Origin of the sequence: Aquimarina brevivitae (genome assembly GCF_004216895.1) — a bacterium.
Classification (GTDB): Bacteria; Bacteroidota; Bacteroidia; order Flavobacteriales; family Flavobacteriaceae; genus Aquimarina; species Aquimarina brevivitae.
Genome location: NZ_SGXE01000002.1, coordinates 749,729 through 807,399, shown reverse-complemented (window position 1 = coordinate 807,399; position 57,671 = coordinate 749,729). Strand labels below are relative to the sequence as shown.

At 34.8% G+C, this 57,671-nt stretch carries 53 protein-coding genes, 1 other RNA gene and 1 pseudogene (2 of these 55 running past the window's edge); 14 read left to right on the top strand and 41 right to left on the bottom strand.

Annotation, left to right across the window (positions count from 1 at the left end):
• The 3 genes from gcvT to EV197_RS11305 form a co-directional block, all read left to right on the top strand.
• Positions 1-67, top strand: the 3' portion of a protein-coding gene (gene gcvT, locus EV197_RS11315) for a glycine cleavage system aminomethyltransferase GcvT (RefSeq protein ID WP_130286869.1). It extends 1,016 nt beyond the left edge of the window; only the last 67 of its 1,083 coding nucleotides appear in the window; its start codon lies off the left edge, out of view; the stop codon is at positions 65-67.
• A gap of 115 nt (positions 68-182) precedes the next feature.
• Positions 183-1,004, top strand: a complete 822-nt coding sequence (locus tag EV197_RS11310; RefSeq protein ID WP_130286868.1) for a sugar nucleotide-binding protein — start codon at positions 183-185, stop codon at positions 1,002-1,004.
• Between the two features lie 25 nt (positions 1,005-1,029).
• The gene (locus EV197_RS11305) at positions 1,030-1,449 is read left to right on the top strand and encodes a thiol-disulfide oxidoreductase DCC family protein (RefSeq protein ID WP_130286867.1); all 420 of its coding nucleotides are present in this window, start codon (positions 1,030-1,032) and stop codon (positions 1,447-1,449) included.
• A 573-nt stretch (positions 1,450-2,022) separates the two neighbouring features.
• Here the strand turns inward: EV197_RS11305 and EV197_RS11300 are convergent.
• Both EV197_RS11300 and aroC read right to left on the bottom strand, forming a co-directional pair.
• The gene (locus tag EV197_RS11300) at positions 2,023-3,333 is read right to left on the bottom strand and encodes a dicarboxylate/amino acid:cation symporter (protein WP_130286866.1); all 1,311 of its coding nucleotides are present in this window, start codon (positions 3,331-3,333) and stop codon (positions 2,023-2,025) included.
• A 137-nt stretch (positions 3,334-3,470) separates the two neighbouring features.
• A complete protein-coding gene (gene aroC, locus EV197_RS11295) occupies positions 3,471-4,535 on the bottom strand; it encodes a chorismate synthase (protein ID WP_130286865.1) in 1,065 nt (354 codons plus the stop codon).
• A 220-nt stretch (positions 4,536-4,755) separates the two neighbouring features.
• Between aroC and EV197_RS11290 the strand changes: the two genes are divergently transcribed.
• The gene (locus EV197_RS11290) at positions 4,756-5,592 is read left to right on the top strand and encodes a UDP-2,3-diacylglucosamine diphosphatase (RefSeq protein WP_130286864.1); all 837 of its coding nucleotides are present in this window, start codon (positions 4,756-4,758) and stop codon (positions 5,590-5,592) included.
• A gap of 2 nt (positions 5,593-5,594) precedes the next feature.
• Here the strand turns inward: EV197_RS11290 and EV197_RS11285 are convergent, their stop codons facing one another.
• On the bottom strand, positions 5,595-8,525 hold the full coding sequence (locus tag EV197_RS11285; protein WP_130286863.1) for an FAD-binding and (Fe-S)-binding domain-containing protein: 2,931 nt from the start codon (positions 8,523-8,525) through the stop codon (positions 5,595-5,597).
• Positions 8,518-9,000 (bottom strand): Lrp/AsnC family transcriptional regulator, encoded by a 483-nt coding sequence (locus EV197_RS11280; RefSeq protein WP_130286862.1) that lies wholly within the window; start codon positions 8,998-9,000, stop codon positions 8,518-8,520. Before EV197_RS11280 ends, EV197_RS11285 begins: the two co-directional genes overlap by 8 nt.
• Positions 9,001-9,165: 165 nt before the next feature.
• Between EV197_RS11280 and EV197_RS11275 the strand changes: the two genes are divergently transcribed.
• The gene (locus tag EV197_RS11275) at positions 9,166-9,981 is read left to right on the top strand and encodes a DUF1338 domain-containing protein (protein ID WP_130286861.1); all 816 of its coding nucleotides are present in this window, start codon (positions 9,166-9,168) and stop codon (positions 9,979-9,981) included.
• A gap of 84 nt (positions 9,982-10,065) precedes the next feature.
• Positions 10,066-10,551, top strand: a complete 486-nt coding sequence (locus EV197_RS11270; RefSeq protein WP_130287108.1) for a hypothetical protein — start codon at positions 10,066-10,068, stop codon at positions 10,549-10,551.
• Positions 10,552-10,610: 59 nt separating this feature from the next.
• Here EV197_RS11270 and bshA read toward each other — a convergent pair whose 3' ends face one another.
• The 3 genes from bshA to EV197_RS11255 all read right to left on the bottom strand — a co-directional run bounded on the left by bshA (position 10,611) and on the right by EV197_RS11255 (position 12,618).
• On the bottom strand, positions 10,611-11,738 hold the full coding sequence (bshA, locus tag EV197_RS11265) for an N-acetyl-alpha-D-glucosaminyl L-malate synthase BshA (protein WP_130286860.1): 1,128 nt from the start codon (positions 11,736-11,738) through the stop codon (positions 10,611-10,613).
• 64 nt (positions 11,739-11,802) lie between these two features.
• Positions 11,803-12,110: RNase P RNA component class A (gene rnpB / locus EV197_RS11260), an RNA gene on the bottom strand.
• Between the two features lie 64 nt (positions 12,111-12,174).
• Entirely contained in the window at positions 12,175-12,618 is a 444-nt protein-coding gene (locus EV197_RS11255) for a hypothetical protein (protein WP_130286859.1), read from the bottom strand.
• Between the two features lie 157 nt (positions 12,619-12,775).
• Between EV197_RS11255 and EV197_RS11250 the strand changes: the two are divergent.
• Both EV197_RS11250 and EV197_RS11245 read left to right on the top strand, forming a co-directional pair.
• Positions 12,776-14,514, top strand: a pseudogene (locus EV197_RS11250) (DNA polymerase III subunit gamma/tau).
• A 44-nt stretch (positions 14,515-14,558) separates the two neighbouring features.
• Positions 14,559-15,140 carry a MiaE family protein gene (locus EV197_RS11245; RefSeq protein ID WP_130286858.1) on the top strand — a complete coding sequence of 194 codons (582 nt, stop codon included), beginning with the start codon at positions 14,559-14,561 and terminating at the stop codon, positions 15,138-15,140.
• 78 nt (positions 15,141-15,218) lie between these two features.
• On the opposite strand, the gene EV197_RS11240 is transcribed toward EV197_RS11245, so the two are convergent.
• The 3 genes from EV197_RS11240 to EV197_RS11230 are packed head-to-tail and all read right to left on the bottom strand — an operon-like array spanning position 15,219 to position 18,713.
• A complete protein-coding gene (locus EV197_RS11240) occupies positions 15,219-16,115 on the bottom strand; it encodes a Ppx/GppA phosphatase family protein (protein ID WP_130286857.1) in 897 nt (298 codons plus the stop codon).
• Positions 16,116-16,122: 7 nt separating this feature from the next.
• Positions 16,123-18,228 carry a polyphosphate kinase 1 gene (gene ppk1, locus EV197_RS11235; RefSeq protein WP_130286856.1) on the bottom strand — a complete coding sequence of 702 codons (2,106 nt, stop codon included), beginning with the start codon at positions 18,226-18,228 and terminating at the stop codon, positions 16,123-16,125.
• Positions 18,225-18,713 carry a SixA phosphatase family protein gene (locus tag EV197_RS11230; protein ID WP_130286855.1) on the bottom strand — a complete coding sequence of 163 codons (489 nt, stop codon included), beginning with the start codon at positions 18,711-18,713 and terminating at the stop codon, positions 18,225-18,227. Before EV197_RS11230 ends, ppk1 begins: the two co-directional genes overlap by 4 nt.
• Positions 18,714-19,095: 382 nt before the next feature.
• On the opposite strand from EV197_RS11230, the gene EV197_RS11225 reads away from it, so the two are divergent.
• Positions 19,096-21,279: an OmpA family protein gene (locus tag EV197_RS11225; protein WP_130286854.1), complete on the top strand. Its 2,184-nt coding sequence runs from the start codon at positions 19,096-19,098 to the stop codon at positions 21,277-21,279.
• A gap of 119 nt (positions 21,280-21,398) precedes the next feature.
• Here the strand turns inward: EV197_RS11225 and pdxH are convergent, their stop codons facing one another.
• From pdxH to EV197_RS11080, 29 genes are all read right to left on the bottom strand, one after another.
• Positions 21,399-22,043, bottom strand: a complete 645-nt coding sequence (gene pdxH / locus EV197_RS11220; protein ID WP_130286853.1) for a pyridoxamine 5'-phosphate oxidase — start codon at positions 22,041-22,043, stop codon at positions 21,399-21,401.
• 7 nt (positions 22,044-22,050) lie between these two features.
• A complete protein-coding gene (locus EV197_RS11215) occupies positions 22,051-22,956 on the bottom strand; it encodes a ribonuclease Z (RefSeq protein ID WP_130286852.1) in 906 nt (301 codons plus the stop codon).
• Positions 22,957-22,981: 25 nt separating this feature from the next.
• The gene (locus EV197_RS11210; protein WP_130286851.1) at positions 22,982-23,314 is read right to left on the bottom strand and encodes a ribonuclease Z; all 333 of its coding nucleotides are present in this window, start codon (positions 23,312-23,314) and stop codon (positions 22,982-22,984) included.
• Positions 23,315-23,317: 3 nt separating this feature from the next.
• Positions 23,318-24,247, bottom strand: a complete 930-nt coding sequence (locus EV197_RS11205; RefSeq protein ID WP_130286850.1) for an aspartate carbamoyltransferase catalytic subunit — start codon at positions 24,245-24,247, stop codon at positions 23,318-23,320.
• A 29-nt stretch (positions 24,248-24,276) separates the two neighbouring features.
• Complete coding sequence (gene pyrR, locus EV197_RS11200; protein ID WP_130286849.1) at positions 24,277-24,816, bottom strand: bifunctional pyr operon transcriptional regulator/uracil phosphoribosyltransferase PyrR; 540 nt, start codon at positions 24,814-24,816, stop codon at positions 24,277-24,279.
• Positions 24,817-24,957: 141 nt separating this feature from the next.
• Positions 24,958-26,772 carry a 30S ribosomal protein S1 gene (gene rpsA / locus EV197_RS11195; RefSeq protein ID WP_130286848.1) on the bottom strand — a complete coding sequence of 605 codons (1,815 nt, stop codon included), beginning with the start codon at positions 26,770-26,772 and terminating at the stop codon, positions 24,958-24,960.
• 191 nt (positions 26,773-26,963) lie between these two features.
• Positions 26,964-27,560, bottom strand: coding sequence for a bifunctional phosphoribosyl-AMP cyclohydrolase/phosphoribosyl-ATP diphosphatase HisIE (gene hisIE, locus EV197_RS11190; RefSeq protein ID WP_130286847.1), 597 nt, complete (start codon positions 27,558-27,560; stop codon positions 26,964-26,966).
• Positions 27,561-27,653: 93 nt separating this feature from the next.
• A complete protein-coding gene (hisF, locus tag EV197_RS11185) occupies positions 27,654-28,409 on the bottom strand; it encodes an imidazole glycerol phosphate synthase subunit HisF (RefSeq protein WP_130286846.1) in 756 nt (251 codons plus the stop codon).
• A 2-nt stretch (positions 28,410-28,411) separates the two neighbouring features.
• Positions 28,412-28,753: a tRNA-binding protein gene (locus tag EV197_RS11180; protein ID WP_130286845.1), complete on the bottom strand. Its 342-nt coding sequence runs from the start codon at positions 28,751-28,753 to the stop codon at positions 28,412-28,414.
• Positions 28,746-29,498 (bottom strand): 1-(5-phosphoribosyl)-5-[(5-phosphoribosylamino)methylideneamino]imidazole-4-carboxamide isomerase, encoded by a 753-nt coding sequence (hisA, locus tag EV197_RS11175; RefSeq protein WP_130286844.1) that lies wholly within the window; start codon positions 29,496-29,498, stop codon positions 28,746-28,748. Before hisA ends, EV197_RS11180 begins: the two co-directional genes overlap by 8 nt.
• Positions 29,499-29,526: 28 nt before the next feature.
• Positions 29,527-30,108 carry an imidazole glycerol phosphate synthase subunit HisH gene (hisH, locus tag EV197_RS11170; RefSeq protein ID WP_130286843.1) on the bottom strand — a complete coding sequence of 194 codons (582 nt, stop codon included), beginning with the start codon at positions 30,106-30,108 and terminating at the stop codon, positions 29,527-29,529.
• Between the two features lie 33 nt (positions 30,109-30,141).
• Positions 30,142-31,275, bottom strand: a complete 1,134-nt coding sequence (gene hisB / locus EV197_RS11165) for a bifunctional histidinol-phosphatase/imidazoleglycerol-phosphate dehydratase HisB (RefSeq protein WP_130286842.1) — start codon at positions 31,273-31,275, stop codon at positions 30,142-30,144.
• A 57-nt stretch (positions 31,276-31,332) separates the two neighbouring features.
• Entirely contained in the window at positions 31,333-32,391 is a 1,059-nt protein-coding gene (gene hisC / locus EV197_RS11160; protein WP_130286841.1) for a histidinol-phosphate transaminase, read from the bottom strand.
• A gap of 12 nt (positions 32,392-32,403) precedes the next feature.
• The gene (gene hisD, locus EV197_RS11155; protein ID WP_130286840.1) at positions 32,404-33,693 is read right to left on the bottom strand and encodes a histidinol dehydrogenase; all 1,290 of its coding nucleotides are present in this window, start codon (positions 33,691-33,693) and stop codon (positions 32,404-32,406) included.
• Positions 33,693-34,550 (bottom strand): ATP phosphoribosyltransferase, encoded by an 858-nt coding sequence (gene hisG / locus EV197_RS11150; protein WP_130286839.1) that lies wholly within the window; start codon positions 34,548-34,550, stop codon positions 33,693-33,695. The genes hisD and hisG overlap by 1 nt, the downstream gene beginning before the upstream one ends.
• Before the next feature lie 302 nt (positions 34,551-34,852).
• Positions 34,853-35,566: a DUF3307 domain-containing protein gene (locus tag EV197_RS11145; RefSeq protein WP_130286838.1), complete on the bottom strand. Its 714-nt coding sequence runs from the start codon at positions 35,564-35,566 to the stop codon at positions 34,853-34,855.
• Positions 35,566-36,165, bottom strand: coding sequence for a transcriptional regulator (locus EV197_RS11140; protein WP_130286837.1), 600 nt, complete (start codon positions 36,163-36,165; stop codon positions 35,566-35,568). The genes EV197_RS11145 and EV197_RS11140 overlap by 1 nt, the downstream gene beginning before the upstream one ends.
• A gap of 86 nt (positions 36,166-36,251) precedes the next feature.
• Positions 36,252-37,067 (bottom strand): prohibitin family protein, encoded by an 816-nt coding sequence (locus tag EV197_RS11135; protein ID WP_130286836.1) that lies wholly within the window; start codon positions 37,065-37,067, stop codon positions 36,252-36,254.
• A gap of 32 nt (positions 37,068-37,099) precedes the next feature.
• Positions 37,100-39,130 (bottom strand): VWA domain-containing protein, encoded by a 2,031-nt coding sequence (locus EV197_RS11130; RefSeq protein WP_130286835.1) that lies wholly within the window; start codon positions 39,128-39,130, stop codon positions 37,100-37,102.
• A 41-nt stretch (positions 39,131-39,171) separates the two neighbouring features.
• Positions 39,172-39,918 (bottom strand): 3-oxoacyl-[acyl-carrier-protein] reductase, encoded by a 747-nt coding sequence (gene fabG / locus EV197_RS11125; protein ID WP_130286834.1) that lies wholly within the window; start codon positions 39,916-39,918, stop codon positions 39,172-39,174.
• A 119-nt stretch (positions 39,919-40,037) separates the two neighbouring features.
• On the bottom strand, positions 40,038-43,013 hold the full coding sequence (locus EV197_RS11120) for a M16 family metallopeptidase (protein WP_130286833.1): 2,976 nt from the start codon (positions 43,011-43,013) through the stop codon (positions 40,038-40,040).
• 141 nt (positions 43,014-43,154) lie between these two features.
• On the bottom strand, positions 43,155-44,027 hold the full coding sequence (gene sucD / locus EV197_RS11115; RefSeq protein WP_130286832.1) for a succinate--CoA ligase subunit alpha: 873 nt from the start codon (positions 44,025-44,027) through the stop codon (positions 43,155-43,157).
• A 107-nt stretch (positions 44,028-44,134) separates the two neighbouring features.
• Positions 44,135-44,539 (bottom strand): nuclear transport factor 2 family protein, encoded by a 405-nt coding sequence (locus EV197_RS11110; RefSeq protein WP_130286831.1) that lies wholly within the window; start codon positions 44,537-44,539, stop codon positions 44,135-44,137.
• Positions 44,532-45,470, bottom strand: a complete 939-nt coding sequence (locus tag EV197_RS11105) for a UDP-3-O-(3-hydroxymyristoyl)glucosamine N-acyltransferase (RefSeq protein ID WP_130286830.1) — start codon at positions 45,468-45,470, stop codon at positions 44,532-44,534. The genes EV197_RS11110 and EV197_RS11105 overlap by 8 nt, the downstream gene beginning before the upstream one ends.
• A 23-nt stretch (positions 45,471-45,493) precedes the next feature.
• Positions 45,494-46,060 (bottom strand): elongation factor P, encoded by a 567-nt coding sequence (gene efp / locus EV197_RS11100; protein ID WP_130286829.1) that lies wholly within the window; start codon positions 46,058-46,060, stop codon positions 45,494-45,496.
• Positions 46,061-46,081: 21 nt separating this feature from the next.
• Positions 46,082-46,864 carry an acyl-ACP--UDP-N-acetylglucosamine O-acyltransferase gene (gene lpxA, locus EV197_RS11095; protein WP_130286828.1) on the bottom strand — a complete coding sequence of 261 codons (783 nt, stop codon included), beginning with the start codon at positions 46,862-46,864 and terminating at the stop codon, positions 46,082-46,084.
• Positions 46,865-46,874: 10 nt separating this feature from the next.
• Positions 46,875-48,263 carry a bifunctional UDP-3-O-[3-hydroxymyristoyl] N-acetylglucosamine deacetylase/3-hydroxyacyl-ACP dehydratase gene (locus EV197_RS11090; protein ID WP_207224206.1) on the bottom strand — a complete coding sequence of 463 codons (1,389 nt, stop codon included), beginning with the start codon at positions 48,261-48,263 and terminating at the stop codon, positions 46,875-46,877.
• Between the two features lie 7 nt (positions 48,264-48,270).
• The gene (lpxD, locus tag EV197_RS11085) at positions 48,271-49,299 is read right to left on the bottom strand and encodes a UDP-3-O-(3-hydroxymyristoyl)glucosamine N-acyltransferase (protein WP_130286826.1); all 1,029 of its coding nucleotides are present in this window, start codon (positions 49,297-49,299) and stop codon (positions 48,271-48,273) included.
• A gap of 24 nt (positions 49,300-49,323) precedes the next feature.
• On the bottom strand, positions 49,324-50,553 hold the full coding sequence (locus tag EV197_RS11080) for an HD domain-containing protein (protein ID WP_130286825.1): 1,230 nt from the start codon (positions 50,551-50,553) through the stop codon (positions 49,324-49,326).
• 131 nt (positions 50,554-50,684) lie between these two features.
• Between EV197_RS11080 and porX the strand changes: the two genes are divergently transcribed.
• The 4 genes from porX (at position 50,685) to EV197_RS11060 (ending at position 55,028) form a co-directional block, all read left to right on the top strand.
• Positions 50,685-52,235 (top strand): T9SS response regulator signal transducer PorX, encoded by a 1,551-nt coding sequence (gene porX, locus EV197_RS11075; RefSeq protein WP_130286824.1) that lies wholly within the window; start codon positions 50,685-50,687, stop codon positions 52,233-52,235.
• A gap of 8 nt (positions 52,236-52,243) precedes the next feature.
• A complete protein-coding gene (gene tsaE, locus EV197_RS11070; RefSeq protein ID WP_130286823.1) occupies positions 52,244-52,648 on the top strand; it encodes a tRNA (adenosine(37)-N6)-threonylcarbamoyltransferase complex ATPase subunit type 1 TsaE in 405 nt (134 codons plus the stop codon).
• 729 nt (positions 52,649-53,377) lie between these two features.
• The gene (locus EV197_RS11065) at positions 53,378-54,577 is read left to right on the top strand and encodes an alanine dehydrogenase (protein ID WP_130286822.1); all 1,200 of its coding nucleotides are present in this window, start codon (positions 53,378-53,380) and stop codon (positions 54,575-54,577) included.
• 73 nt (positions 54,578-54,650) lie between these two features.
• Complete coding sequence (locus EV197_RS11060; protein WP_130286821.1) at positions 54,651-55,028, top strand: DUF4258 domain-containing protein; 378 nt, start codon at positions 54,651-54,653, stop codon at positions 55,026-55,028.
• Positions 55,029-55,092: 64 nt separating this feature from the next.
• Here the strand turns inward: EV197_RS11060 and EV197_RS11055 are convergent, their stop codons facing one another.
• Positions 55,093-55,473 carry a VOC family protein gene (locus tag EV197_RS11055; protein ID WP_130286820.1) on the bottom strand — a complete coding sequence of 127 codons (381 nt, stop codon included), beginning with the start codon at positions 55,471-55,473 and terminating at the stop codon, positions 55,093-55,095.
• Positions 55,463-56,647, bottom strand: a complete 1,185-nt coding sequence (locus EV197_RS11050; protein ID WP_130286819.1) for a proline dehydrogenase family protein — start codon at positions 56,645-56,647, stop codon at positions 55,463-55,465. The genes EV197_RS11055 and EV197_RS11050 overlap by 11 nt, the downstream gene beginning before the upstream one ends.
• 162 nt (positions 56,648-56,809) lie before the next feature.
• Here EV197_RS11050 and aroB point away from each other — a divergent pair, with 162 nt between their 5' ends.
• Positions 56,810-57,671, top strand: the 5' portion of a protein-coding gene (gene aroB, locus EV197_RS11045; protein ID WP_130286818.1) for a 3-dehydroquinate synthase. The gene runs 209 nt beyond the window's last position; 862 of the gene's 1,071 nt are visible here — the first part of the coding sequence; its start codon is at positions 56,810-56,812; the stop codon falls past the right edge of the window.

Here is a 57,671-nt window from a genome sequence, read left to right as displayed (position 1 = left end):
ATTTATTCAGGTGCGAAAAAAATCCATACCAGCAACCGTAGTTAAATTACCATTTTACAAAGGATAAGACACATAATAAAAACAGATTTATGAAGTTTCAAGATTACGTTAGTAGGTGATTTTGAAACTTTTTTTTATACACTTATAAAAAGCAACATTTAGCAATTAAACAGTAACAATTTTTGAGTAAAGTCTTAATCATAGGAGCAAGTGGATTTATAGGCAGCGCCTTATATAAGGAGCTCAATTCCTATTTTGACACCTATGGTACCTATCATACGGATAATGATTTTTACGAAAAAAATCAAAAATTTTTTCAGTATGATATGGAGCTTGAAGATATCACTATATTATTAGATAATCTAAAGCCAAAGGTCATCGTTTCTGCTATACGCGGAAATTTTAATTCGCAATTGGACGCGCACTACCGAATCATAAACTGGATAACAAAACATAAATCAAAACTATTATTCCTGTCAAGTGCCAATGTTTTTGACTCCTTTAGCAATTATCCATCCTATGAATATGATAAAACGCTTAGTGAAAGTGTTTATGGCCGTTTTAAAATAAAGATTGAAAATGCCTTAATGCGCTTACCTACTAGCCGCTACGCCATTCTAAGAATACCGATGATTTTTGGGGCAAAAACTCCACGAGTAGAAGAATTGAAAATGCTCCACGACTTAAACGCCCCGATAGAGGTATTTCCAAATGTTATAATTAATGCCACTCATATTGCTAAACTCACCCAGCAAGTGCATTATATCATTAATCGCAATAAAAAAGGGGTATTTCATTTAGGGAGTACAGATTTATCATATCATTATGACCTGATTAGAGAGATTTGTGATATGTTAGCATTAGACGATCCAATTTATAAGCAAGTTTTTGACTCCAATAACGACAGATATCTTGCGGTGATACCAAAAGATAATATGTTACCCAAAAATTTGCAATTAACCATTGAAGAGGTCATTGAATCAGTTGTCATCAAACCCAAATAAATAGTAAGTTTTAGTTTAAAGTCATATGTCAACAGTAAAACATAAAATCATTTTGTTTGATGGGGTATGTAACCTGTGTAACGGAGCTGTAAATTTTATAATTAAGCGAGATAAGAATTCTATTTTTAGATACGCTTCTTTACAAAGTGAAATAGGTCAACAATTGACTTCAGAACGAGGTATTGATACCACTCAAATCGACTCTATCATTTTAATCGATCCTAATGAAGCCTACTATATCAAATCAACAGCTGCCCTGCAAATAGCAAAACAGCTGTCTGGATTCTATCCCTTGCTCTCGATTTTTTTGATTTTCCCAAAGGTTTTAAGAGATTGGATTTACGATTTTATCGCAAAGAATAGATATAAATGGTTTGGCAAAAAAGAACAATGTGTAATTCCAACTCCTGAGTTAAGGTCTTTATTTCTAGATCAGGACGCCTGAGTAAATTGCTGAACAGCCATAACTAATCTAAAGATGAGATTGGTTGTTCCTCTTCTGCCTTTTGAATAACTAATTCTGTAGATTCTTCGTTTATGGATGTAGTTTCACGTACTCTATTGTCGATTGTCTCTAAATGAAATATACATAGACAAACAACTGCAAATGCAATTAATAAAACGGGTAATACAAGCCTTTTCATAATAGTGAGTTATTTAATTTGGATGTGATACGTCAAAAGTAAATTATTGACATCGCTAAAATAAGGGGATGTTCACTAGGATTCAATAGGGGTTTTCCCCCTTTTTTTAGATAAGAATCAAACCAACTAGTAGATACAATCAAAAAAAACTAATACATAGAGTAGGCAAACAAATATGCTTAAAGCGACTATTGATTGCGTTAATTTGATTTAACCTAATGTAATCCACCTAAGTCCTGGAATTTTTCTATAAAGAAATGATTCTGTAAACGTATCGACCAGCCCAAGTTCACAGCTTTAATATGCAATGAATTTGAGTTATGTTACTACTTTAAAATCTAAAGGGCTAAAAATTTCATAAAAACGAATTATAATTAACTAGCTTGCTTTTTGTAGTTATCATCCCAGTCCTTCACATGGGGGTCACCGAGTTTGTCGACGCTTTTAGCTACCATCATAGATACCGCTGCATCCCCTGTAACGTTCACTGTAGTTCTGCACATATCTAATGGTCTATCAACGGCAAAAATTAAGGCTAATCCGGCTTCAGGAATACCTGCCTGACCTAACACGATAACCAACATTACCATCCCTGCTCCAGGAACTGCAGCAGAACCGATTGAAGCTAAGGTAGCCGTAACAATAATTCCTAGCTGTGCTCCTAATGAAAGATCCATACCAAAAGCTTGAGCAATAAATACCGCAGCTACTGCTTGATACAAACTCGTGCCATCCATATTTATAGTAGCACCAATAGGCAAAACAAAACTAGATACCTCCTTCTCAACGCCTAAATGTTCTTCTACTCTTTCCATAGTTACCGGTAAGGTAGCGGCACTAGAGCTGGTGGAAAATGCTAATAACTGCGCAGGAGAGATACCATTAATAAAAAACGAAGGTGTTTTTTTGGTAAATATCCAAACAAATAATGTATAGATACAAATCATCAATGCAAGACCGACTATTACACATACCGCATACATAGCTAAAGCAGCGAATAAATCTGCACTTGGAGATTCAACCACTAACGCAGCCAATAACGCAAATACACCATATGGTGCCGTGAGCATAATTAAGTCAATCAGTTTTAGAATAACCTCATTGAAGCCATCGAAGAAATCTTTAACCGGTTGTGCAGTTTTTTCGGGTATAAGAATTAAGCCGATACCAAAGAATATCGCAAAAAAGATAACCTGAAGCATATTTCTATTATCTCCGGCAGCGTTGAATATATTTTCAGGCACTAGATCAACCAACGCTTGTAATGGTCCCGCATCTTTTTGTTTCTGGGCATCTGCAATTTTGCTGTCGGCATCTCCTTTATAGTTTTCAACTAATTCATTACGGGTTTCTTCGGTAATCGTACTCCCAGGTTTTACAATATTTACTACCAATAAACCTATAGTAACCGCAATCACTGTAGTTACGATATAGGTAGCAATTGTCCTACCCCCCATTTTGGATAATTTAGAGATATCCTTTAGATCCGAAACTCCTTTAATCAAAGAGGCCAAGATCAGGGGTACAGCAATAAGTTTTAACGCATTGATAAAAATGGTACCAAATGGTTTTACCCAATCACTAATGATATCAGATCCCCATTCAAATCGCGAAAGTATAAGGGCAAATACAACCCCTGCTACCATTCCTATTAAAATTTGCCAGTGTAATGCAAGTTTTTTCATCTAAGCTTTCTTTTTTTTCCAAACAGCGTCGAAGATATGAATTATATTTGTAAACCTTAAAGACCTCGTAAATCAATCATCAAAGCAGCATAAAGATTCCTAAGAATTTTTGATCGATTCGATTAAAACCTAAAGTTTTAAGATTTTATGGTTTTGTTTAGTAAGTAGAAATCTAAAAGCACTAAGGCCGCCATTGCCTCCACAATAGGTACTGCCCTTGGCACTACACAAGGATCGTGTCTACCTTTACCTTGCATCACTACTTTTTCGCACTTATTATCTATAGTTTCTTGGTCCTGCATAATGGTTGCTACGGGTTTAAATGCTACATTGAAATAAATATCCATACCATTAGAGATGCCTCCTTGAATACCACCAGAAAGATTGGTTTGTGTACTGCCATCGGTATTGAACAAATCGTTATGCTGACTACCTTTTAATGAAGCGCCTTCAAAACCACTTCCATATTCAAATCCTTTAACCGCATTAATTGAAAGCATGGCTTTACCCAATTCCGCATGTAATTTATCAAAAACCGGTTCACCTAATCCTACGGGAGCTCCTTGTATGACACAACTTACAATACCTCCAACGGTATCCCCTTGTTTTCGTATTTCTTTAATGTAGCGCTCCATTTGTTCTGCTACCTCGGGGTCTGGACAACGCACGATATTTTTTTCGGTTTGGGCTAAATCTAATTCCGAATAGGGTTTATGCAACTTAAGCGGACCAACAGCACTTACATAGGCATTTATATTTACTTCTTGAAGTACTTGTTTTGCGATAGCCCCTGCGACCACTCTACTTGCGGTTTCGCGCGCAGATGACCGGCCTCCTCCTCTGTAATCTCTAACTCCATACTTTTGATCGTAGGTATAATCCGCGTGTGATGGTCTATAAGAGTCCTTAATATGAGCGTAATCTTTGGATTTTTGATTTGCATTTTTAATTACAAAACCGATAGGTGTACCAGTAGTAACGCCTTCAAAAATCCCAGAATAAAATTCAACTGTATCGGGTTCCTTACGTTGTGTGACAATTGCTGACTGCCCTGGCTTTCTTCTATCTAATTCAGCCTGAACGAACTCCATATCTATGGTTACACCCGATGGGCAACCATCAATAATACCGCCTATTGCAGGTCCGTGTGATTCTCCAAAAGTAGTGAGTTTAAAAAGCGTTCCAAATGTATTTCCAGCCATCTAAGTAGAATTTATAACAAATGTAAATTTTAATATTTAAAATCATAAGGCTTATTACATTTTAAAAGGATGATCCTGATATTTTACAACCGAGAAGCGTTACTAAACGATAGCTAATTAACTTCTTCTTAATGTGATATAATTAGATATAATATATCCTTAAAGTATACATAATCAATACATAACCGTAATGTCTCAAAAGTTGATCTAACTTTGACATATGAAAAAAAGAAATGTTGATGTAGTCGTAATCTCTGATGTTCATTTAGGAACCTACGGCTGTCAAGCAAAGGCATTGTTGCACTATCTTAATAGTATCAAGCCTAAACAACTTATTCTCAACGGTGATATTATTGATATTTGGCAATTTAGAAAACGCTATTTCCCTAAGTCACATTTAAAGGTTATTAAAAAAATAATATCCCTTGCTTCTAAGGAAACGGAAGTTTTTTACATTACAGGTAATCACGACGAAATGCTTAGAAAATTCAGCGATACCAAAATTGGAGATTTTCACATACTGGATAAATTGGTGCTAGAACTCGATGGTAAAAAAGCATGGTTTTTTCACGGAGATGTATTTGATGCCTCCATCCAAAACGCCAAATGGTTAGCTAAGCTAGGCGGCTGGGGGTATGATCTGCTTATCTTAGTCAATCAGGCCATAAATTGGTGCCTAGTTCGATGTGGTAAAGAAAAGTATTCACTATCCAAGAAAATCAAGAATAGTGTAAAAAAAGCAGTTTCTTATATCAATAATTTTGAAGATGTTGCCTCAGAATTAGCTATTGATAATCATTATGAATACGTAATCTGCGGTCATATCCATCAGCCTCAAAAAAGAATGGTGACTAACAAAAATGGATCTTGTTTGTACCTTAATTCTGGCGACTGGATAGAAAACCTTACCGCGCTAGAGTATCACCAAAAAGAGTGGACTTTAGTCCGTTATGAGGATCTATTAGTAAACCATGATGTACCACAACTTCAAGAGGAAACTGATGACTTAGTTCCTATTCCATTAGCAGAAATCATAACTTCAGCCTTTACTAAATAGCTTTACGCTCTATCGATACAATACCTATTTAAAATACTAATCGGGTGCTCGGCCTGTCGCTTGGTACCATCAACGATTTGATGTCTACAACTGGTACCTGGAGCTGCTATCAACACTTCTTTCTCTGCTTTTCGTACTGCCGGGAATAAGGTTTGTTCTCCAATTTGCATACTGATATCATAATGCTCTTTTTCATATCCAAATGATCCTGCCATACCACAACATCCTGAGGGTATTATAGTAACTTTAAAATTTTCAGGTAAATTCAATAGATCAAACGTATGCTTAATTGATGACAATGCTTTTTGGTGACAGTGCCCATGAAGTTTTATGGATTTTGCTTCTTTAGAAAATTGAGCTGTACTAATGTTTCCTTTCTTTAGTTCCGTATCCAAGAATTCGTCGATAAGAAAAGTGTTTTTAGCAAGATCCGTAGCCTTATCCTTATCATCAGCCAATCGTTTATACTCATCGCGTAGTGTCAGTATGGCCGAAGGTTCTATTCCTATAAGTGGTGTGTCTTCTGAAACTACTTTAGTTAACACCTCAATGTTATCATTAGCAATACTCTTTGCCTGATCTAATAAACCTTTGGAAATGAAAGTTCTTCCACTTTCTTTATGCTCCACAACAGAAACCTTATACCCTAATTTTGCTAACAGTTGAATGGCATCGATACCAATATTGGCGTCCAGATAATTTGTGAACTCATCTATAAACAAATACACCTCCTGTTTAGGAGATACTGGTTGTATAACACTTAAATTCTTTTTGATCCAACTTCTTAAAGATTGCTTAGAAACTGTAGGAAGACTACGTGATGAAGCAATACCTAAGGTTGATTTTAGTATACCAGAAGTAATTTTATTAGTAAAAAAGAAATTGGTTAAAGAAGGTAACTTGCTACCAATCGCATTGAATTTAGTATTGTAGGCAAACAATTTGGTTCTTAAAGAAGCTCCGTTAGCTTTTTGATATTGATATTCAAATTCTGCTTTTAGTGACCCTACATCAACATTAGAAGGACATTCACTACTACAGCCTTTGCAGCTTAGACATAAATCGAAGACTTCCTTTAATTCTTTATGATTAAATTTATTAGGTTGGGTACTATTGGTTAAAAACTCTCGTAATGTATTTGCTCTACCTCTGGTGGTGTCTTTTTCATCTTTAGTAGCTCTATAACTAGGACACATTGTTCCCCCAGCATCGACAGATTTTCTACAATCCCCACTCCCATTACATTTTTCTGCGGCTCTTAGTATACCCAAGGAGTCAGAGAAATCTAATAAAGTTTCAATTTGTGGTTCCTCTCTATCTATCTCATACCTTAATTTTTGATCCATAGGATAGGCATCTACAATCTTTCCTGGATTAAAAATAGTATTAGGATCAAAAGCAGACTTTATACTCTTAACGATTTGGTAGTTCTCTTCACCGATCATATATGGAATGTAGGGAGCTCTCACAATACCATCTCCGTGCTCACCACTCATGGACCCTTGGTACTTTTTAACCAAAACAGCGACGTCATCAGTAATTTGTTTGAATAGCGCTACATCTTCTTTTTTCTTTAGGTTTAAAATAGGGCGCAAATGTAATTCTCCCGCCCCAGCGTGTGCATAATACACAGATTGCTGTTGATGTTGCTCCATCAATTTGGTGAAATCATCAATGTAACCTGCCAAATCTTCAATAGCTACAGCAGTGTCCTCAATACAGGCAACTGCTTTTTTATCACCAACAATGTTTCCTAATAAACCTAATCCCGCTTTTCGCAATTCCAAGGCCTGGTCAATTTCCTTCCCACGAAGATCAGGGTTTGCATAACTATCGGTTTGTTCTTGAAGCGTTTTAAGAATTGCTTTATGCTGTTGCGCTAAATCCTGCGGATCATCAGATCTAAGCTCTAACATTAGTATTGCTTTTGGATCACCCAAAATAAAAAATCTATTCTTTTGCTGTTCAATATTATCCAGCGTACAGTCCAATATAGTTTTATCCATCATTTCACAAGTATAAAGCGAATGCTGCATTATGGGTGCCACAGCCTTCATACAAGCTTCAATACTATCAAAGTGCGCAGCAACCATTAAGGTTTCTGCAGGCGGCAATGGATCTAACTGTAATTTAATTTTTGTAGTAAAAGCAAGTGTACCTTCACTACCCGAAAGTAAATCACATAGGTTTATCTTTTTATTATTCGTTCCAAAAACTTCAGAATCTAGTAATTGATCAATAGCATATCCTGTATTTCTACGGTGAATTTCTGCTTTAGGAAAGCTATCGATTATACGTTGTTGGACCTCCTTTGACTGAAGCTCATTATACACCGTTTTATAAATACTACCTTCTAAAGATTTCAACTTTGTCTTTGCAGCAAACTCTGGCGCTGTGATGGATTCAAAAATTACCTCAGATCCGTCAGATAATAACGTTTCCATAGCTATGACTTTATCTCTGGTGACCCCATATTTTATGGAAGTAGTTCCGCTACTATTATTACCAATCATCCCTCCTATCATACAACGATTAGAGGTAGATGTATTAGGTCCAAAAAATAATCCATACGGCTTTAAATACCTATTCAGGTCATCGCGAATGACTCCAGGCTCTACCGTTACAGTTTTTTCCTTACTATCTAAATCGATGATTTGTGTAAAATGTCTGGAAACATCAACCACAATTCCATCTCCTACACATTGACCAGCCAATGAAGTACCCGCAGTTCTAGGAATAAGGCCAATTTTATGATCATTCGCAAATTGAATCAATTGTTTTATATCTGCTTTAGATTTTGGGTAACAGACCGCCAAAGGAATTCGACGATACACAGAGGCATCCGTAGCGTATAAGGCTTTAGTGAGCTTATCAAATTTTAATTCTCCTTCTAATTGATTTGCTAAATTGAGTAATGCATCATTACTATTCATAAAAATCTTGTTTGGCTAATGAGTCTAGAGCAACGGGTCTTCTAAAGTTGGTGTCAAAACAAATGAAACTATCTGTTCCTGCAACACCATCAATGCGGTGTACTTGCTCATAGAGGATTTCTCTAAGATGGTGATTATCCACCGCAAATATTAATATAAATAACGCATAGTTTCCGGATACGTAATTACACTCTAAAATCTCTGGAATCTTTTTTAGGCCTTCCACTACTTCTTCAGCATAGCGTGCTTCTCGCAATCGGATCCCTACATATGATTTTGTTCTGTACCCAATCTTGCGTTCATTAACTACAAACTCTGCATTATCAATTACCCCTTTCTTTTTAAGTTTTTTGATACGTTGATGCACTAAAGAATTTGAAATTTTTAGATCTTCAGCGATCTGCGAAAAAGGTTTTCGGGCATCTTCTCGTATCTGAAGTAATATTTGTTGGTCTATATAATCAAAATGGTTCATTACCTTGAATTTGAATAGCTTTTGATGTCATTTTTTTATATTTCAAAAATTGAAATTTTAAAAAATGATTAAAAAATAAACTATATAGTGTAAAAATGATTTTTATATTTAAAATATAATGTCAAAATTAATAATTTTGTCTTAAATAAAAACATTTTTATTCTAATGAAAACAAATGAAGTTTTTGAAAAATTATGGAATCAGTATTCAAAAAAGACCCCTTCTGCCCAGAAGGTAAAGGATCTTTTTGAGCGTGAAGGAAATACTGTATTCAATGATCATATTGCGATACGAACTTTCAATGATCCACGAGTGGCTATTGAAGTGTTAGCCAAACCATTCATTGCTATGGGCTATGAACCTATAGGTGAGTATACATTTGAAGCAAAAAAATTGTATGCTAAACATTTTGAACTCAAAAACGATCCTACTGCACCTAAGATTTTTATAAGCCAATTATTAGTTGAAGAGTTTTCTTTGAAGTTACAGGAAAGGGTAAAAGCAATTTTGGATAGCCTACCAAATACTGCATTTGAGCAAGAAGATTTAATTGTCAAAGGATGTTTATGGGACACTCCTTCCTTTGAAATTTATCAAGAGTTACAAGCAGAATCTGAATACGCAGCCTGGATGTACGTCAATGGATTCTGTGCCAATCACTTCACCGTAGATGTTAATAAACTAGCAACATTTGATAGCCTGGAACAGGTAAATGAATTTTTAAAAACTAATGGTTTTAAAATGAATGCTTCTGGTGGAGAAATTAAAGGTACACCTGATCAATTATTAGAACAATCCAGTATTTTAGCTGACGTCGTTCCTACTAGTTTTAAGGAAGGGACAAAAGAGATCACTTCTTGCTATTATGAATTCGCATATCGTTACCCAAAAGCTGATGGAGAGTTATTTACAGGATTTATTGCTAATTCTGCTGACAAAATCTTTGAAAGCACGGATATGAAACTACAATCCCCTAAATAATATTAACAAAATTTTAAGTTTGTAGATCTCATATCAATTCGATTATGACGTTATCTTCGATATAATTATAAACTTAACACAATGATGAAACGCATACTATTTATTGCTGGTTTTGTGTTGGCCACCGTGGGCTCAATACAAGCACAAAGTATTTCGAAACACGCTTTAGGGGTTCGTTTAGGAGACAACGACGGTTTTGGAGCAGAAATTTCTTATCAACTTGGAATCGGTGAAAATAACCGATTGGAGTTCGATCTAGGATGGAGAGATTTTGATGGAGGAAATGCAATTAAAGTCGCAGGAATTTACCAGTGGGTATTTAACCTAGATAAAGGATTTAATTGGTATGTAGGTCCTGGAGGTGGATTTGGTATTATTGATTTCGATGATGATTTCCCAGGAGATGATGGCAGTGATAGTTTTATATTCCTGGCCGGAGATATTGGTATTGAGTACAATTTTGATATTCCTTTATTAATATCCCTAGATTTAAGACCTGAAATTGGTTTTGGAGACTATAATGATGACTTAGATTTTGATATAGGATTAGGGATTCGATATCAGTTTTAATCCATTACTGAAGCTACAGCATAGTTCTTTATAGAACGAAATCTTAAAATATATTGTTCCTAAGTAGGTATCATTGCTTTTTCATAAAGTTTGATGTACTTAGGAACAATTTTATTTATATCAAATTTAGAAGCTTGTTGAAAAGCTCCCATCTTAAAGTTTTCTAAGGTATCATCATCCTTTAAAATCTTTATCGCATTAGCCGACATTTCTGCAATATTACCCACATCGCTTAGGTAACCGGATATACCCGGCACATTGACTTCTGGTATCCCACCAGTATTACTGGATATCACAGGAACTTTATTAATCATAGCCTCCAAAGCTGCTAAACCAAAGCTTTCACTCTCCGAGGGTAGTAAGAATAAATCTGAAAAACATAAGATCTTTTCCACCTCATTACTATTACCAAAAAAGATGACTTTTTCTTTTAAGCCCAATTCTTTTGATCTCTGCTCTGCTTTTAGACGTTCTGGACCATCACCCACCATTAATAATTTTGCAGGTAATGTTTTTTGAATATTATAAAAGATATTAATGACATCCATTATGCGCTTTACCGGTCTAAAATTACTAATATGTGTAATAATTCGTTCTTCATCCGTTGCCATTAAACCTCTTTGACATTCGGAGATATCATTTTTCACCAGGGACACATCAATAAAGTTAGGTATTACTTCGATTTCTTTTTTAATATCAAAAAGACGCAGCGTATCATCTTTTAAACTCTGTGATACCGAAGTGACTATATCACTTTTATTAATACTAAAGGTTACTGCGGGCTTGTAAAAAGGATGATTACCAACTAACGTAATATCTGTACCGTGCAGGGTGGTAACCATAGGAATGGATACTCCTTCTTCCGCTAACATTTTCTTCGCCATATATCCCGCATACGCGTGTGGTATTGCATAGTGCACGTGTAAAACATCAATCTTATATTTCTTAACCGAATCCACTAACTTACTAGATAAGGCAAGTTCATAGGGTTGATAATGAAAAAGTGGATATTCTGGAACCGTAACTTCGTGAAAATGAATATTTGGACTCAATAAATCCAATCTTACTGGCTGTTTATAGGTTATAAAATGGACCTGATGATTTAACTTAGCAAGTGCAATACCTAATTCCGTAGCAACAACTCCACTACCTCCAAAAGTAGGGTAACAAACAATGGCAATATTCATTAAAGAAGTTCTTTTGCTCGCAATGTACTGGAAAAAGCAGAATAGATTTGTTAAAAGTATAGTAAAAAGAAGCAGGTCATAAGCCGGATTCTGTCTTCTATGTAGAAGCCCTTATCATTTATCTAGCCTTGTCATTACTAACAAGATCGAACCGCCTACCCTCCAGCATTGGGCGTGCAACCCTCAAAAGCTGGTTTACATGGCGTTGCACCGCATAGAGTTTACCTGATTTCACTACAGCATTACCTGTACATTCTTTCTGTTGCACTTGTCCTCGCCTTTCGACGGACGGGTGTTACCCGCTATACTGCACTACGGTGTCCGGACTTTCCTCTCTTTCATTACTGAAACAGCGATAAGGTGACCTGCATCTTATGTTAAAAAGATACTTTAATAATACTAACTACAAAAATATTGAAGCCTTAATTATGCTACATTATTTATTTAAAGATTTAAAATAGGCTTTGCGTTGTTCCAAGCTATCTATTTTAGTCCTAACGAGGTTATGCGAGTTACGATGCATAGCCATAAAATACTGCTCAATACTATCACATTTGACTAAAACCTTTTCAATTTCACCTTTTTCTTTGTCAAAATCAGATTGACTGATTTTTTTACGTTTTAATTTTTTTTCTAGTTTTTTTAACTCTTCTTCCTTCACTACCTTAGTTTCTTTGGCTGTTTTAACCTCTGGTGATAAGGTCATTGCTCTTGCACTTGAAATGATTAACATTTGTAGCGAATCTTTATGCTTTTCTATTAACGTTTCTAAGTTAACGATAGAATCTTTAACGTTTATCGCTATTTCCTCTTGTGCGCTTGTTGAAGTAGCTACTAATAATGTTATCCCCAATACTATGAATGCAATATTTGTTTTCATAAAACTGACTATTTAGTGTAAAAAAGCGCAAATATAGAATTAAAATGTATACCTATGTTATGTTTTATTTTATGCGCTACGACCTTTGTTAATAACTACTCTATAAAATAACCCCTTCAAAATTAATTTTTAGTCTTCAATTTATAAATTTGTATCGATGGAGCATTTTATTGTATCAGCCCGTAAATACAGACCTCAAACATTTAAAGATGTTGTGGGGCAGCAGGCTATTACCAATACATTGCTAAATGCTATAGAACACAACCATCTTGCACAAGCTTTACTTTTTACTGGACCTCGAGGGGTAGGAAAAACTTCTTGTGCCAGGATTTTAGCAAAAACTATAAATCAAGAAGGGCACGAAAACCCTGACGAGGATTTTGCTTTCAATATTTTTGAGTTAGATGCAGCTTCAAACAATTCCGTTGATGATATCCGTAGCTTAATTGATCAGGTTCGTATTCCTCCGCAAGTTGGTAAATACAAGGTATATATTATTGATGAGGTGCATATGCTATCTCAAGCCGCCTTTAATGCCTTTTTAAAGACTTTAGAGGAACCACCAAAGCACGCTATTTTTATACTGGCCACGACGGAAAAGCATAAAATAATACCAACCATCTTATCTAGATGTCAAATATTTGATTTTAAAAGAATCACCGTCACCGATGCCAAAAATCATTTGATGGATGTGGCTAAACAAGAAGGTATTGACGCAGAAGAAGATGCACTACAGATTATTGCACAAAAGGCTGATGGTGCTATGCGCGACGCACTTTCAATCTTTGATCGGGTGGTGAGTTATAGTGGAGACACCTTAACACGCCAGGCCGTTACTGAAAATCTAAATGTACTGGATTATGAAACGTATTTTAGTGTAACGGATTTAATAGTAGATGGAAATATCCCTGAGTTACTCCTAGCGTTCAATTCAATTTTAGCTCAAGGTTTTGATGGTCATCATTTTATATCCGGTCTAGCTTCTCACTTTAGGGATTTACTGGTCTGTAAGGATCCTGCTACTATACAATTATTAGAAGTTGGAGATCAGACCAAACAAAAATATGCTGAGCAAGCTACCAAAACTTCAAGATCTTTTTTAATCAAAGGCATTGAGCTTGCTAATGATTGCGATCTAAAATACAAATCGAGTAAAAACCAACGACTGCTCGTAGAACTTTGCTTGATGCAATTGGCTTCAATCCTTACCACACCGGAAGGAGAAAAAAAAAAAATGACCAACCCTACATAATTCCACCCTCTTACTTTAAGAATAAAGGAATCACACCCGTAAAAGTTACGCTTCCGAATAAAAGTGAAGAAAGCCAATCAGTAGAACGTCAAACAAGTCCTCCTAGTAAACCGGATGAGATAGAAAATACATCGGACCCTATAGCTTCAACGATGCCAACCACGCCAGTAGTTGATATCAAGAAACGAAAAGCTTCAGGACTATCTTTAAAAAGTATAAAAAAGAAAAAAGAGTTTGAAAAGAGTAAGACCAATAATGTAGTTGATCCAAAAAGCTTACCTACTGAAGAATTTACAGAGTCTGAAATGCAAGCTGCATGGGTAGCTTACGGAAAAAAACAGGATAAAAAGGGAGAGCGCATTCTAGGGTCAATGTTTGCTATGAATATTCCGGAGCTCAGAGATCAAAAAATTGTGGTTACCTTACCTAACCAGTCTATGAAAGTAGACTTAGAAAATGCCTTACCTAGTTTTTTTCAATACCTCTATAAAAAGCTCAATAATTATAGCATCGAACTAGAAATTGAGGTGAATGAAGAAGCTTCAAAAAAGTATGCCTTTACGCCGCAAGATAAGTATGAAAAGCTAAAAGAAAAAAATCCACTGATTGATAAATTAAGAAGCACCTTTGACCTTGACCTGTAGAGTATAGTTAATGTATTTATTATCTTTGCAAAAAATTAACTATAATGCTTGGTTTAAAATTACCTACAGACCCTAGATGGATTAATATCGTTGAAAAAAATATTGAAGAGATCCTTACAGATCACGCTTTTTGTGAACAAAAGGCAGCCTCCACAGCAATTTCATTAATTGTTAGCTTTCCAGAATATACCGATCTTGTCCAGGAAATGGTTAAATTGGTGAAGGAAGAAATTAGCCATTTTAAGATGGTGCATGATAAAATTATTGAAAGAGGATGGATATTAGGTCGAGAACGAAAAGACGAATATGTAAATCAATTATTGCGATTTTTTCCCAAAGGAGGTAGTAGAACGGATCAATTAGTTAATCGTTTATTGTATGCTGCTTTAATCGAAGCTAGAAGTTGTGAACGTTTCCGATTGTTATCAGAAGAGCTAACGGATAAAGAATTGGCTGAATTTTACAGAAGCCTAATGGTAAGTGAAGCAAACCACTATACCATGTTTCTTGGTTTTGCGCGTCAATATGGAGACCGAACTCAAGTTGACCAAAAATGGCAAGATTTACTACACTTTGAGGCGGAAATCATGAAAAACCTGAGTAAAAAAGAAACGATCCACGGATAAATTTTGCTGTTCTTTTAGAAACCTTTAAATAATTTATATTTCGGAAATAGCTACTGCTAAGGTTGATTCAATGGCTATTTAGCCTTTAAATTTATTGTTATAAAGCGATTTAATTATTCCATCTGCTAACCCAATTTTTGGAACGAAGATCTTACTGGCCCCACTCCACTTCATGGCAGAAAGATAAATTTTTGTAGCTGGGATGATTACATCCGCTCGATCTTGATTTAAGTTTAGCTCCCAAATGCGTTCTTCGTAAGTATAAGAATTTAACAATTTAAAATAGGAGCTTAAGTAAAGATACGTCAATGGTTTTCCTATTTTCTTACCGCTGGTTTTAAAAATATTATTGATATTCCCTCCAGAACCAATTAAAGAAATATCATCATAAGTAGCGGTTTGACTCTTTATCCAAGTTTCGACTTCTTTCCAGGTTTCATCACCCACTAATTCATTCAATAATCTTACTGTTCCAAGCTTAAAAGATTTTGAAGCAATCGTTTTGCCGTGATCATAAAGGGTAAATTCTGTGCTCCCTCCTCCAACATCTACATATAAATAGGTAGTATCCGAATTGATCAGTTCATGTAGATCAGTTAGTGCGATAATGGCAGCTTCATTTTTACCATCAATGATATCAATCTCAATACCTGTTTTTTCTTTAATCAGCTGTACCACTTCTGCTCCATTGGTTGCTTCTCGCATCGCTGATGTAGCACAGGCCTTATATCTGGTGATTTTATGTGTTTTCATTAGTAATTGATAGGCCTGCATAGTATCGATTAGTCTTGCTATATTTTCATCCGATACTTTTTTAGTTACAAAAACATCAGCCCCTAACCGAATAGGAACCCTTACCAAACTTGTTTTCTTAAACCGAGGAGGTTTGTCTTGATGCTCGTGTACGCTATTGATTAATAGTCTAATCGCATTAGACCCAATATCAATAGCTGCATATTTTTCTATAGTTAACAAATTCGTTCTAGTTTGCTAGTTTATTAAGATAATAGTCATAAGTAGCGATTTGTGACCTTATCTTAGTATTGTCGTTTCTAATATACCTATTATCCTGATCTTTGGAAAGTATTCTTGCTTTTACGTTATCATTCCAACAAATTTCAAAAGTTTCTAAGAGTTCATTCTTAATATCTTCATCATAGATAGGGCAAGATATTTCAACTCGTCTGTCTAAGTTCCTAGTCATCCAATCTGCGGAGGATATATAAATTTTAGGGTCTCCTGCATTATGAAACACATATAATCTTGGGTGTTCCAAGAACTTATCCACCACACTTATTGCCCTGATGTTTTCGCTCATACCAGGTATTCCAGGTACCAGACAACAAATACCTCTAATGATTAAATCAATCTTAACCCCTGCTCTACTTGCCTCGTATAACATATCGATCATTTCATAATCACTAAGGCTATTTAGTTTGAGCTTAATCCCAGATGGTTTTCCCTCATTGCTATTTTTAATTTCTCTTTTTATCAACTTTTTTAATGAGGACCTGGTATAATGAGGTGAAACCAAAAGATGTTTATACCTATTAATTTTATAATTGATTTCAAAAAATTTAAATACTTTATTTGTTTCCTTCAGAATCGCTTCATTGGTGGTAAACAAGGTATAGTCTGTATAAATTCTGGCTGTTGATTCGTTGAAATTACCTGTACTTATGAAACCATATCTTTTCAATACACCATCCTCTTCGCGCTCAATTAGACAGGCCTTACAATGCACTTTAAGTCCGGTAACACCAAAAATTAAATTAATCCCTTCGCGTTGCATTTGTTCGGCATATCTGATATTCGCTTCCTCATCAAAACGCGCTTGTAATTCAATCTGAACCGTAACCTGTTTTCCGTTTTTAGCTGCGTTTATCAAAGAAGATGCAATATGCGATATGGTTGCTAATCGATAAATTGTAATTTTAATAGTTTTTACCTTGGGATCAATAGCACATTCTCTTAAAAATTTTACGGTATAAGAAAACGTATGGTAAGGCGCATACTGTAAATAATCTTTTTTGGCAATTTTAGCCAACAAATTGCCTTGTAAACTCAAGCCAGGAATCTCCAAAGGTGGATTAACCTGATAGACTAGATCTTTTTTACCTAAATCCGGAAATTTCATATAATCTCGACGGTTATGATACCTACCTCCGGGAATGATACTATCCGAGTTATCAACTCCCATTTTATCCATTAAAAAGGTTAAGGTATCTTTATCCAGTTCTTTATCATAGACAAATCGCACCGGCTCACCGTCTCTCCTGGATTTAACACTACTAGATATTTTTTGGATAAAACTTTTACTTAAGTCATTATCAAAATCCAACTGTGCATCTCTGGTAATTTTAATCATATGAGATGTAGCGTTTTCGTAATCAAAAATACTAAAGTTGATACGCATACAATAGCGAATCAAATCATCAAGGATAATGATATATTTCTTTCCATCCTTATCTGGTAATACAACAAAGCGATCGAGTGTTTTTGGAATTTCAATAAGTGCATAGATTTTCTCTTTCGTTTTTTGTTGTAACATCTTGGAGATGCGACCTTCTTTAGGTATTTTATCCTTTAGCGTTAATTTTACCGCCAAATAAGCAACACTATCTTTGAGATGTGGAAATTTATCCAAGTCATTCAAAATATAGGTTACCAATGCGGGACTTACCTTGGTTACAAAATAATTTCTAATAAAAGCATCCTGATCTTCAGTTACCTCTTTTTCATCAATAATAAATATATCTTGCTCCTTGAGCTTTTCTTTGATAATATCAATCGTTTTTAAGCTTTGCGCCTGTTGCTTAATAACAATTTTGGTTATTTTCTCTAATAATTCACTAGCCACTTCTCCTTTAAGTACCTCTCTACTATCCGTTTTTGCCAAATCTATTCGCTTAATAGTAGCATAGCGAACTTTAAAAAATTCATCCAAGTTATTCGAAAAAATACCTATAAATCTTAGACGCTCTAGCAAAGGAACTGAATCATCTGCCGCCTCTTGTAATACCCTTGCATTGAATTGTAACCAGCTTAATTCTCGGTTTATGTATTGGTTGTTGTGCTTTTGAATCATTTTTTTAATGCTTTAGGAAATATTGAAAGTAAGTTTTTTCCTACTTTAATATCTTTCCAATGGTCTACATCAAACTGAATTTCTACAAATCCAGCAGTTGGTAAATTGTCAATTTGTTTATCTCCCAGTGTATTACATAAAGATGTAAATGCATGGTTATGTCCAAAAATTAATAAATAGTTGACCTTATCATCTGTATTCTTTATGCAATCTAATACCTGGTAACCCTGAAAGTCATATAAATCTTCTGTAATTATAATATCCTCCTCAGAAATACCTAAATATTCAGTAACAATTTTTGCTGTAGTTAAGGCTCGATTTGCTGGACTACTACGCACCAAATCTATTGGTTTATCTATATCGGAAAGAAATTGACCCATTAATTTAGCGTCATTTTCTCCTCTCTCATTTAACGGTCGCTCTTCATCTGGTAGGTTATACTCCCAAGATGATTTAGCGTGACGTATTAAGTAAAGCGTTTTCATACCTTGAATTGTATTTCGATTCCTTGCTATGGCTATCTGTTACAAGTTTACTAATAAGGTTTTAGAATCTATAACTATTCAACTTAAAAATATAATAAAAAAGATCTGTTTTAAAATTTATTCAGTTGATAGGTTTTTTATCATTAAGCACATCCGACACCGCTAATTTTATGATTTTGAGATAACTAAAGGCAAAAACACTTTTATCGTTTAAATCACCATTTATATCGAAAAAGCTTTTTTTTTCTTAATTAATTAAATTTTAACATTTAATTTTACCTTACGGTTTTCCCTTAAAATAGACCTATTGCCCTATAACTATATCATACAATAATATCCTGTTTTAGTATTTAAAGCAGGTATTATAAAAACCTTTTAAAGTGTGGAAAAACTATTTTTACATCACAGAAGACTTTTAGGATTTCAGATTCTAGGCCTGCTTATTTTCAATTTCTTTTATAACCAGAGCTTATCTGCTCAGGTAGAAGTACCGTTAACTAAGCGAACAGAATTCACCTTAAAAGGAGATTTTAAGTTTGTATCGAATACGGTATTGGGAAAAGTGAGCCATGATGACGGGTCACAAGTTTTTGATCCTAATAATAGCTATAACGATGGTGGTCTAAACAATCAATTTAAAATGGGATTCATTGATATTGATGATGACCCTTCTACATTCAACTCCAGTAGTGCTGATTTAGATCTTGAAACCCCTTGTAATTCAATAAAACACGTAGGATTATACTGGACAGCTTCTTACGCAGATACTCCAAGAGCTCACGATATACGGTCTATTAAAATAAAATATCCAGGGAACTCCTCTTACACCACATTAACTGGTGCAGAAGTGATCCACGATTACTATAAGGATCCAAATTCTGATTTTAAACAATATTCTTGCTACAAGGATATTACTGAAGATGTTTTGCGCTTAGCAAGCCCTATAGGCACCTATACAGTAGCTAACATACCTGCAACTACAACTGAAGTTAATGATGATGAAAAGTTAGGCAACGGTCTGGCTGGTGGTTGGACAATGGTTGTGATTTATCAAGATGACAACAAGCAAAGAAAACGTTTCTATGTATATGATGGGTTTGTTAATATTGATTCCCAAGCTGATCCTGTTGACTTTTCATTCAATAATTTTCAAACGATTCCTAAAGGAGCAGTAAATGGTAAAATTGGGGTAATCGCTTACGAAGGAGATAAAGGAATTAGAGGTGATCGCTTTCAGGTATATTCTAATGAAGCTGAAAAATATAGAGGGATTACGGACAGTTCTAACCCAATGAATAACTTTTTCAATGCAAATATTACCGAAAATGGTAGAAATGTAAAAACCCGAGTTCCTGCAAGCGAAAATACCTTAGGATACGATGCAGATCTTTTTAGTATTAAAAATTCATTTAATTCCATCATAGGTAATAACCAAACAGAAGCTAAATTTAGACTATTGACGGATAATGATGGATACTCTGTTATGGCTGTGGCGTTTAGCATTGAAATCTATGAACCTGCTATTCAGGTTGTAAAACGTTCTAAGTATCCAGATAATAAATTCGTTTATCCCAACGATTTGATAGCGCCAGATCAACAGATCACCTACAGCTTAAAGGTGTACAATGACGGTAATGACGATGCAAAAAATACTATCATAAAAGACCAACTACCTAAGAATGTAATTTTATCTGAGGAGTCGATCACATTACCATCCAAAAGAATAAAATATCACTACAATGAAGAGTCCGGAAGCCTAAGCTTCTCAATACCTGATAAATTTGTAAAGCTCAACAGTGAACCTGTTGAAATCAGTTATAGCGTACAGGTTAATACCGGTTGCAGCCTATTAGAAGATACTTATGAAATTTTTATAGAAGATGAGCCTGTATTTGCAGAATTTAGTGGTTCCCTTAATGACAATAGGGTTACGACTAAAGGATTTAATCATATCAACAAATGTAATTTCCCAGACTTTTACAGGTTAAAATTAGCAGTTGATATGAGCGGACTAAATTGCCCAAACTATATTCGATTAGCCAATAGGCCAGATAAAGAACTTACAGAAAAAAACACAGAGATTACTGAGGTTTCTGAGGATAAAAACACGGAGAGTTCTGGTATCGAACCAAATGATGTTGTAGCCAATCCAACTGATCCAACCTCTGAAAGAACGGCAACTACTAAAGTAAACAAGACCATTCAGGATCTTATCGAACTCAATGAAATTTATTTTGAATTTGATAAATGGGATATTACACCACGTGCTGAAATAGAGTTAACCAAAATTGTTAACCTTATGACAACGGATTATCCGGATATGATCATACGGATTGAAACCCATTCCGATAGCCGAGGAGAAAAATTATACAATTTAGAACTATCTCAGAAAAGAGCAGAATCGATCTATCAATATCTGATCAGCAAAGATATTTCTAAAAATAGAATATTATCATATATCGGTTATGGCGAAAGCAGACCGATCAATAAATGTAAGGATGGTGAAGATTGTAGTGAAAAAGAATATAAACTAAACAGAAGATCCAGTTTTGTAATTATGGATTAAAAAAACAGAACTATCCCTTAAATTAAATATCCATAAAAAGAGCGTTTTAACAAGATAAAACGCTCTTTTTTTATGCTTATCTGATCAATTATATATCAATCAATATTGGTATTTAAAACTTAGGGTGCTAAACGATCTACTTTCCAATCATTACCCTTTTTTGCATATCTAAACCGATCGTGTAACCGATTAGGCCTACCTTGCCAAAATTCAATTTCAACTGGCCTAACAATATAACCACCCCAAAAAGGAGGTTTAGTTATTTCTTTATTTTTATATTCTTCTTCTAATGCTGCCAGTTTATTTTCTAAAACTTCTCTAGATTCAATCACCGAACTTTGATTTGAAGCCCATGCTCCTAACTTGCTACCTTCTGGACGACTATTAAAATATAACTCGCTTTTAGCTTCATCCAATTTTTCAATAATTCCTTTTATAGTAACCTGCCGCTCTAGGTTTGGCCAGAAAAATGAAATACCAACTTTATTGTGTTTTTCTATAGCTTTAGCTTTCTGTGATGTATAATTAGTATAAAACACAAAACCATCTTTATCATAACTTTTAAGCAAAACAATTCTACCCCGGGTAAAACCATCCTCCTCCAACGTACTCAAAGTCATAGCATTTGCTTCTTCCAAGCTTCCTTCATTTTCAACTTCCTTAAACCACTTAGAAAACAAATCCATTGGTGAAGCTGTTAAATCTTTTTCTTCAAGAAAATCTAGTTTATAATTTTTTCGATACTCTGATAAATCTCTATTCATTTTTTATTTAAAAGTTAAAAAATTTGCCATCCTCTGCAATACCTACTCTTTCAAATATTTTTAAAGCTTCTTCTCTAAACTTTTCGATACTATCATATCGGGTAGAATAATGGCCCAATATTAAATAGCCAACGTTAGCTTTTTTTGCTATGAGCGCTGCTTCGGTAGCTGTACTATGCCCTGTAGGATAAGAGAGGTGCTTATGGCTCTCTAAAAATGTAGATTCGTGATATAATGCCGTAACGCCGTTTATTAATTCAATTTTTGTTTCATCATACCTGGTATCACTACAAAAAGCATAGCTTTTTGGGGCAGGTGGATCCATTGTGATCTTCTCGTTAGGAACAACCGTTCCATCTTCAAGTATTACATCCTTACCTTTTTTTATTCCTCTGTAATACGCCCGATCAATTCCATATTCCTCAACCTTATCTATCAATAAGGTCCGATCAGCTAACTTCTCTTCGAATAAAAACCCATTGCAATAAATACGATGTTGTAAGGGTATCGTACTCACTTTAACTTTTTCATCTTCAAATATAACCACCGATTCAGTTGCTGTCAATTCTTTAAAATAAAGCGGATAATCTGTCCAGGAATCAGATAATTTGAGCTGCAGCGTTATTATCTCCTTAATACCTTTAGGACCGTGAATCGTCAATGGTTTATCTCTTTTTAATAACTTAAACGTACTAATTAAACCTATTAAACCATAAAAATGATCACCGTGTAAATGCGAAATAAATATGTGTTCAATTTTTGAAAACCGTATTTTATTTCTTCTTAATTCAACCTGCGTTCCCTCACCGCAATCAATAAGAAATAATCTATTTTTTATTTCTAAAACCTGAGATGTTGGATTAGTAAATGTCCTCGGAGTAGCAGAGTAACAACCTAATATGGTTAATTTCAAAATTTATAATAAGGTATTTATTTTATTAAAACTCTAAATCGCGTTCGATCTCTTCCATTTCTACTAAATCATAGGCCTCCTGCAGTGTTGGCACTATAGTAATCTCTTCAGGAACTTCGTCATACGTTACCTGTTCAGTAACGATTACGAAAGATCTATTTTTTGCTTTATGGGTTTTTGACATCATTAAAAACTCAGTGATGTCTTTTGCTGTTAAACTTTTTAATGAAAATAGATTAATAATTACATTGTCATTAGCAAAAGTAGTATACTTTTCGTCTAGTTTTTTTAAGAAATCCCCTATTGTTGACTTCTCTTGAGTGATAATGGTTGTTGAACCTTCTTTATTAAATATCATACGTTATCGTTTTATCTTTGAAGCTAATAAATAAATAACAGCCATCCTAACCGCAACCCCGTTTTCTACTTGATCCAGAATGATAGCTTGTTCTGAATCAGCCACATCACTAGTGATTTCTACTCCTCTATTGATGGGACCGGGATGCATAATAACGATCTCTTTATTTAAACTGTCGACTATCTTTTTTGTTAATCCAAATTGCTGGGTATATTCTCTTGTAGAAGGAAAATAACTAATTTCCATCCGTTCATTTTGCACTCTAAGCATATTGGCTACATCACACCACTCCAATGCTTTGATAAGATTCGTTTCTACTTTGACGCCTAATTGCTGAATATATTTTGGTAATAGTGTTTTTGGACCACACACCATAACCTCTGCACCTTGTAATTGCAGCGCAAAAATATTTGACAAAGCTACTCTGGAGTGTAGTATATCCCCAACTATTACTACTTTCTTTCCAGCTACTTCACCTAAACGTTCTCGAATGGAATAAGAATCCAACAAGGCTTGTGTTGGGTGTTCGTGAGCTCCATCACCAGCATTGACAATTTTGGCGTCTACGTGTTTCGATAGGAAAACGCCTGCGCCCGGATTTGGGTGCCGCATCACTACCATATCCACTTTCATAGAAAGGATATTGTTTACGGTATCTATTAAGGTTTCTCCCTTTTTAACCGAAGAAGAGGCTGCAGAGAAATTAACTACATCTGCCGACAATCGCTTTTCTGCTAGTTCGAAAGAAAGACGCGTCCTTGTACTATTTTCGAAAAACAAATTGGCAATCGTAATATCTCTAAGCGAAGGAACCTTTTTTATTGGTCGATTGATCACCTCCTTAAAATGATCAGCTGTTTCGAATATAAGCTGAATATCTTCGGGTTTTAGGTACTTAATTCCTAATAAGTGATCTACACTTAATTCGCTCATTTTTTACGTTTTCTTTTTAGCTGTTATCTTTATCTGCTAACTAGGTAAACCGCATCTTCACCCTCATTTTCTACCCAATTTACCTTTACCTTTTCCAAATCTATTGCATCTACTTGTCTTCCTCGATAATTGGGCTGTATGGGCAAGTGTCTACTAAATCGTCTATCAATTAAGGTCAATAATTCAATTTCTGTGGGGCGTCCGAAGGATTGTACCGCTGTAAGTGCTGCTCTTATGCTTCTACCTGTATAGAGTACATCATCTATAAAAACAACCCTTTTGTTTTCAACAATGAAATTTATATCTGTTTTATTAGCTTCTAAAATTTTTTCTCCCCTTCTAAAGTCATCCCTATAAAATGTAATATCAAGATAGCCCAAAGACAGGTTAGAGATTTGATGCTCCTCTTCTAAAATTTTTTTGATACGATCTGCTAAATACTTTCCTCTTGGCTGTATACCAATAAGCACTGTATCACTAAAGTCTGGATGATTTTCTAAAATTTGACAAGCCAATCGGTGCAAGATAATATCTATTTCTTTTGCACTAAGTAGTAGTTTTTGACTCATAAGATAGGTTAGCAAATCTGTGTATTACAAAAGTAATGAAAATTTAGTATTTTAAAATTAAGTGTTGGGCTTTATTATACACATAAAAAAACAAAGGCTGCTAAAATAGCAGCCTTTGATGTTATAATGATAGTACGAAAATTATTTTTCGCCTTTCTCTAATTTAGCTTTTAAATCTGCTAATGCATCGATATCACCAAGCGTTGTTCTTTCTGCTGTGTTTGCAGCAGCTTTTTTCGCAGCTTGCTTAACAATCTTTGCTTCTTCTTCCTTAAATAAAGCTGTATGAGAAGCTACCACTCTTTTGAATTCTTTGTTGAATTCAATGATTTGGAATTCTGCCTCATCACCTTTTTTAAGTTTACTTCCATCTTCTTTCTCTAAGTGTCTTGAAGGAACGAATGCAACGATATCCTCGTTAAACTCTAATGTAGCACCTTTATCTACGATTTCTGCAATCTTAGCAGTGTGCTTAGTTCCTACACCAAACTCAGTCTCATACTTATCCCAAGGATTATCCTCGATTTGTTTGTGACCTAAGCTTAATTTACGTCCTTCAACATCAAGCTCAAGAACAACAACATCAAGTTTATCACCTACATTAGTAAAGTCTGATGGGTGCTTAATTTTCTTAGTCCAAGATAGGTCTGAAATATAGATAAGTCCGTCAATACCTTCTTCTAACTCTACGAATACTCCAAAGTTAGTAAAGTTACGAACTACACCACTGTGCTTAGAACCTACAGGATATTTAGTAGTTATATCTGTCCAAGGATCTGGAGTCAATTGCTTAATACCAAGTGACATTTTGCGCTCTTCTCTATCTAATGTAAGTACAACTGCTTCTACTTCGTCTCCTACATTTACAAAATCTTGTGCAGATCTTAAGTGTGTAGACCAAGACATTTCAGAAACGTGGATAAGACCCTCTACTCCTTCTTCAACTTCGATAAAGGCACCGTAATCAGCAATAACTACTACTTTACCTTTTACCTTATCACCAACTTTAAGCTCTTTATCTAAAGCTTCCCACGGATGTGGTTTTAATTGCTTAAGACCAAGTTGGATTCTTGTTTTATCCTCATCAAAGTCAAGAATTACTACGTTAAGCTTTTGATCAAGCTCAACGATTTCATTTGGATGATTAATTCTAGACCAAGAAAGATCAGTAATATGAACAAGTCCATCTACACCACCAAGGTCAACGAACACACCATAAGAAGTGATGTTTTTAACCACACCTTCTAATACTTGTCCTTTTTCTAACTGACCAATGATTTCTTTCTTCTGCTCTTCAATATCAGCCTCGATAAGTGCTTTATGAGAAACTACTACGTTTTTAAACTCGTGATTAATTTTAACCACTTTAAATTCCATAGTTTTTCCTACATAAGCATCATAATCACGGATTGGTTTAACATCAATCTGAGAACCTGGTAAGAACGCCTCGATACCGAATACGTCAACGATCATTCCTCCTTTTGTTCTACATTTTACGTAACCATTAACAATCTCTCCAGTATCGTGAGCATCGTTTACTCTATCCCAAGCTTTAATTACTCTAGCTTTTCTATGAGATAAAATTAATTGACCTGTTGCGTCTTCACGAACGTCAATTAATACTTCTACTTTGTCACCTACTTTTAAATCCGGGTTGTAACGGAATTCATTTAAGGAGATAACACCTTCACTCTTTGCATTGATATCAATGATTGCATCACGGTCCGTAATATTAATTACTGTACCTTCTACAACCTCGTCATCTAAGGTGTCAACAAAATTTTCTTCAACTAGCTTCTCAAACTCTTCTAATTTAGAGTCAGCGATTGGGTCAATACCCTCTTCGTAATTGTGCCAGTTAAATTCTTTCAAAAATTGCTCAGGATTAGCCTGTTGCGGAGATGCTGCAGGAGCTTCTTTTTCCTGAACTTCAGTGTTTTTAGTTTCTTCAGACATTGAAGATTTAATTTGTATTCTGTATGTGTCAGAGAATTTTAAGACGAAACCTTATACAGAAGGGTTATAGTTTTTGATTATTCCTTTTTTCTCTTACTCGCCAAAAGGAGTGCAAAATTACAACTTAAATTTTTATAAACCAAGAAGTTGTTTAAAGATAGTTGCTTTTAAACTGTATAAGTACTGATGCTTTAGTGTCGACTTTGCAATACAGCCACAATATCCTTCAAAGTATACCCTTTGGCTTGTAGTAAAATCAAATAATGAAATAGTAAATCTGCACTTTCGTTTAGAAACAACTCTTCATTATTATCTTTAGCCTCAATAACTACCTCGACCGCTTCTTCACCTACTTTTTGAGCTACCTTATTAATTCCTTTTCTAAACAAAGAAGCTACATAAGATTTTTCATCCTCTTGATTTTCTTTTCTGCTTTTAATAATAGTCTCGAGCTGCGACAAAAATCCAAAGGTTTGTTCATTAGATTCATTCCAGCACGTATCTGATCCCTTATGACAGGTAGGTCCTTTTGGTTCAACGCTAACCAATAAAGTATCTTGATCACAGTCATTTTTTATATCCACAAGCTGTAAAAAATTCCCACTTTCTTCACCTTTAGTCCAAAGGCGTTGTTTAGACCTACTATAAAATGTAACCTTTTTAATCTCTAATGTCTTGGTATAGGCTTCTTCATTCATGTAGCCCAACATTAAAACATTCTTAGTCTCTGCATCTTGTATGATCGCAGGTATTAGTCCGTCGTTGTTTTTATTAAAGTCTATTTTCATTATAAATATATTATTACCCTTAGAGCCATTTTAATGTAAAGAATAAATACTCCTTTCTTATCATATTCTAGATCAAGTCTGGAATGACATCCATTAAATCCTAACCGGAATGTTATTTTTTCTTAATTCTTCTTTTAGGTCTATGATTTCTATTTCTTTAAAATGAAAAACACTAGCTGCCAAAGCAGCATCCGCTTTTCCTAGTGTAAAAGATTCCACAAAATGTTGAATATTTCCTGCTCCCCCGGAAGCGATAATTGGTATATTTAAATCCGTAGATAGTTTAGCCAAGGCGTCATTAGCAAATCCATCCTTAGTACCGTCATTATCCATAGAAGTAAAAAGGATTTCTCCAGCACCTCGTTGTTCTACTTCTTTTGCCCATTCGAACAGGTCTAATTCTGTTGGAACTTTGCCCCCGACTAAATGCACTTTCCATTGTCCATCAATTTGCTTAGCATCAATAGCTACGGTAATGCATTGACTACCAAATTTAGCAGACAGTTGATTGATCAACTCCGGGTTTTTAACTGCAGAGGAATTGACAGAAACTTTATCTGCACCATTTTGAAGAAGAATATCTACATCCTCAACAGAGGAAATACCACCGCCAACTGTAAAGGGAATATTCACTTTTTCTGCTACGCTTCGGACAAGATCAGCTAGCGTTTTTCTTTGTTCTTCAGTAGCTGAAATATCCAAAAATACCAATTCATCTGCACCAGCTTTGGAATAGACATCAGCTAATTCGACAGGATCACCGGCGTCTCGTAGATCTACGAAATTCACCCCCTTAACGGTTCGTCCGTTTTTTATATCCAAACAAGGAATTATTCTTTTTGTTAACATCTCTAACTTATTTTTGTACCGTTACATACCTTACGATCCGGTTGAATTAAAATTACCTCTTTCCCATCTCCTAATCCTCCGATGAGTAGACATTCACTCATAAAATTTGCAATTTGCTTTGGAGGAAAGTTAATCACTGCAACGACTTGTTTTCCTATCAACTCACTAACCTCATATAACTGAGTAATCTGTGCAGAAGTCTTTTTGGTGCCTATTGCTCCAAAATCAATCCAGAGCTTATATGCTGGTTTTGATACCTCTTCAAATACTTGCGCATCGATTATGGTTCCAATGCGCATATCTACCTTTTCAAAGTCACTCCAGCTAAGGGTTGTTTCAGACATTTTTATAATTTAAAATAAAACCTTCTAATTGTTTCAAGGTAATTCTATTTTCATAGATAGCCTTACCAATGATAGTTCCCTCGCAACCTATTTCTGCCAATTTAGGGAGTTCATCAAAAGTTGAAATACCTCCAGAAGCTATTAATTTTAGCGGATTACTATCTTTATTTCCCTGACATTGTTTGATGATTTTCTCATATAGCTCAAAGGAAGGCCCTTGCAACATACCATCTTTGCTAATATCTGTACAAATCACATAAGCAACCCCTTTTTCTTGATATTTTTGAATAAACGGAATTAACTGCTGGTCACTTTCTTCAACCCAACCGCTAATAGCTATTTTTTCATTAGTAGCATCTGCACCTAAAATAATTTTTTCTGAACCATATATATCCAACCAGTTGATGAATGTTTCAGGATTTTTGACAGCTATACTTCCGCCTGTAATCTGATTAGCACCACTTTCAAAAGCTATTTGAAGATCTTCATTGGTTTTTAGACCTCCTCCAAAATCAATACTTAGGTTTGTTTTTGAAGCAATTTGTTCTAATATTTTATGATTGACTATGTGCTTAGATTTCGCTCCATCTAGGTCGACCAAATGCAAGTGCTGAATACCGTGGTCTTCAAATTGTTTTGCTACTTCTAAGGGATTTTCATTATATACTTTTTTCGTATCATAATCACCTTTTGACAGTCTTACACATTTTCCATCTATGATATCTATTGCTGGGATGATTCGCATGTTTAGTTACTAGTTTTTAGTTGTTTGTTTAGAGCTCTAAAAAATTCTTCAGGATTTTCTCCCCGGTACTACTACTCTTTTCTGGGTGAAATTGTACTCCATAAAAATTATCCTTTTGCAGGGCCGTTGCGTACGGCAGTCCATAAGTAGACCGTGCCACCGTTTGATCAGTTATGGGCGCATAATAACTATGTACCAGGTAAACGTATTCCTTTTCAGTGACCCCTTCAAACAAAGGTGAATTAAGGTTTTCAATTTGATTCCAACCGATTTGTGGTACTTTTACCTTATGGTTAAATCGCAGTACATCAACATCAAAAATTTTTAATCCCTGGGTATTGCCTTCTTCAGAATAATTACACATTAACTGCATTCCTAGACAAATTCCTAATACAGGCTGGGTCAATGTAGGAATAACCGTATCTAAATGAGTAGCTTTAAGTTTTGACATGGCACTACTCGCTTCTCCTACTCCCGGAAAAATTACTTTATCCGCGTTTTGAATTTCCTGAGCATCATGACTCAGTTCGGCCTCATACCCCAAACGTTGAATGGCAAATTTTATAGATTGAATATTACCTGCTCCGTAATTGATTATTACTATTTTCAATGTTTTTTTACTTTAAGTTAATCGCTCAGAAATCTATAACATCCCCTTTGTACTTGGAAGTACCATCTTATCAGGGTCTCTTTTTACCGCCACCTTAATAGCTTTAGCAAAAGCTTTAAAGATTGCTTCGATCTTATGATGTTCATTGGTGCCTTCTGCTTTTATATTAAGGTTTGCTTTGGCTCCGTCAGTGAAAGATTTAAAGAAATGAAAAAACATCTCGGTAGGCATTTTCCCAATCATTTCGCGTTTGAAATCTGCTTCCCAAACTAACCAATTTCTACCTCCAAAATCAATTGCCACTTGCGCTAAACAATCATCCATCGGCAAACAAAAACCGTAGCGTTCAATACCTAGTTTGTTGCCCAAAGCTTTAGCAAACACCTCGCCTAAAGCTATGGCTGTATCTTCAATAGTATGATGTTCATCTACTTCTAAATCACCTTTGACTTTAATATCTAAATCCATTTGTCCGTGTCTGGCGATCTGATCTAACATATGATCAAAAAACTCCAAGCCTGTACTAATAGTACTTTTACCAGTACCATCAAGATTTAATTTGATTTTAATATCGGTTTCATTGGTTTTTCTATCAATTTCAGCAACTCTATCCTGTAACTTTAAAAACTCGTAGATACTCTCCCAATCATTGCTTTCTAAGCCGATATAATCGTTTAATTCTTCGCGTTTCACCGTAATTTCTCCTGTGCCTAAATTGGTGTTGTCATTGATAAAAATTCCTTTAGCACCAAGGTTTTTGGCTAACTCGATATCTGTTAATCGATCGCCTATAACAAAAGAGTTTTTTAAATCGTATTGATCAGAAAAATATTGTTTTAGTAGCGCGGTACCTGGTTTTCTGGTTTCAGCGTTTTCGTGCGGAAAGGTTCTGTCAATAAAAACCTGTTCAAAAACAACACCTTCATTTTCAAATGCTTTCATTATAAAATTATGAACGGGCCAAAAAGTATCCTCCGGAAACGCCTCTGTTCCTAAGCCATCTTGATTGGTTATCATTACCAGTTCATAATCTAATTCTTTAGCAATCTTACCTAAATATGTAAAAACTTTAGGATAGAAGATCATTTTGTCGAAAGCATCAATTTGCTCATCAACTGTTTCTTTGATGATAGTTCCATCGCGATCAATAAATAGTACTTTTTTCATTGTATTCATATGTCCTTACTACAGTAAGGGTTATGTTTTATTAATTATTTTAACTAACTACGATGCTGCAATTGATCTTAGCGCATCCATCAATTGCTGGTTTTCTTGTGCCGTACCTATCGTAAATCTTAAAGTGTTATCACAAAGCGGTTGGGTACTTCGATTTCTTACCACTATCCCTTTCGCCAGTAGTTGATCATATCTTTTATTAGCATCATCCACTCTTGCTAATAAAAAGTTAGCATCTGATGGAAATACCTCTTCAATAAAAGGAACTTCTAGTAAAGCAGCATTCAATTTCTTTCTATCAGTTAGTAGTTGAGCCACTTCTTCTTTTACCTGTTTTATATGTTGTAAACGTTCCAAAGCCCTTTTTTGAGTAAGCTCGTTAACATTATAAGGCGGTTTTATCTTATTTAAGGTTGAGATAATCTCTGGTGAGGCATAACAAACTCCAAGGCGAATACCTGCAAGACCGTAAGCTTTAGATAATGTTTGTGTAACAATTAAATTTGGAAATTGCTCCAATCGGTTGATCCAGCTTTCGTTTGCGGAAAAATCGATATACGCCTCATCAATTACAACAAGTCCATTAAAACTTGTTAAGAGTTGCTCAATACTCGATGTAGCAATAGTATTCCCTGTTGGGTTATTAGGAGAACACACAAAAATAATTTTAGTATGCTCATCGATTGATTTTGCAATATTTTCAATATCCAACTGAAAATCTTCCGTTAAAAGTACCTCTCGATTTTCGATATTATTGATACCGCAAAGTACTTTATACATTCCATAAGTCGGTGGTAAACTAATAATATTATCTTCTTTGGGTTCACAAAACACCCTAAAAATCAAGTCGAGTACTTCGTCACTACCATTACCTAGCAAGATATTAGTTGGAGATACCTTTTTTTGAGCAGCTAGTATTTCTTTTACCTTTCTTTGTAATGGATCGGGATACCGATTTACTCCATTTTCAAAAGGGTTTTCGTTAGCATCCAAGAAAACCATTTCTGAACCATCACTGACATACTCATCTCTAGCTGAAGAATACGGTTTGAGGTGCTTAACGTTATCCCTTATCAGTGTATCTATGTTGAATTGTGTTATTTTCATACCAGCGTCCTCCTACTTATTATTTAAACTATCCAATCTTAAGGTTACTGCATTTTTATGTGCTTGTAAGCCTTCTGCCTCGGCCATTAATTCAATAGCTTCACCAATGTTTTGAATTCCTTCTTTAGTAATTTTTTGAAATGTCATTGACTTTAAATAGCTATCCAGATTAACCCCGCTATACTGCTTGGCATAACCATTGGTTGGCAGCGTATGATTAGTACCAGAAGCATAATCCCCAGCACTTTCTGGCGTATAATTACCTATAAAAACTGAGCCAGCGTTTACTATATTATCGATGTAGAAGTCTTCATTATCCACACAAACGATAAAATGTTCAGGACCATATTCATTAATTAAAGCTAAAGCTATCTCATCGTTTTCTACATAAATCAGTTTAGAATTATCGATAGCTGTTGCTGCAATATCTTTTCGTGGTAAAAGGGGTAGTTGTTTCTCAATTTCTTGTTCGACTTTATCAATTAATTCTTTAGAAGTTGATACCAAAATCACCTGGCTATCTTTACCATGTTCTGCCTGACTTAATAAATCTGAGGCTACAAAGGATGCATGAGCACTATCATCAGCAACCACTAACAATTCGCTAGGACCTGCTGGCATATCAATCGCTACTCCATATTTGGTTGCGATTTGCTTGGCAACGGTGACAAACTGATTTCCTGGCCCAAATATTTTATATACAGTTGGCACGGTTTCTGTACCAAATGTCATCGCAGCAATTGCCTGTATACCTCCAACTTTAAAAATCTTAGTGACTCCACACAAGGATGCTGTATATAAGATAACTGGATTGATGTTTCCCTCTTGATCCGGCGGCGTACACAATACAATTTCTTTACAACCCGCAATATTAGCCGGAACAGCAAGCATTAAAATACTAGAAAATAAGGGTGCAGTACCCCCTGGGATGTACAAGCCCACCTTTTCGATAGCTCGCTTTTCCTGCCAACATCGTACTCCAGTAGTAGTAATTATGGAAACTTTTCGTGTCTGTTGCGCAGTATGAAAACTTTCAATATTACTCTTCGCTAAAGAGATGGCCTCTTTCAATGGAGTACTTACAAGTGCAGCCGCATTACTAATTTCTTTCTCAGTTACTTGCATACTATCTAAGGTAACCTTGTCAAACTTAGAAGTGTATTTAAAAACCGCTTTGTCTCCGTTTTGCTGAACATCCTTAAAAATATCCTGCACAATGGATTCGATATCTTCAACAGTTTGTGTTGGGCGTTTTAGCACCTCTGCCCAATCTGATCGTTTTGGTTGATATACTTTATTCATTAGAGTACCATTTTTTCTATTGGACAAACTAAAATCCCTTCTGCACCTTCAGCTTTAAGCTCATCAATTATATCCCAGAATTTATCTTGATCAATCACCGTGTGTATAGAGCTCCAACCCTCTTCTGCTAAAGGCAAAACGGTAGGGCTTCGCATTCCTGGTAAAATTTTTACGATATCCTCTATCTTTTCATTGGGTGCATTAAGCAATACATATTTAGAATTTCTTGCTTTTAATACAGATTTGATTCTAAACTGAAGCTTTTCGAGTATTTTTTTATTGTCTTCAGAAATTTTAGGTGAAACCGCCAAAACAGCCTCGGAAGTTAGCATTACTTCTACTTCTTTTAAGTTATTTTTAAAAAGTGTACTACCGCTAGATACAATGTCACAAATTGCATCTGCGAGACCGATATTAGGTGCAATTTCTACTGATCCTGAAATTTGGTGAAGATCGGCCTTAATACCTTTAGCATCTAAATATTCGGTTACCGTATTAGGATAGGAAGTGGCTATTTTTTTACCTTGAAGATCTTCAATAGAATTGTAATTAAAATCTTTGGGTACTGCTAATGATACTTTACATTTTGAAAAGTTAAGTTTTTCTGCAATAGCGATATCTTTGCCCTTTTCAATCAAAACATTCTCTCCAATAATTGCTATATCGACAACTCCATCTCGAAGGTATTTTGGTATATCACCGTTACGAAGAAACATCACTTCCATCGGAAAATTTCTTGTTTCGGCTTTGAGCTGATCTATTCCATTATCAATAGAAATACCACAGTCTTTTAGAATTTTTACGGAGTCTTCATTGAGTCTACCGCTTTTTTGAATCGCAATTTTAATTTTAGACATTTTTGTTGAGTTTTGTGCTTAAACGAATCAGAAAACGGGTTAGTAAAAAATGAAAAACCCGTTTGATCGCTCAAACGGGTTTTTATAATATTGTTAATTTATACACATACCATACTTACCTCGCCTGAGCGTTGCTGTAAGAATGATGATGATGTACAAAAAAAGTATTCATTGATATTTTTTACTTGCGCAAATCTATAAAAAAAATCTCTTATTCAAAATCCCTTTCTAGCATTTTTTACGGATTTGTAGTTTTTGATTTTTTAAAGGTTCATTTATAGTGTTTTAGCAATAGGAATATCTTACTTTATAAGTGTTAGACAATAATTATATAATAATCCTGAGAGTATTGCAATCCCAAAACTCAACAAAGTACCAATAAGTACATATTCGGTAAGTTTTCGGTTTTTCCCTTCATTAAGATCACCGAACCTAAATACCGATTTTGCTGTAATTAAAAACCCGATAGCAGACCAGGTACCTAAGAGTACAAAGCTAAAAACGAATAAACGCTCTAATATGCCTATATATTTACCTGCTCCTGGGATGGATTTATTATCAAATTCAATTTCATTGTCCCAGGGTGCAATTAAGTACTTAATAATAACTGAACCGGCATAGGTGACTACTATTAAGAATGTGAAAAATAATATCATCTGATCAGTAATCAAAAAATCCAGGTCCATATCCTGTGGATAATAATAATAGGAAACTCCTACTAAAACCAAGATGTGTAATAGCTGATCTATGATAAACAATAACCTCTCATTATATGGTTTAGTGAAGTATAATTTGAATAAATCTATCAGGTAATGCGAACCTATGACTGCGAATATTCCTACCCAGTATGAAGTTTGTAAAATTACCACTAGTGCACAAAAGTGAACCAATAGATGAACATACAGATATGGTGACCTGATCTTTTTTTTAGTTTTATGTTCCACCCATTTTGTTGGCTGCAATAGAAAGTCCCCGACCAAATGAGATAACAGTAATTTAAAGAAAAATGAAAGCATTATAATTCGGCTATTTTTGTGGTGTATACGTTTATTAGCTTGCGTATGGCATCATATCCTGCCCTATTCAATGATTCGCTGATATTACTTTGTGGCTTATCCAAAACTTTACTAAGTTGAGTTTGATTTAATTTTTTATTTTCAAGCGCTGCCGCCACAACTTCTGATGTAACTGGTGGCCAGTTATCCATTGTCAGCGTAGCCAGTTCCAAACATAAATTCATCACTTCATTGAGCGATGTATTAGGTGTTTTGATGGCTAATGTTCTTTTCTTTAAATGATCAAAACAGTAACCTGAGTTTACAAAAGCACTGCCATTAGACTCTGAAATAGATTTACCTTTAAAGTCTTTTTCTCCAATACCAATACCGATACGTACATCCAACTCTTTAAATTGTTTGATATAAGATTTGATGTGTATCGCTGCTTCTAGAGCATTTACGGGACTGAGTTGTAATTGAAATGTATCGCCTCTGTATATCTCCCAATCCGCAAACTCTTTTCCGTATATACCTAATATATGCCTCAATTTTGGCATCCATAAGTTAGCCGCTACCGATCTGGAATTGATAATATCTCCTGTTAATACTGCTATCATATAAAAAAATATACGCTAATATACATATAAATTTAGTTATATGCTAATTAACGTATATTTATTATTATACTTCGGTTAAAGTATTTTTACTGGTTACCTAAAATTAATGGCATTCCATCTTTTCCTGAACCTACAACAATAACTTTAGAGTTTGGAGATTTTGCTAGTTCTAAAGTAGCTTGTATTCCTTTCTCTTTTAATATCTTATCTGTTAAGGATTCACTTAAAATTTGGTTAGCAACAGCTTTACCTTCTGCGTCAATCTTCTGTCTTTCAGCTTCCTTTTGGGCTTTTGTTAATTTAAACTCATACTCCAAGGATTCTTGTTCTTGTCTTAATTTACGTTCAATAGCCTCTTTTATTGTTGGAGGTAAGGTAACATCACGCACTAAAACTTCATTAAGTTGTACATATTGGTCTTCTACAATTTTTTTAGTCTCTTCATAAATCTCTTTCTGGATCACATCTCTTTTACTAGAGTATAATTGTTCTGGTGTGTAACGACCCACTACACTACGCGCTGCAGATCGTATGGTAGGCAATAATATTCTTGCTACGTAATTTTCTCCTTTTTCTTGATGTAAGGACCCTAATTTATCGTACTGAGGCTGAAACCAAGCAGACGCATCTAATTTGATCTCTAAACCGTTAGAAGACAGTACCTGCATTTTTTCAAAAACTTCTTGCTGTCTAACTTCATACGTATACACTTTGTTCCAAGGAGCGACAAGATGAAATCCTTCCCCTAGCGGAGGTTCATCAGTAACCACTCCACCCGCAAAAGTTCTATACAAAACTCCAGCTTCTCCAGAACCTATGGTAATAGTTGATTTAGCAATAAATATAATAAGTAATACGACGCCGATTAATATTGGCAAGCCTATTTTTGGTAATCTTTCCATGATATGTGTTTGTTATAATTTGATTAAAATAATTAAATATGACCGTAGTATTTTCTTAAAAACCATTCTGCTGCTAAACAAAAAATTATGAATGCTAACAAGTATTTCCAGTCTATAAAAGAAACTACCGTGGTGTTACTTTTTTGTAAAATTTTATAGTTTGGATTAGTTGTAAGACTGTTGACCAAATCAGTAAACTGATTAGCATAATACAACTTTCCATTAGAATTAGTAGCTAATTGGGATAGTTTTGTTACATCTGTTCCAACAAATTGTTGTTCTACGTCATATTCCAGCACGCTAAAAGACCCTGATCTAGATAAATTTTCACCCATAACACGGACCGTATAGTCATATTCTCCAGGAACAAGATTACTAAAAACGACTTCATAAGAATTATTTTTTAGTAGCATAGGAATCGTTTGAACTTTATCAGTTGCCTTATTTCTTACATCAATCTGTAGATTTCCTCTACTATCAAACTCGTAATTCTTTGTAAAATACTCCGCTTTTATAGTAACTCCTGCATTACCATAATAAAACGATTCTGCTATGGTATTTAACCTACTACGCTTTTTATTGGAAGCCAGATACTGAATAATCTTACCAAAGAAATTATCAAAACTTTCAAACTCCTTATTAATCAGGTAACTATTGGCTCTCCATCGCCAAATACCTTCACCAAATAACATACCTGTTCGTATACCATCTTCTTCAGCGGTGATTAGTAATGGGTCTTGGGTTTCTATATCGTTAATATTACGATACAATAAGATCTCCGCTGCGCCATTAAAAGATGATTCTCCAAAATTACCTATTAAAGGAGGGTAATCACTAAATCCAATATCCTCTGCTAAAAAAGACCCATAATTAGAATTAAATCTCGGTAAATAATATTCTGTTTGACGCGTTATTTCTTGTCGATATTTATCCTGAATTCTATTGAGAAATACCCAATCAGTATTTGAAGCGGCAACAATGAAATAGTTTTTTCTTAGTGAGCTCAATTTTTCAAAAATAGCTTGAAATCTACTGTTAGGCTGATACAAAATTACTAGCTGATAATCTTCTAAATCCTTAACCTCTATAGGCTTTTTTAAAGTTACAGATCTTTGCTCGTTACTTTCAATACTTTTTTTAATTGTACCTAAATCTGGGTGAGTTATATCACTAATAACTAAAACATTAGTTTTTTGATCAATAACTTCAACTGCAAAAGTTGTTACATTGTTAACTTTATTTTTTTCCCCAGGTATTGGATCTAGATTTACTTTATACACCTGCACTCCTGGAACTTCTGCTGGTAACTCAAAGTTGAGTACCGCAGAGTTATTATTTTTTGAAAAGTCAACATTAGTTGCATAAACTGTAGCACCATTATTGGTAACCGAAAGATTGGTAGTAATTTGATCCGAACCGGAGTACGACACTATGACTTCTACCGGAAATCTATTTTTAACAAAGGCATAACGATTAACATTGAGCTTATTTATTTTAGCATCCGTAAATTTTATCGTATCTCCTATTGCTATTGGGTAGATTTGCTGTTTAAACCCTGTTCCTAAATACTGATAATCCTTACCGTAAGTTTGATTACCATCAGAGATTAATACAACCGGAGCTATTTTATTTTTATATACCTGGTCTAATTCTTCTAAGGACTTAGATATATTGGTTTGTGGTCCTTTAAAAGATAAATCTAAGGTATCTCTTAACTGCTCTGAAAAGGAATAAAATTCAAAATCAAATCGATCTTGTAGTGTTTTACTAGCTTTAATTTGTGCTAGTAACTGGTTTACATTTTGAGTTTGATCCAAATGTTTTATGGAAGCCGAGTTATCAACTGCAAGAACTAGCTTAGGCTTTTCTTGATAATAGGTTTTCTTTTTTAAAGAAGGATTAATCAATAATAAAAAAACCGCAAACCAAGTTAAGCATCTTAAAAAGGCAAAAAGCAGTGTTGTTTTATCCTTTCTTTTTGCCTTATAATAATATTGAAATAAGGATATGAGTATAGCAGCAATACCAGCAAATATGATCCATACAATGGTTTCTGTACTCATAAAAAACTTATTCCTTTAATTTTAAGATTATATGATGCTTATCAGGTTAACATCCCTCCGTCGACATTTAAAACTTGCCCAGTAACATAGGTGCTTAAATCACTAGCTAAAAATAAACACGCATTTGCTATATCTTCAGGTGTTCCGCCTCGTTTTAAAGGAATAGCATTTCTCCAACCTTCAACCACTTTTTCGTCAAGTTTATCTGTCATTTCTGTTTCAATAAATCCTGGAGCAATAACATTACTACGAATATTTCTTGAACCTATTTCTAAAGCAACTGACTTTGAAAAACCAATAATACCCGCTTTAGAAGCTGCATAATTAGCCTGCCCGGCATTACCTTTAACCCCAACAACAGAACTCATATTGATAATACTACCTTTTCTTTGCTTAAGCATTGTCTTTTGAACCGCTTTGGTCATATTGAAAACGCTTTTAAGGTTTACCTCAATCACTTTATCAAAATCTTCTTCGCTCATCCGCATCAACAAATTATCTTTAGTGATACCGGCATTATTAACCAACACGTCAATACTACCGAATCGTTCTAAAACATCCGATGCTAATTCTTGTGCCTGGTCAAAACTTGCTGCATCGCTTTGATATCCTTTCGCCTTTACACCCAATTCTATAAGTTCTTTTTCTAATTCGTTTGCTGCTTCTACCGAAGAACTATACGTAAATGCAATATTTGCCCCGTGCTTAGCAAAAACTTGAGCAATTCCCTTTCCTATTCCACGAGTGGCCCCTGTGATAATAGCTGTTTTTCCTTCTAAAAGATTCATTAGATCTATGTTTTTATTTTTTGGTCTATGTAATACTCAAATATACTAATAAGTACTTCCTTAACAAGTAAAAACCCCACGATTTCTCGCAGGGTTTTTTATTAATACGCTTTGCTGTATTACAATTTTAAATCCTCATTTTTCTTTTCGTAATTGAAAAGATAGTCTACATCAAGCTCTTTTACCACACCAAGCTTGGATAGAGCGTCCATATCTACTTCATTCTTATTTCCAATTACAAGTACATTATAATTTTCACCTTTAATATTTTCGTTGAAAAAGGCTTTTAGATCAGATAGCTCCATATCTTTAATCGTGTTATACATATCTTTTCTATAATCGTTTGAAATGCCACGCTTTTTTAAGGATTCGTAAGTCCAGAATATATTAGACTTGATAATTCTTTCAGCTGCAATCTTCTTGAGTGTTGCTTCTTTAGCTGCTTTAAATTGTTGTTCAGCCTCTGGCATATTCGTCATTAATTCCATCATTGCATCAACAGCTTGCGGCATTTTATTAGCTTGCGTACCGATATATGCTGTAACATAATTTGGTTTACCTGCTTCGTTAGCGTTACCATAATATGCATAGGCAGAATAAGCTAAAGATTTAGACTCTCTAATTTCTTGGAAAACTATGGAAGATAATCCACTACCAAAGTAAGTGTTAAACAAGGTTGAGGCCGCAAATTTAGAAGGATCTAGTTCTGCTCCCTTAGCCAAGAAAATCATTTCGCTTTGCACCATATCGTAATCAACGAAATACACGTTTCCACCTGTTTCCTTTTCCACATATTCAGTTTTTTCTGGATAATCTTTCAGGGTTTCAGATACCGGATGAAGTTTTTCTAAGGAAGCTATCGCACCATCGATATTTTTTCCATAATAAAAAACTCTTTGTTTATAATTAAGCAGTGCCTTTATTTTATCCACTAATTCTTGAGGATTCATTTCCTGCAACTCACTAATAGTATAAATATCTCTTAATCTAGAGTTTTCTCCATATTTTCCATAATTCACTAAACCTACTCGAAGAATATTTCCTTTTTGAGTTTTTGCATCCTGTCTTCCCTTAGCAATTTTATCTACGAACTTATCATAAGCATCCTGATCTGCAACAGCATTCTGCCAAAGGTTTTCTAAAAGCTCAAGTCCTTTATCTAAGTTTTCTTTAAGCCCAGAAACACTAATATATGTTTTATCTGAAGCGGAACCTATAGAATAGTTTACCCCTATTTTATAAAATTCTTTCTTTATTTCTTCTGCAGTGTATTTGTCAGTTCCTAAGTAATCAAAATAGCTCGCTGCCATAGCCAGTTTTTTGTCATGGTCGCTGCCCATATCAAAAATAATGTTCAAGTTAAAAAGATCATTATTTTTATTTTCTACATAAGATACCTTGATACCAGAATCTGTAGTATATTCTTTAATTGCAGTTTCATAATCTACAAATTTAGGCTGCAAATCTGGAGAGGTAATTTTTTTGAAAGCCGTTAAATATTCTGATTCTTTATCTCTATTTAATTCAATCGGTGTTATACCCGGGTTTTCAACTTTCACTATGTTTTTGTCTTCTCCTTTGATTTTATGAACTTCAACATAATTATTTCCATATTGCTTCTTTGCAAAATCCATCACATCCTGTTTGGTGATTTCACCCATCTCATCAAGCATCGCCAATCTATCTTTCCAATCCGCAAAATGAACAAAAGCATCTAAATATGCATAAGCTGTTGCACTTGCATTTTCGTATTGCTGAATTTTGTTTAATTTAAGATCATTGATAATCGCCTCAATAAGCCAATCATCAAACTCTCCATTTTTCACTTTTTCAATCTGTTCTTGTAATAATACCTTTACTTCGTCTAAAGTTTGACCAGACTTTGGAGTACCATACAACAAGTGAAATCCATAATCATTATCAAAATTTGTAAAAGAAGAGGCACGCTGTACTTTTTGTTGCTGATTAAGGTTTAAATCAATTAAACCAGCCTTGGAATTTGCCAAAATGTAATCCACCAAAGTGGTCATTACTTCAGCCTTAGTACCATAACCATCTGTTCTATAAGCAACATAAATAGACTCTGCTGTTGGCCCGTAAACCTCCTTTTTAACTGGTTCAGTCATAGCAGGTTCTTCTGGAAATTCAGGATGCTTTACTTCTTTAGCCTCATATCCTCCAAAAGCTTCATTAACTTGTTTAATAGTTGCATCATAATCCAAATCACCAACTAAAATAATCGCCATATTATTTGGCACATAATACGTGTCAAAATAATTGTTAATCGCCTTCATAGAAGGATTTTTCAAATGTTCAGACTTACCAATAGTGGTTTGCGTACCATAAGGGTGATTAGGAAACAATCCTTCTAAAACTGCAAAATATTGTTTTCTTCCATCGCTATCTTGTCCTCTATTAAATTCCTCATAAACGGCTTCCAATTCCGTATGAAAAAGTCTTAAAACTAATTTGCTAAAACGCTCACTTTCTAAAGTAAGCCATTTGTCCAATTCATTAGAAGGAATTTTATTTACATATACCGTTTGTTCATTTGATGTAAATGCATTCGTTCCTTCCGCTCCAAGCGAAGCAACCATTTTATCATACTCATTAGCAATAGAATATTTAGATGCTTCAAGTGAAATTTTATCAATTTCCTTATAAATTTCTTTTTTCTTTTCAGGGTCAGTTTCTGCTTTATGTTTCTCATATAAATCAGAAATTTGCGCTATAAGTTCTTTTTCTTTGGTAAAATCCTGGGTACCTATTTCGTCTGTACCTTTAAAAACCATGTGCTCTAAATAATGAGCCAAGCCGGTATTATCAGCTGGGTCATAGGTAGAACCAGCACGTACTGCAATTAAGGTTTGAATCTTTGGTTCTTCTTCGTTTTTGCCTAAGTACACCTTCAATCCATTGTCTAATGTATATAATCGAAGTCCTGTAGGGTCATTAGTTACTGTTTCGTAAGAAAATCCAGCAGGATCTGTGTGTTTTTCTACTTGTAATTTTTCAGAATCCTCTGATGATGAATTTTTACAGTTGAATAGTGTAAGCGCAACTGCAAGAATTAAAAGCGATTTTAAAATCTTCATATAAATTATTTTGTTTCGTTTGTTACCTCTATTTAACGCAAAATGTATATAAACGTTACATAATTTTAACTATTTAACATTTTGCCACAATAAAAAACCCTCAAATTTTTGAGGGTTCTTAATTAACTATATTGTTTTGTATTAGCCTAAAACTTCAGCTACTTTTTTACCAATTTCTGCAGGAGAATCAACAACGTGAATACCACATTCCTTCATAATTGCTTTCTTAGCCTCTGCAGTATCATCACTTCCACCAACAATAGCACCAGCGTGACCCATAGTTCTACCAGCAGGGGCAGTTTCACCAGCGATAAAACCTACAACAGGTTTTTTAGTACCACTTTCTTTGATCCATTTTGCAGCATCCGCTTCTAATTGTCCACCAATTTCTCCAATCATAACCACACACTCGGTTTCTGGGTCGTTGATTAATAATTCTACGGCCTCTTTGGTCGTTGTTCCAATGATTGGATCTCCACCAATACCAATAGCTGTTGTTATCCCCAATCCTTGCTTTACTACTTGATCTGCAGCCTCATAAGTTAAGGTTCCTGATTTAGAAACGATACCTACATTTCCTTTTTTAAATACAAAACCAGGCATAATACCTACTTTTGCCTCGCCTGGAGTTATCACCCCCGGACAGTTAGGTCCAATAAGACGTGCTCCACTTCGCTTAACATAATCATATGCTTTAATCATATCAGCTACAGGAATACCCTCTGTAATTGTTATGATTACTTTAATACCAGCATCGGCAGCTTCCATAATTGCATCTCCTGCAAAGGCAGGTGGAACAAAAATAATTGAAGTATCAGCGCCTACCTCTTTAACTGCATCCTCTACAGTGTTAAATACAGGTTTGTCTAGATGAGTTTGACCTCCTTTTCCTGGAGTAACACCTCCAACAACATTAGTACCGTATTCAATCATTTGACTAGCGTGAAAAGTACCTTCACTACCTGTAAATCCTTGAACTATAATTTTAGAATCCTTATTTACTAAAACACTCATTATGTTATGTTATTTTATTTTTTGAAGTCTTCAAAAGTACGGTTTTGAAAACAGTAGTTAAAATTAAATTTAAAAAATTAACTAATCTTTACTTAATCTATAAAAATCTATTGAAAATAGGTCCGTAAGTTTTCTTTAGTAAGATCCCCTTGCTGACTAATTTGATATCCTCGATACAATTGATTCTCTCTTAACTCCCATATGGAAATGAAATGTGCTACAGCCTCCTCATGATCAGGCTCTTCAATTGTTTTTACCAAAAATGTGTACCGTATGGATACTTTATTATCCTCAGCTAAAATATGAGATATTTCGCATTTTAAGCTTTCAAAAGCTACAGCCATTTCCTTGAACATGTTTTTTATGTCTGTCAAATTCTTTTTTGAAAAACCAAAACTGCTATTCCAATACAATTCAACTTCAGGGTGTAAAAATTCAGAAAAAGCCTGTTCATCCTTTAACAAATCCGATTCGTAAAAAGATCGAACAACTTCTTTTGCTTTATTACTCATTTTCTTTCAATTTATTTAACAATTCAGGAATCTGCTTAATCGATGCCAATTCCTTATATTTTTTTCTAAAATCATCCGCAGGAGTTCCAAAATAGCTTTTACCGCCAGGCAGTGATTTGCTAACCCCAGATTGTGCAGAAATAACTGCTTTAGCACCTATAGTAATACCACTAGTAATACCAACCTGACCCCACATGGTAACTTCATCTTCAACAATCACACAACCTGCAATACCTACTTGCGAAGCGATTAAGCATTTTTTACCAATTACGGTATCATGACCTATGTGTACCTGATTGTCAATTTTAGTACCTGTCTTAATAGTTGTATCTCCAGTAACCCCTTTATCTATTGTACATAGCGCTCCAATATCTACATGATCTTCAATGACTACTCTCCCACCCGATTTTAACTTATCAAAACCCTCTGGTCTATTTTTGTAATAAAATGCATCAGCTCCCAGTATACTACCAGAATGTATTGTCACTCCATCCCCAATTACAGTATTATCATAAAGACTAACATTAGCATGAATAATACAGTTTTTACCTATACTTACATTATTGCCCACAAATGCACCAGGCTGAATTACAGTATTTTCACCTATAATAGCTGTTTCTGCAATTTGAGCAGTACTGCGCTGAAATGGCTTAAAATAATCGGTAAGTTTATTAAAGTCTCGGAATGGATCATCTGAAATCAATAATGCTTTTCCCTCGGGACAAGCTACTTTCTTATTGATTAACACCACTGTTGCTTTACTGTGTAATGCTTTTTCATAATACTTAGGGTGATCTACAAATACAATATCACCTGGAGTAACCACGTGTATTTCATTCATCCCTAAAACCGGAAAATCAGGACTACCTATAAATTCAGCATTTATGATCGTCGCAATTTGCTTCAGCGTATGTTCTTGAGGAAATTTCATATCCTAGTACGAATAAAGAATAATTATTCTTTGATTCTTTCTTTATAGCTCCCTTTTTCGGTTTCTATTTTGATTTTATCCCCTTCATTTATAAAAAGTGGTACCATAACTTCCGCTCCTGTCTCTACTGTCGCTGGTTTGGTCGCATTAGTTGCGGTATTTCCTTTTACACCAGGTTCTGTTGCAGTTACCTCTAATATTACACTAGCTGGCATATCTACGGACAATGGCATTTGGTCTTCAGAATTAATACTAACCGTTACCACTTCTCCTTCTTTTAATAAATCAGGAGCGTCTAATGCTGATTTTTGTAGGGTAATTTGGTTATAATCCTCTGTATTCATAAAATGGTAGGTTTCACCTTCTGCATACAAAAATTGAAACTTATGCGTTTCTACTCTTACATCATCTATTTTATGACCTGCAGAAAATGTATTATCCAGCACTTTACCGGTTGTAACGCTTTTTAATTTAGTTCTCACAAATGCAGGTCCTTTACCTGGTTTAACATGTAAAAACTCTATAATCTTATAAATATCATTATTGTATCTAATACATAATCCGTTTCTGATATCGCTTGTACTTGCCATTTTATTTATATTCAGTAATTATTAACTTGAAAAATATCCTTTCATAATTCCACGTTGAGAATTCTTTACAAATTCCAGAATTTCATCACGTTCTGGGGTAGCTTCCATCTCGGCTTCAATAATTGCCACCGCCTGAGAGTTATTATAGTTTTGTTGGTACAATATCCTATAAATATTCTGTACCTCCCGAATCTTTTCAGTTGTAAAACCTCTACGTCTCAAACCTATAGAGTTGATTCCTACATACGAAAGTGGCTCGCGTGCTGCCTTTACAAAAGGAGGAACATCTTTTCTAACCAAGGATCCACCTGTTACAAATGCGTGATTACCAATACTACAAAATTGTTGAACTGCTGCCATTCCAGCCAGTACTACATAATCGCCTACATTGATATGACCTGCTAACGTACTATTATTAGAAAAAATACAATTATCGCCTACAATACAATCGTGCGCAATATGGCAATACGCCATAATCCAACAATTCTTTCCAATTTTGGTTTTCATTTTATCGGTAGTACCTCTATTGATGGTTACACACTCTCTAATTGTTGTGTTATCGCCAATTTCTGTCACCGTATCCTCATCATTAAACTTTTTATCCTGTGGAATAGCAGAAATAACTGCCCCTGGAAAAATACTACAATTTTTTCCTATACGTGCACCTTCCATAATGGTTACATTGGATCCAATCCAAGTACCCTCGCCTATTACTACATTATTGTGAATAGTAGTAAAAGGCTCGATAACTACGTTTTTTGCAATTTTTGCACCTGGGTGTACGTATGCTAAAGGTTGATTCATAATTTTTAAGTTACTTCGATTTTACAATTTGAGCCATCAGTTCTGCTTCTGTTGCTAATTTTCCGTTGGCATACGCAAAAGCCTGCATATGGCAAATTCCTCTTCTGATTGGAGTGAGCAACTCTAATTTAAAGATTAGCGTATCTCCCGGTAGCACCTGTTGTTTAAACTTAACTTTATCAATCTTCATAAAATACGTTAAGTAATTCTCAGGATCAGGCACAGTACTTAATGCTAAAATCCCACCTGTCTGAGCCATGGCCTCTACCTGAAGTACACCTGGCATAACCGGTGCTCCAGGGAAATGTCCTGCAAAGAAAGGTTCATTCATGGTAACATTTTTTAGACCTACGACGTGCTTATCAGACATTTCTAATATCTTATCAATAAGCAAAAACGGTGGTCTATGTGGAAGCATGGACATTATTTTATTAATATCCATTAATGGTTCCTGGGATAGATCAAATTGTGGTACTTTATTTCTTTTGTCAATTTTTATAATCTTCGATAGCTTTTTTGCAAATTGGGTATTTACAAAATGACCGGGCTTATTTGCGATTACCTTTCCTCGTATTCGAGTACCGATTAAAGCTAAGTCCCCAACTACATCCAATAGCTTATGTCTTGCCGCTTCATTGGGGTAATGTAGTGTAAGGTTATCTAATATTCCGTTTGGTTTTATTGCGATTGAATCTTTACCAAAGGCAACCTTAAGCTTCTCCATAGTTGTTGAACTCAATTCTTTATCGACATAGACTATAGCATTATTTAGATCTCCTCCTTTAATCAATCCATTTTCTAAAAGCATCTCTAGCTCGTGTAAAAAGCTAAACGTTCTCGCATCTGCAATTTCTTCCTTAAATTCTGAAAGGTGCTTAAGCGAAGCATTTTGGGTACCTAAAACTTTTGTCCCAAAATCTACCATAGTGGTCACCTGATATTCGTCAGATGGCATTACTAAAATTTCGCTTCCACTTTCTTCATCAGTATAGGAAATTACATCTTTAACTACATATTCTTCTCGTTGTGCATCTTGCTCTACAATACCCGCATTCTCCAACGCTTCTACAAAAAACTTTGAGGAGCCATCCATAATTGGTGGTTCAGAAGCATCCAACTCAATTAATAAATTATCAATTTCTAAACCTACGCAAGCAGCCAAAACGTGCTCTGAGGTTTGAATGCTAACCCCATTTTTTTCTAAATTGGTACCTCTTTGTGTATTGACTACATAGTTAGCATCCGCTTCAATGATAGGACTACCTTCTAAATCAACTCTACAAAAAGCATATCCATGATTTACAGGGGCAGGTTTAAATGTAAGTGTAACATCTTTACCAGTATGAAGCCCCACTCCTGTAAGTTGAACTTCTTGCTGTATTGTTCTCTGCTTACTCATAGAAGTATCAATCATTTTTTGTTATCTTTTTCTCTAGTTTATAAAGTTTATCAACAATTTTTGGAAGATTTTTGAAATGAACATAAGACTTATTAAAATCAGAATATCCAATCGCAGGAGATCCCTGTATCGTTTCTCCATCTTTAATATTTCTTCCTATACCAGATTGTGCCTGTATCCTTACTTTATCACCGATGTAAAGGTGACCTGCAATACCTACCTGACCTCCAATCAAACAATGTTTACCGATCTTGGTTGATCCAGCAATACCGGTTTGGGCAGCAATTGCTGTATGCTCACCTATTTCAACATTATGAGCGATTTGTATTTGGTTATCTAGTTTTACTCCTCTTCTTATGATTGTAGAACCTAGTGTGGCGCGATCTATAGTTGTTCCTGCCCCAACATCTACGTGGTCTTCTATAATTACATTTCCGGTTTGAGGAACTTTACTATACTCTCCTTTTTCATTAGGAGTAAATCCAAAACCATCTGCTCCAACAATAGCCCCGCTGTGTATTACACAGTTATCACCAATAATGGATTCAGAGTATATTTTAGCACCTGCAAAAACAACCACATTATCTCCAATAGTAACATTATCACCAATGTATACATTGGGATAAATTTTTGCATTTTTACCAATGTTTACGTTATCTCCTAAATAAGAAAACGCTCCTAAATACATATTTTCTCCGTATTTAGCCGAAGCTGAAATAAAACTGGGCTGTTCTATCCCCGTTTTATTCATTTTTACCATATTATAATATTCCAGCAGTTTTGAAAATGCTTTATAAGCATCGTCGACTCTAATTAACGTAGTTGTAAGATCAGATTCCGCTTCAAAATTTTTATCAACAATAGTGATAGATGCATTAGTGGAATATATATACTGAGTATATTTGGGGTTAGACAAAAAGGTTAACGAACCTTCTGTACCCTCTTCAATTTTGGCTAATTTAGAAACCTCAACTGTTTCATCTCCTTCGATCTCACCGTCAAGAATTCCTGCAATTTGTATGGCTGTAAAAATCATTCTAGCAAAAGTATAAAAAAAGTGTTAATCTGAAAGCTTAGGGTAACATATAAAATGTTTTGTTACTGGTTTAGCCAAGGCCTTTAAATTGAATTGATCCGTAGCTTTAACAAGGTCAACGATTTTTTTTGTTTTATATAGGATGTTGATATTCTGTTTATTTTGATGATAAGCCTGATTAGAAATGGTCCCCGTAAAAACAAAATAGGCCGCTTCTTTTTCAGATATTTGGTGTTTCTCTTTAAAAACTGCTAAATGTTTTACCACCTTATCATTCTTTATAGGACGTTTTTTAACCTTTATTTTTAATAAATCTCTATCAATCAGCATAGCGCACAAAGTACGCAGTACAAAATCTTCTGATCTACGCCATTCTTTCATCGCAGAAACAATATCATAGTCATCTAAAGAGGCAAATATGTCCAATACTTGATCCGTAAAATTAGCTGCTGTTATCTTATGAACTAAAAAATATTGTAAAGATTCACTACAACGCAATTTACTACCGCTGTCAACTAATTCCTTAGCTCTTTGTAGTACTCTTATCAATAAATTTTCTGCAACAAGGCTAGTTTTATGAAGATAGACCTGCCAATACATTAATCGTCTGGACAATAAAAATTTCTCTGCAGAATAGATTCCCTTTTCTTCTACAACCAGCTCATCATCAACCACATTAAGCATCGTAATAAGTCGTTCACTGTTGATGTTACCTTCGGCTACACCGGTGTAAAAACTATCTCTTTTTAAATAGTCCAATCGATCCATATCCAACTGGCTGGAGATGAGCTGATGCAAAAATTTTCTTGGGTATTTCGCTGTAAATATGTCTATAGCTAAAGATAACTTGCCATCAAACTCGCTATTAATTTTTTGCATAAACATTAATGATATCGACTCATGACTTACCTTTTCCACAATACTGTGTTCCATAGCATGAGAAAAAGGACCGTGACCAATATCATGTAACAATATAGCTATATATAATGCTTCCTCTTCTTGTTCTGTAATTGTAACTCCCTTAAAGCGTAGGACTCTAACCGCTTTTTGCATCAGGTACATACATCCAAGTGCATGATGAAATCGGGTATGATGCGCACCTGGATAAACCAGGTAAGACAGCCCCATTTGAGATATTCTTCGTAATCTTTGAAAATATCTATGTTCTATTAGATCAAAAATTAGTTCATTTGGTATCGTAATAAAACCGTAAATTGGATCGTTAAATATTTTAAGCTTGTTTCTTTTCTTCAAGTTTAATTTACTTTTGCGGAAACAAATATATGGATTAGTATGGCATAATAGCTACTTTAATTTGTAGAGTAAGCCAAAGCTTACCAAAAAAGAATAATAGATTTACATAAATTAGAAATTAGAACTATACAATGGGCAAAATAAAAATTCTTTGGGTTGATGATGAAATAGACTTACTTAAACCACACATTCTTTTTTTAGAAAAGAAAAATTATGAAGTAACAAAATGTCAAAGTGGTACTGAAGCTCTTGATGTTTTAGAAGAAGATAGTTTTGACATTGTTTTTTTAGATGAAAACATGCCGGGTCTCACAGGTATAGAAACGTTATCAGAGATAAAAGAAAAGAAGGACAACTTGCCGGTAGTTATGATAACCAAGAGTGAAGAGGAATATATCATGGAAGAAGCAATTGGTAGTAAAATAGCTGATTACTTGATCAAACCTGTAAATCCTAACCAAATTTTATTAAGTCTCAAAAAGAACTTAGATCACTCTAGGTTGATTAGTGAAAAAACAACTTCTAATTACCAACAAGAGTTTCGGAAAATAGCCATGGACATGGCTATGATAAATAGTTTTGAGGGTTGGGCCGAGCTTTATCAAAAGTTAGTCTACTGGGAGATGCAATTAGAAGATATTGAAGACACAGGAATGTTTGAAATATTGGAATCTCAAAAAATAGAAGCCAATTCACAGTTTTTTAAGTTTATAGATAAAAATTATAAAGACTGGTTTATCAATGGAGATGGGGCTCCTGTAATGTCTCATACTTTATTTAGAGAAAAAATAGTTCCTGAACTCAATAAAGAACAGCCTACATTATTGATTGTCATTGACAATCTTAGATACGACCAATTCAAGGCTTTTGAACCCATCGTAAATAATTATTACAAAAAGGCTCAAGAATCTTCTTACTACAGTATATTACCAACAGCAACACAATATGCAAGAAATGCTATTTTTTCTGGGTTAACGCCTTTAGAAATGAAAAAAAGACATCCAGATCTATGGCTTGATGACACTGATGAAGGGGGTAAAAACATGCACGAAAATGAATTTTTACAAGCTCAATTAAAGCGCTTGGGGTTACCTATTAAACACGAATATTACAAAATAACCAATGAACGTGATGGTAAAACCTTAGCTGCTAACTTTAAAGGGCTTAAGGATAACGACCTAACGGTGGTAGTTTATAATTTTGTGGATATGTTATCGCATAGTAAAACGGAAATGGAGGTCATAAAAGAATTGGCATCTAATGACAAATCTTATCGCTCTTTGACGCTAAGTTGGTTTAAAAATTCCCCGTTATTAGAGATGATTCAACAAGCACAACATCTGGGGTTTAAACTTATTATAACTACGGATCACGGTACGATAAATGTCAAAAACCCTTCTAAAGTAATTGGTGATAAAAATACCAGCTTAAACTTACGTTATAAAACGGGAAAAAGTTTAACTTATCAGCATAAAGAAGTTTTAGCAGTTGAGGATCCAAAATCTGTACAATTACCATCTATAAATGTTAGCAGCTCCTTTATTTTTGCTAAGGGTGACTTTTTCTTCGCTTATCCTAATAATTACAATCACTATGTAAGTTATTATAGAAACACTTATCAACACGGTGGTGTTTCCCTTGAAGAAGTTATAATTCCTTTCGCAGTATTTAACCCAAGATAAGTATAGCTATGGAAGTGCGTTATTCGCTCGAAGAAGTAAGTACCGTTGCCAAAAAAATAATTGATTATGTACCCCATAAAACCTTACTTTTTTATGGGGATATGGGTACAGGTAAAACCACACTAATCAAGGAAATCTGTAAAGTTCTTGGTGTTAAAGAAGGGGTGTCGAGCCCTACATTTTCAATAGTCAACGAATACAGTAGTGATCAAGGTGCAATTTATCATTTTGATCTTTATCGTATGGAAGATGAAGAAGAAGCCTATCAAATGGGTATAGAAGAATACTTAGACTCTGGCAATTGGATATTTATCGAATGGCCAGAACGTTTACAAACACTTAAGCCACAAGATGCTACAGAAATTAGAATCACCTTATCAGGTCAAAATCTAAGAAATCTTGAGATTAGGTAAGATAGAAATTGCTCAAAAATACTTGTAGTTTCGGTAGGTTTATGCTAATTTTAAAATCAATTGAACACCCTTTAAGGGTATTGATATCAGCTTTTAAAAAGTATTTTTAGACACGCAATAACAATTATGGCTGTAATGAATCAACCGGAAGAACACACTAAACGACTCACTCAATTAAGGTATTTGACTGTTGGTAGCAGTATAGCTTTTGTAATAATAACTGCCCCACTTTTATTTTATATTGTGGCTATTTTTCCTGATGGAAAATTATGGGAAACAGATTTTTTTACCTATCACAGTAAATATTTTCAGAGCGTAAGTGTATTTGTTTGGGTTCTGGTAGGCAAGTTGGTTCCCCTTTTATTATTAACTATCTGGTATTTTACGTGTAAAAATTGGTGGTATAAAGCACTGTTAATACCTATCGCTGTGTATTGTTATCAATTTATCTCAGTTTTGTTCGAAGATTCTCAAACAGTCGACAGTCATCAGGTTTATTATATAGTACCTTTTGTTATTATAGTGCTTTGTTCGTTATACGGAATAAGGACCAAACTTTTTGATCGTATAAATAATATTGACCTTTCTGAGCTGATAGATATGAACAATCAAAGGAAAGGATGGAAGCGGTTTTTATAGCGTAGTTTAACACCGCGCTGTTCTAATTTTCAATAATACTTGTTTTGTTATTATTTTTATTCTTACTTTGATTAAAATGATTTCGCACAAATGACCAAACCAACCTCCCCTTTTACCAAAGAGCAATTACTACCTCAAGAGGAAATGTTAGAGGTAGCTCGAAAAAAAGGTAAACTTTTTATAGGTATTCCTAAAGAAACATATTATCAAGAAAAAAGAGTATGCTTAACTCCAGATGCGGTCGCAGCTTTAACTGCTCATGGTCATAGAGTTATGCTAGAGTCTGATGCTGGTTTAGGGGCTAGTTTTACGGATAAAGATTATAGCGAGGCCGGTGCTGAAATAACTAATGACAACAAAAAGGTGTTTGGATGTCCAATCATTTTAAAAGTTGAGCCTCCTTCTATAGAAGAACTTGAGCTTGTTAATCCACAAACCGTATTAATTTCTGCACTTCAGTTAAAAACGCAATCCAAAGAATATTTTCAATGTTTGGCTAAAAAAAGGATCACGGCAATTGGATTTGAATTTATTAGAGATGCAGATGGTGCATATCCTGCAGTAAGAGCATTAAGTGAGATCGCTGGAACAGCATCTATATTGATTGCTGCTGAACTTATGAGTAGTGCCACCCAGGGATCTGGTTTAATGATGGGTAACATAAGTGGTGTACCGCCAGTAGAAGTCGTTATTTTAGGTGCTGGTACCGTTGGGGAATTTGCAGGTAGATCTGCTATAGGACTAGGAGCTAATGTAAAAATATTTGATAACTCCATCACTAAATTACGCTGTATCCAAACGAATTTAGGACGTCCCCTCTACACTTCTACCATTCAGCCGAAGAATTTACTAAAAGCCTTAAAGCGTTGTGATGTATTAATCGGTGCGGTCCACGGTAAAAATAGAGCTCCAGTTATCGTAACAGAAATGATGGTTGAACAAATGAAAAAAGGTGCCGTAATTATCGACGTTAGTATAGATCGCGGTGGCTGTGTTGAAACTAGCGAGGTAACTACACACGATCATCCTACTTTTGAAAAACACGACGTAATCCATTATTGTGTACCTAATATCCCATCGAGATATGCGCGTACCTCATCATTATCCATCAGCAATATATTTACCCCGTACCTGTTGCAAATTGGTGAAGAAGGTGGAATAGAAAATGCCGTCCGCTTTGATCGCGGTCTAAAAAATGGCTTATATTTTTATCACGGTATACTCACTAGCAAGCCCATTGCTGATTGGTTTGACTTATCCTATAGAGACATTAACTTATTAATTCTTTAGTTTATTAGGTAAAAATTTTTTGATTGGCTTTTAATACTCTTCAAATTATTACATTTGCCGAAAATGTAAGTCAATGAATTTAGGACAACGTTTACTCTACTATCTAGGTGGATTTGGAATTGGTCTTATCCTTTTATTTTTCTTTTTAGGAGGAAAAAACACTTCTTGTGATTATGGTCCAAGCGCTAGAGTCTTAAAAAATATTCGAATTAAAGAAAGGGCTTATGCTGAGGAAGCACTTCAATCCCTTAAAAAGTATAATTTAGATACTTCAAATGTTTCTTCTATATTACTAAATGGTAGTGTTAATTTCTCAAAAAGTAACACCGATTTAGATTCTTGTAATCTATATAGTATTGAAGGAAAGAGTAAAAAAATCGCTATTGAATTGACTGTTGAAAATTGTGATAGTATTGCGGTTATTCAAAAAATCACAAGTATTAATTACTAAGCAAATAAGCATTTCACGCTTATCATTTCAGCTATCTATTTGCTCTAAAATCAACATTAATTTTTTATTGATTAATTCTCCAAGGAGGATCTTTACGATTTTCACCAGCGTAGTATAAAACAATTCGATTACCATCGGGATCCTTTAAACGAGCTTCTCTCCATAGCCATGATTGATCTGTGGGTAGTAGGTCAAATACTATGTCTTCTTTTTGTAATCGCTCTACCTCCTCATCAATTGCTTCCGTCTCGAAATAAAGGTATACCCCTTCTCCATTGGGTAATTGATCTACGAGATGAATTGAAAACGTAGCTTCGCCATCAGGGCATTCAAAACGAGCATAATGAGGTAAAGCTTTTACAATAAGTTGAAGCCCGAGCTTTTTGTAAAAACGGATTGAATTTTCAACATCGATAGAAGGAACCGTTACTTGATTAAGATTCATTTTCGAGTTTACGTCTTTTTCGTTCTCTGGTGATTAATGTAAGCTCTCTACTGGTTTGACCTGCTACTGAAGTATTTTCTTGTGCTCTTCTAATCAAGTATGGCATTACATCTCGAACCGGACCAAAAGGAAGGTATTTGGCAACGTTGTAACCTGCTGCTGCTAAATTAAAACTGATGTGATCACTCATACCATACAATTGCCCAAACCAAATTCGAGGATCATAAGGCTCTAAACCTAATTCCTCCATTGTTTCTATGGCTAGTAAAGTACTATACTCATTATGGGTACCAATAAAAACATCGATATCCTCAATATTATTAAGTATATAGATTAACGTGGTATTAAAGTTATCGTCTGTAGTTTGTTTATCAATGCATATCGGAGAAAGGTACCCGTGTTCTTGCGCTCTTTCATTTTCCTTTTCCATATACGCACCCCGAACTATTTTCATCCCAATTTTATATCCGTGTTTCTTGGCATCCTCGTGCAGTTCTTTAAGATATCCCAATCTATCGTGTCTATATAATTGTAGGGTGTTGTAGATAATTGCTTTATCTCGATTATATTTACGCATCATATTAGCGACTAAATCATCAGCTGCACCTTGCATCCAACTCTCTTCACTATCTATCAATAAGGCCACATTGCAGTCGCTAGCCTTATTACATACTCGGTCAAAACGTGCTTCTATTCGATCCCATTCTTCTTCCTCTGCTTTAGTAAGTGTTTTGCCCTCTGTTTTCTTTTGCCATAATGCAAATCTTCCAAAAGCAGTTGGTTTGAATACTCCATAAGGTATCGGTTCTTTTTGATCTACAAAATCCAGAATTTCTAAAATTCTGTTCATAGCCTCATCAAACTGCTCTTCTTCCTCCTTACCTTCTACAGAATAATCCAATACAGAACATACCCGCTTTGTATACATTTTATTGACCACTGAACTACAATCAGCCTCACTAACACCACCACAAAAGTGATCAAAAACGGTAGCTCTTATCAAGCTTTTAACCGGTAGTTTTGCCTTTAACGCAAAATTCGTCATAGCAGTACCAATTTTTACCAAAGGTTCAATGGATATCATTTTAAAAAGAAAGTAAGCTCTATCCAATTCAGCATCACTCTTAAGGGCGAAAGCCACTTCCGTATTATCAAAAAGGTTTTTTTTACTCATTAACTATATAAATTAAAAATCTTCAATGAAGAATTATATTTTATGTCTATTCAACAAATAAAATGGTGATATACCATATATTTTACGATATCTGCAAATATAAAATTTGCAAGTTTATTTTATTATAAATTCTACTTAATTTCGTGATTCTAAAAAATGCCTATGAAACCTATAGTTTCCAAAGATTCTATCGTTTATTTTAACACCGATGGTTATACCAATCTCAATACATATCTCGAAAAAAGTAAGCCTTCTAAAATTTTTGTATTAGTCGATAGCAATACACATCAATTTTGCCTTTCCTATTTTTTAGGAAACGTAAAGGGTGACTATACAATCGAAATTATCGAAATTGAGGCGGGTGAAATTCACAAAAACATAGAAACGTGTACTGGAGTTTGGAATGTACTTTCGGAATTAGGAGCTGATCGAAAAAGCTTAATGATTAATTTAGGTGGTGGTGTGGTTACTGATTTGGGTGGTTTTGTAGCTTGTACGTTTAAAAGAGGAATCCCTTACATCAACATACCCACTTCCTTATTAGCGATGGTGGATGCTTCTGTTGGGGGAAAAACAGGTGTTGATCTTGGTAATTTAAAAAATATGGTGGGTGTCATCAGTGAGTCAGAGATGGTATTGGTCGACTCCACTTATCTATCAACTTTACCCGCTGATCAAATGCGTAGCGGACTAGCAGAAATGTTAAAGCACGGATTGATCGCTGACAAAAGCTATTGGAAAAAATTAACAGATTTAGCAAACTTAACGACGGAAGACCTAACCACACTGATTTATGAATCTGTTGAGATCAAAAACAAAATTGTAAAGGAAGATCCAAGAGAGCAAAATATTAGAAAATACTTAAATTTTGGACACACTTTAGGCCATGCTATAGAGTCTTTTTATTTGACACATTCGCAAAAGCCAACCTTATTACACGGCGAAGCCATCGCTATTGGCATGATTACGGAAGCTTTTTTATCGAAAGAACTTTTAACCCTTACCGATCAGGAATTGAATGAAA

What these genes read in the sequence shown, in the direction of transcription:
- EV197_RS11305 (WP_130286867.1), top strand. Translation starts at nt 1,030, where the DNA reads ATGTCAACAGTAAAACATAAAATCATTTTGTTTGATGGGGTATGTAAC.
- EV197_RS11300 (WP_130286866.1), bottom strand. Translation starts at nt 3,333, where the DNA reads ATGAAAAAACTTGCATTACACTGGCAAATTTTAATAGGAATGGTAGCA.
- aroC (WP_130286865.1), bottom strand. Translation starts at nt 4,535, where the DNA reads ATGGCTGGAAATACATTTGGAACGCTTTTTAAACTCACTACTTTTGGA.
- EV197_RS11290 (WP_130286864.1), top strand. Translation starts at nt 4,756, where the DNA reads ATGAAAAAAAGAAATGTTGATGTAGTCGTAATCTCTGATGTTCATTTA.
- EV197_RS11285 (WP_130286863.1), bottom strand. Translation starts at nt 8,525, where the DNA reads ATGAATAGTAATGATGCATTACTCAATTTAGCAAATCAATTAGAAGGA.
- EV197_RS11280 (WP_130286862.1), bottom strand. Translation starts at nt 9,000, where the DNA reads ATGAACCATTTTGATTATATAGACCAACAAATATTACTTCAGATACGA.
- EV197_RS11275 (WP_130286861.1), top strand. Translation starts at nt 9,166, where the DNA reads ATGAAAACAAATGAAGTTTTTGAAAAATTATGGAATCAGTATTCAAAA.
- EV197_RS11270 (WP_130287108.1), top strand. Translation starts at nt 10,066, where the DNA reads ATGAAACGCATACTATTTATTGCTGGTTTTGTGTTGGCCACCGTGGGC.
- bshA (WP_130286860.1), bottom strand. Translation starts at nt 11,738, where the DNA reads ATGAATATTGCCATTGTTTGTTACCCTACTTTTGGAGGTAGTGGAGTT.
- EV197_RS11255 (WP_130286859.1), bottom strand. Translation starts at nt 12,618, where the DNA reads ATGAAAACAAATATTGCATTCATAGTATTGGGGATAACATTATTAGTA.
- EV197_RS11245 (WP_130286858.1), top strand. Translation starts at nt 14,559, where the DNA reads ATGCTTGGTTTAAAATTACCTACAGACCCTAGATGGATTAATATCGTT.
- ppk1 (WP_130286856.1), bottom strand. Translation starts at nt 18,228, where the DNA reads ATGATTCAAAAGCACAACAACCAATACATAAACCGAGAATTAAGCTGG.
- EV197_RS11230 (WP_130286855.1), bottom strand. Translation starts at nt 18,713, where the DNA reads ATGAAAACGCTTTACTTAATACGTCACGCTAAATCATCTTGGGAGTAT.
- pdxH (WP_130286853.1), bottom strand. Translation starts at nt 22,043, where the DNA reads ATGAATAGAGATTTATCAGAGTATCGAAAAAATTATAAACTAGATTTT.
- EV197_RS11210 (WP_130286851.1), bottom strand. Translation starts at nt 23,314, where the DNA reads ATGATATTTAATAAAGAAGGTTCAACAACCATTATCACTCAAGAGAAG.
- EV197_RS11205 (WP_130286850.1), bottom strand. Translation starts at nt 24,247, where the DNA reads ATGAGCGAATTAAGTGTAGATCACTTATTAGGAATTAAGTACCTAAAA.
- pyrR (WP_130286849.1), bottom strand. Translation starts at nt 24,816, where the DNA reads ATGAGTCAAAAACTACTACTTAGTGCAAAAGAAATAGATATTATCTTG.
- rpsA (WP_130286848.1), bottom strand. Translation starts at nt 26,772, where the DNA reads ATGTCTGAAGAAACTAAAAACACTGAAGTTCAGGAAAAAGAAGCTCCT.
- hisIE (WP_130286847.1), bottom strand. Translation starts at nt 27,560, where the DNA reads ATGAAAATAGACTTTAATAAAAACAACGACGGACTAATACCTGCGATC.
- hisF (WP_130286846.1), bottom strand. Translation starts at nt 28,409, where the DNA reads ATGTTAACAAAAAGAATAATTCCTTGTTTGGATATAAAAAACGGACGA.
- EV197_RS11180 (WP_130286845.1), bottom strand. Translation starts at nt 28,753, where the DNA reads ATGTCTGAAACAACCCTTAGCTGGAGTGACTTTGAAAAGGTAGATATG.
- hisA (WP_130286844.1), bottom strand. Translation starts at nt 29,498, where the DNA reads ATGCGAATCATCCCAGCAATAGATATCATAGATGGAAAATGTGTAAGA.
- hisB (WP_130286842.1), bottom strand. Translation starts at nt 31,275, where the DNA reads ATGAAAAAAGTACTATTTATTGATCGCGATGGAACTATCATCAAAGAA.
- hisC (WP_130286841.1), bottom strand. Translation starts at nt 32,391, where the DNA reads ATGAAAATAACACAATTCAACATAGATACACTGATAAGGGATAACGTT.
- hisD (WP_130286840.1), bottom strand. Translation starts at nt 33,693, where the DNA reads ATGAATAAAGTATATCAACCAAAACGATCAGATTGGGCAGAGGTGCTA.
- hisG (WP_130286839.1), bottom strand. Translation starts at nt 34,550, where the DNA reads ATGTCTAAAATTAAAATTGCGATTCAAAAAAGCGGTAGACTCAATGAA.
- EV197_RS11145 (WP_130286838.1), bottom strand. Translation starts at nt 35,566, where the DNA reads ATGCTTTCATTTTTCTTTAAATTACTGTTATCTCATTTGGTCGGGGAC.
- EV197_RS11140 (WP_130286837.1), bottom strand. Translation starts at nt 36,165, where the DNA reads ATGATAGCAGTATTAACAGGAGATATTATCAATTCCAGATCGGTAGCG.
- EV197_RS11135 (WP_130286836.1), bottom strand. Translation starts at nt 37,067, where the DNA reads ATGGAAAGATTACCAAAAATAGGCTTGCCAATATTAATCGGCGTCGTA.
- EV197_RS11130 (WP_130286835.1), bottom strand. Translation starts at nt 39,130, where the DNA reads ATGAGTACAGAAACCATTGTATGGATCATATTTGCTGGTATTGCTGCT.
- fabG (WP_130286834.1), bottom strand. Translation starts at nt 39,918, where the DNA reads ATGAATCTTTTAGAAGGAAAAACAGCTATTATCACAGGGGCCACTCGT.
- EV197_RS11120 (WP_130286833.1), bottom strand. Translation starts at nt 43,013, where the DNA reads ATGAAGATTTTAAAATCGCTTTTAATTCTTGCAGTTGCGCTTACACTA.
- sucD (WP_130286832.1), bottom strand. Translation starts at nt 44,027, where the DNA reads ATGAGTGTTTTAGTAAATAAGGATTCTAAAATTATAGTTCAAGGATTT.
- EV197_RS11110 (WP_130286831.1), bottom strand. Translation starts at nt 44,539, where the DNA reads ATGAGTAATAAAGCAAAAGAAGTTGTTCGATCTTTTTACGAATCGGAT.
- EV197_RS11105 (WP_130286830.1), bottom strand. Translation starts at nt 45,470, where the DNA reads ATGAAATTTCCTCAAGAACATACGCTGAAGCAAATTGCGACGATCATA.
- efp (WP_130286829.1), bottom strand. Translation starts at nt 46,060, where the DNA reads ATGGCAAGTACAAGCGATATCAGAAACGGATTATGTATTAGATACAAT.
- lpxA (WP_130286828.1), bottom strand. Translation starts at nt 46,864, where the DNA reads ATGAATCAACCTTTAGCATACGTACACCCAGGTGCAAAAATTGCAAAA.
- EV197_RS11090 (WP_207224206.1), bottom strand. Translation starts at nt 48,263, where the DNA reads ATGAGTAAGCAGAGAACAATACAGCAAGAAGTTCAACTTACAGGAGTG.
- lpxD (WP_130286826.1), bottom strand. Translation starts at nt 49,299, where the DNA reads ATGATTTTTACAGCCATACAAATTGCAGGAATTCTTGACGGTGAGATC.
- porX (WP_130286824.1), top strand. Translation starts at nt 50,685, where the DNA reads ATGGGCAAAATAAAAATTCTTTGGGTTGATGATGAAATAGACTTACTT.
- tsaE (WP_130286823.1), top strand. Translation starts at nt 52,244, where the DNA reads ATGGAAGTGCGTTATTCGCTCGAAGAAGTAAGTACCGTTGCCAAAAAA.
- EV197_RS11065 (WP_130286822.1), top strand. Translation starts at nt 53,378, where the DNA reads ATGACCAAACCAACCTCCCCTTTTACCAAAGAGCAATTACTACCTCAA.
- EV197_RS11060 (WP_130286821.1), top strand. Translation starts at nt 54,651, where the DNA reads ATGAATTTAGGACAACGTTTACTCTACTATCTAGGTGGATTTGGAATT.
- EV197_RS11055 (WP_130286820.1), bottom strand. Translation starts at nt 55,473, where the DNA reads ATGAATCTTAATCAAGTAACGGTTCCTTCTATCGATGTTGAAAATTCA.
- EV197_RS11050 (WP_130286819.1), bottom strand. Translation starts at nt 56,647, where the DNA reads ATGAGTAAAAAAAACCTTTTTGATAATACGGAAGTGGCTTTCGCCCTT.